General features: G+C 34.8%; 49 protein-coding genes and 1 tRNA gene (2 of these 50 running past the window's edge). 27 read left to right on the top strand and 23 right to left on the bottom strand.

The features are described from left to right. The 6 genes from ccoN to GCQ56_RS01645 all read right to left on the bottom strand — a co-directional run. Positions 1-1,741 carry the 5' portion of a cytochrome-c oxidase, cbb3-type subunit I gene (gene ccoN / locus GCQ56_RS01620; RefSeq protein WP_152732647.1) on the bottom strand. It extends 389 nt beyond the left edge of the window, so the window shows 1,741 of its 2,130 coding nt (coding positions 1-1,741); its start codon is at positions 1,739-1,741; the stop codon falls past the left edge of the window. 4 nt (positions 1,742-1,745) lie between these two features. Further along, positions 1,746-1,958 carry a cbb3-type cytochrome oxidase assembly protein CcoS gene (gene ccoS, locus GCQ56_RS01625; protein WP_152732648.1) on the bottom strand — a complete coding sequence of 71 codons (213 nt, stop codon included), beginning with the start codon at positions 1,956-1,958 and terminating at the stop codon, positions 1,746-1,748. 43 nt (positions 1,959-2,001) lie between these two features. After that, on the bottom strand, positions 2,002-4,482 hold the full coding sequence (locus GCQ56_RS01630) for a heavy metal translocating P-type ATPase metal-binding domain-containing protein (protein WP_227005965.1): 2,481 nt from the start codon (positions 4,480-4,482) through the stop codon (positions 2,002-2,004). Between the two features lie 164 nt (positions 4,483-4,646). Beyond that, positions 4,647-5,567, bottom strand: a complete 921-nt coding sequence (locus GCQ56_RS01635) for a cytochrome c (protein WP_152732650.1) — start codon at positions 5,565-5,567, stop codon at positions 4,647-4,649. A gap of 12 nt (positions 5,568-5,579) precedes the next feature. Continuing rightward, on the bottom strand, positions 5,580-6,920 hold the full coding sequence (gene nrfD, locus GCQ56_RS01640) for an NrfD/PsrC family molybdoenzyme membrane anchor subunit (protein WP_152732651.1): 1,341 nt from the start codon (positions 6,918-6,920) through the stop codon (positions 5,580-5,582). A gap of 49 nt (positions 6,921-6,969) precedes the next feature. Beyond that, positions 6,970-7,905, bottom strand: coding sequence for a 4Fe-4S dicluster domain-containing protein (locus GCQ56_RS01645; RefSeq protein WP_152732652.1), 936 nt, complete (start codon positions 7,903-7,905; stop codon positions 6,970-6,972). 664 nt (positions 7,906-8,569) lie between these two features. On the opposite strand from GCQ56_RS01645, the gene GCQ56_RS01650 reads away from it, so the two are divergent. The 3 genes from GCQ56_RS01650 to GCQ56_RS01660 all read left to right on the top strand — a co-directional run bounded on the left by GCQ56_RS01650 (position 8,570) and on the right by GCQ56_RS01660 (position 12,623). Further along, positions 8,570-9,661 (top strand): chorismate mutase, encoded by a 1,092-nt coding sequence (locus tag GCQ56_RS01650; protein WP_152732653.1) that lies wholly within the window; start codon positions 8,570-8,572, stop codon positions 9,659-9,661. 206 nt (positions 9,662-9,867) lie between these two features. Further along, positions 9,868-11,802 carry a DUF3857 and transglutaminase domain-containing protein gene (locus GCQ56_RS01655; RefSeq protein ID WP_193323689.1) on the top strand — a complete coding sequence of 645 codons (1,935 nt, stop codon included), beginning with the start codon at positions 9,868-9,870 and terminating at the stop codon, positions 11,800-11,802. After that, complete coding sequence (locus GCQ56_RS01660) at positions 11,799-12,623, top strand: CPBP family intramembrane glutamic endopeptidase (protein ID WP_152732655.1); 825 nt, start codon at positions 11,799-11,801, stop codon at positions 12,621-12,623. The genes GCQ56_RS01655 and GCQ56_RS01660 overlap by 4 nt, the downstream gene beginning before the upstream one ends. Before the next feature lie 53 nt (positions 12,624-12,676). Here GCQ56_RS01660 and GCQ56_RS01665 read toward each other — a convergent pair whose 3' ends face one another. Beyond that, a complete protein-coding gene (locus tag GCQ56_RS01665; RefSeq protein WP_152732656.1) occupies positions 12,677-13,432 on the bottom strand; it encodes a phosphatidylcholine/phosphatidylserine synthase in 756 nt (251 codons plus the stop codon). A 125-nt stretch (positions 13,433-13,557) separates the two neighbouring features. Here GCQ56_RS01665 and GCQ56_RS01670 point away from each other — a divergent pair, with 125 nt between their 5' ends. Beyond that, complete coding sequence (locus tag GCQ56_RS01670; protein ID WP_152732657.1) at positions 13,558-14,622, top strand: PorV/PorQ family protein; 1,065 nt, start codon at positions 13,558-13,560, stop codon at positions 14,620-14,622. Positions 14,623-14,678: 56 nt separating this feature from the next. On the opposite strand, the gene GCQ56_RS01675 is transcribed toward GCQ56_RS01670, so the two are convergent. Then, a tRNA-His gene (locus tag GCQ56_RS01675) sits at positions 14,679-14,754 on the bottom strand. 134 nt (positions 14,755-14,888) lie between these two features. Between GCQ56_RS01675 and GCQ56_RS01680 the strand changes: the two genes are divergently transcribed. The 7 genes from GCQ56_RS01680 (at position 14,889) to GCQ56_RS01710 (ending at position 23,250) form a co-directional block, all read left to right on the top strand. After that, on the top strand, positions 14,889-15,563 hold the full coding sequence (locus GCQ56_RS01680; RefSeq protein ID WP_152732658.1) for a DNA alkylation repair protein: 675 nt from the start codon (positions 14,889-14,891) through the stop codon (positions 15,561-15,563). 130 nt (positions 15,564-15,693) lie between these two features. Next, positions 15,694-16,458 carry a Bax inhibitor-1/YccA family protein gene (locus tag GCQ56_RS01685; RefSeq protein WP_152732659.1) on the top strand — a complete coding sequence of 255 codons (765 nt, stop codon included), beginning with the start codon at positions 15,694-15,696 and terminating at the stop codon, positions 16,456-16,458. 32 nt (positions 16,459-16,490) lie between these two features. Continuing rightward, positions 16,491-17,705, top strand: coding sequence for a GNAT family N-acetyltransferase (locus GCQ56_RS01690; protein WP_193323690.1), 1,215 nt, complete (start codon positions 16,491-16,493; stop codon positions 17,703-17,705). Between the two features lie 88 nt (positions 17,706-17,793). Next, positions 17,794-18,045 carry a type B 50S ribosomal protein L31 gene (locus tag GCQ56_RS01695; protein ID WP_152732660.1) on the top strand — a complete coding sequence of 84 codons (252 nt, stop codon included), beginning with the start codon at positions 17,794-17,796 and terminating at the stop codon, positions 18,043-18,045. 177 nt (positions 18,046-18,222) lie between these two features. Beyond that, complete coding sequence (locus tag GCQ56_RS01700; protein ID WP_152732661.1) at positions 18,223-19,413, top strand: GlmU family protein; 1,191 nt, start codon at positions 18,223-18,225, stop codon at positions 19,411-19,413. A gap of 185 nt (positions 19,414-19,598) precedes the next feature. Next, positions 19,599-22,052, top strand: coding sequence for an endopeptidase La (gene lon / locus GCQ56_RS01705; RefSeq protein ID WP_152732662.1), 2,454 nt, complete (start codon positions 19,599-19,601; stop codon positions 22,050-22,052). Between the two features lie 97 nt (positions 22,053-22,149). Beyond that, positions 22,150-23,250, top strand: a complete 1,101-nt coding sequence (locus GCQ56_RS01710; protein WP_152732663.1) for an AI-2E family transporter — start codon at positions 22,150-22,152, stop codon at positions 23,248-23,250. 119 nt (positions 23,251-23,369) lie between these two features. On the opposite strand, the gene GCQ56_RS01715 is transcribed toward GCQ56_RS01710, so the two are convergent. Then, on the bottom strand, positions 23,370-24,287 hold the full coding sequence (locus GCQ56_RS01715; protein ID WP_152732664.1) for an NAD(P)-dependent oxidoreductase: 918 nt from the start codon (positions 24,285-24,287) through the stop codon (positions 23,370-23,372). A gap of 391 nt (positions 24,288-24,678) precedes the next feature. Here GCQ56_RS01715 and GCQ56_RS01720 point away from each other — a divergent pair, with 391 nt between their 5' ends. The 14 genes from GCQ56_RS01720 (at position 24,679) to GCQ56_RS01785 (ending at position 42,910) form a co-directional block, all read left to right on the top strand. After that, positions 24,679-27,543: a tetratricopeptide repeat protein gene (locus GCQ56_RS01720; RefSeq protein ID WP_152732665.1), complete on the top strand. Its 2,865-nt coding sequence runs from the start codon at positions 24,679-24,681 to the stop codon at positions 27,541-27,543. A 414-nt stretch (positions 27,544-27,957) separates the two neighbouring features. Then, a complete protein-coding gene (locus GCQ56_RS01725) occupies positions 27,958-29,682 on the top strand; it encodes an OmpA family protein (RefSeq protein ID WP_152732666.1) in 1,725 nt (574 codons plus the stop codon). A gap of 36 nt (positions 29,683-29,718) precedes the next feature. Then, complete coding sequence (locus GCQ56_RS01730; protein WP_152732667.1) at positions 29,719-30,330, top strand: hypothetical protein; 612 nt, start codon at positions 29,719-29,721, stop codon at positions 30,328-30,330. Between the two features lie 11 nt (positions 30,331-30,341). Further along, a complete protein-coding gene (locus GCQ56_RS01735) occupies positions 30,342-31,565 on the top strand; it encodes a hypothetical protein (protein WP_152732668.1) in 1,224 nt (407 codons plus the stop codon). Positions 31,566-31,568: 3 nt separating this feature from the next. After that, positions 31,569-32,099: a hypothetical protein gene (locus tag GCQ56_RS01740; RefSeq protein WP_152732669.1), complete on the top strand. Its 531-nt coding sequence runs from the start codon at positions 31,569-31,571 to the stop codon at positions 32,097-32,099. Between the two features lie 158 nt (positions 32,100-32,257). Then, positions 32,258-33,307: a hypothetical protein gene (locus tag GCQ56_RS01745; RefSeq protein ID WP_152732670.1), complete on the top strand. Its 1,050-nt coding sequence runs from the start codon at positions 32,258-32,260 to the stop codon at positions 33,305-33,307. A 19-nt stretch (positions 33,308-33,326) separates the two neighbouring features. Further along, a complete protein-coding gene (locus GCQ56_RS01750) occupies positions 33,327-33,845 on the top strand; it encodes a DUF3592 domain-containing protein (protein WP_152732671.1) in 519 nt (172 codons plus the stop codon). Between the two features lie 37 nt (positions 33,846-33,882). Further along, complete coding sequence (locus GCQ56_RS01755; RefSeq protein WP_152732672.1) at positions 33,883-34,653, top strand: TIGR00266 family protein; 771 nt, start codon at positions 33,883-33,885, stop codon at positions 34,651-34,653. A gap of 413 nt (positions 34,654-35,066) precedes the next feature. Beyond that, complete coding sequence (locus GCQ56_RS01760) at positions 35,067-36,218, top strand: cytochrome c3 family protein (protein ID WP_152732673.1); 1,152 nt, start codon at positions 35,067-35,069, stop codon at positions 36,216-36,218. Positions 36,219-36,273: 55 nt separating this feature from the next. Continuing rightward, complete coding sequence (locus GCQ56_RS01765) at positions 36,274-39,240, top strand: 4Fe-4S dicluster domain-containing protein (RefSeq protein ID WP_152732674.1); 2,967 nt, start codon at positions 36,274-36,276, stop codon at positions 39,238-39,240. A 16-nt stretch (positions 39,241-39,256) separates the two neighbouring features. Further along, entirely contained in the window at positions 39,257-40,630 is a 1,374-nt protein-coding gene (nrfD, locus tag GCQ56_RS01770) for an NrfD/PsrC family molybdoenzyme membrane anchor subunit (RefSeq protein WP_299993015.1), read from the top strand. Further along, positions 40,627-41,148: a DUF3341 domain-containing protein gene (locus GCQ56_RS01775; protein WP_152732676.1), complete on the top strand. Its 522-nt coding sequence runs from the start codon at positions 40,627-40,629 to the stop codon at positions 41,146-41,148. The genes nrfD (GCQ56_RS01770) and GCQ56_RS01775 overlap by 4 nt, the downstream gene beginning before the upstream one ends. 20 nt (positions 41,149-41,168) lie before the next feature. After that, positions 41,169-42,332: a quinol:cytochrome C oxidoreductase gene (locus GCQ56_RS01780; protein WP_152732677.1), complete on the top strand. Its 1,164-nt coding sequence runs from the start codon at positions 41,169-41,171 to the stop codon at positions 42,330-42,332. A 14-nt stretch (positions 42,333-42,346) separates the two neighbouring features. After that, a complete protein-coding gene (locus GCQ56_RS01785; RefSeq protein ID WP_152732678.1) occupies positions 42,347-42,910 on the top strand; it encodes a cytochrome c in 564 nt (187 codons plus the stop codon). A gap of 51 nt (positions 42,911-42,961) precedes the next feature. Here GCQ56_RS01785 and GCQ56_RS01790 read toward each other — a convergent pair whose 3' ends face one another. From GCQ56_RS01790 to GCQ56_RS01820, 7 genes are all read right to left on the bottom strand, one after another. Further along, positions 42,962-43,282 (bottom strand): cation transporter, encoded by a 321-nt coding sequence (locus GCQ56_RS01790; RefSeq protein ID WP_152732679.1) that lies wholly within the window; start codon positions 43,280-43,282, stop codon positions 42,962-42,964. Between the two features lie 87 nt (positions 43,283-43,369). Then, the gene (locus tag GCQ56_RS01795) at positions 43,370-44,239 is read right to left on the bottom strand and encodes a protoheme IX farnesyltransferase (protein ID WP_152732680.1); all 870 of its coding nucleotides are present in this window, start codon (positions 44,237-44,239) and stop codon (positions 43,370-43,372) included. Positions 44,240-44,274: 35 nt separating this feature from the next. Beyond that, entirely contained in the window at positions 44,275-45,219 is a 945-nt protein-coding gene (gene coxB, locus GCQ56_RS01800) for a cytochrome c oxidase subunit II (RefSeq protein WP_152732681.1), read from the bottom strand. Between the two features lie 3 nt (positions 45,220-45,222). Then, a complete protein-coding gene (locus GCQ56_RS01805; protein ID WP_152732682.1) occupies positions 45,223-45,510 on the bottom strand; it encodes a cytochrome C oxidase subunit IV family protein in 288 nt (95 codons plus the stop codon). Between the two features lie 10 nt (positions 45,511-45,520). Next, positions 45,521-46,135, bottom strand: coding sequence for a cytochrome c oxidase subunit 3 family protein (locus tag GCQ56_RS01810; protein WP_152732683.1), 615 nt, complete (start codon positions 46,133-46,135; stop codon positions 45,521-45,523). After that, positions 46,128-47,738 (bottom strand): cbb3-type cytochrome c oxidase subunit I, encoded by a 1,611-nt coding sequence (locus GCQ56_RS01815; RefSeq protein ID WP_152732684.1) that lies wholly within the window; start codon positions 47,736-47,738, stop codon positions 46,128-46,130. The genes GCQ56_RS01810 and GCQ56_RS01815 overlap by 8 nt, the downstream gene beginning before the upstream one ends. Before the next feature lie 12 nt (positions 47,739-47,750). Then, positions 47,751-48,536, bottom strand: a complete 786-nt coding sequence (locus GCQ56_RS01820; protein ID WP_152732685.1) for an SCO family protein — start codon at positions 48,534-48,536, stop codon at positions 47,751-47,753. A 226-nt stretch (positions 48,537-48,762) separates the two neighbouring features. Between GCQ56_RS01820 and GCQ56_RS01825 the strand changes: the two genes are divergently transcribed. Then, positions 48,763-49,194 (top strand): cytochrome c, encoded by a 432-nt coding sequence (locus GCQ56_RS01825; protein ID WP_152732686.1) that lies wholly within the window; start codon positions 48,763-48,765, stop codon positions 49,192-49,194. Positions 49,195-49,250: 56 nt separating this feature from the next. Here the strand turns inward: GCQ56_RS01825 and GCQ56_RS01830 are convergent, their stop codons facing one another. The 6 genes from GCQ56_RS01830 to rsfS all read right to left on the bottom strand — a co-directional run bounded on the left by GCQ56_RS01830 (position 49,251) and on the right by rsfS (position 54,693). Next, positions 49,251-49,514, bottom strand: coding sequence for an SEC-C metal-binding domain-containing protein (locus GCQ56_RS01830; RefSeq protein ID WP_152732687.1), 264 nt, complete (start codon positions 49,512-49,514; stop codon positions 49,251-49,253). Between the two features lie 112 nt (positions 49,515-49,626). Beyond that, the gene (locus GCQ56_RS01835; protein ID WP_152732688.1) at positions 49,627-50,400 is read right to left on the bottom strand and encodes an SDR family oxidoreductase; all 774 of its coding nucleotides are present in this window, start codon (positions 50,398-50,400) and stop codon (positions 49,627-49,629) included. Between the two features lie 117 nt (positions 50,401-50,517). Further along, a complete protein-coding gene (locus GCQ56_RS01840; RefSeq protein WP_152732689.1) occupies positions 50,518-51,174 on the bottom strand; it encodes a phosphatidylserine decarboxylase family protein in 657 nt (218 codons plus the stop codon). 26 nt (positions 51,175-51,200) lie between these two features. Then, positions 51,201-52,025: a phosphatidate cytidylyltransferase gene (locus GCQ56_RS01845; RefSeq protein ID WP_152732690.1), complete on the bottom strand. Its 825-nt coding sequence runs from the start codon at positions 52,023-52,025 to the stop codon at positions 51,201-51,203. A gap of 234 nt (positions 52,026-52,259) precedes the next feature. Next, positions 52,260-54,293 carry an ATP-dependent zinc metalloprotease FtsH gene (gene ftsH, locus GCQ56_RS01850; protein WP_152732691.1) on the bottom strand — a complete coding sequence of 678 codons (2,034 nt, stop codon included), beginning with the start codon at positions 54,291-54,293 and terminating at the stop codon, positions 52,260-52,262. Between the two features lie 16 nt (positions 54,294-54,309). After that, a complete protein-coding gene (gene rsfS, locus GCQ56_RS01855) occupies positions 54,310-54,693 on the bottom strand; it encodes a ribosome silencing factor (RefSeq protein WP_152732693.1) in 384 nt (127 codons plus the stop codon). A gap of 239 nt (positions 54,694-54,932) precedes the next feature. Between rsfS and GCQ56_RS01860 the strand changes: the two genes are divergently transcribed. Beyond that, positions 54,933-55,682, top strand: a complete 750-nt coding sequence (locus GCQ56_RS01860; RefSeq protein ID WP_152732694.1) for a biotin--[acetyl-CoA-carboxylase] ligase — start codon at positions 54,933-54,935, stop codon at positions 55,680-55,682. Positions 55,683-55,697: 15 nt separating this feature from the next. Here GCQ56_RS01860 and GCQ56_RS01865 read toward each other — a convergent pair whose 3' ends face one another. After that, positions 55,698-57,671, bottom strand: partial view of a TonB-dependent receptor gene (locus GCQ56_RS01865; RefSeq protein WP_193323691.1) — the 3' portion only. 336 nt of this gene lie beyond the right edge of the window; 1,974 of the gene's 2,310 nt are visible here — the last part of the coding sequence; the start codon falls outside the window, past its right edge; its stop codon occupies positions 55,698-55,700.

A 57,671-nucleotide genomic window follows, 5' to 3' on the forward strand; every position in this document is an offset into this window, starting at 1 on the left:
GTGGATGATTGTAAACCGACTCACCAGCTTTTGAATACTCTCCATATCGTTCAGTTTCAGAACGGAAAGGACGAACCATTTGTGAGTGACAAGTATTACAACCTTCACGGATGTAAATATCTCTACCTTGCAATTCAAGTGGAGTATATGGTTTCACGCTTTCGATTGTAGGAATATTTGATTTAATCAGATAAGTAGGAACAATTTCGAATGCACCACCAATTAAGATTGCTACAGTAGCTAAAATCATAAACTGAATTGGTTTTCTTTCTAACCAACGGTGTAAACCTTCGCTCTTGCTACGTTTTGTATCGGTAACAATTGCAGGAGCCGAAGCTTCTTCGTTATCCACGCATTTCCCCGATGAAGCTGTTTTCAACAGGTTATAAACCATTAAGAATAATCCAGAGAAATAAAGAAGTCCACCAAATACTCTAGCATGATACATTGGTAAAATCTGAGTAATTGTCTCTAAGAAGTTAGGATAAGCTAATAATCCGTCAGGAGTAAATTCTTTCCACATTAAAGTTTGAACTACTGCTCCCCAGTACAAAGGAAGAGCATAGAAAATCATACCTAAGGTTCCAATCCAGAAGTGAGCATTGGCTAATTTTTCTGAGTACAATTTTGTATTCCACATTTTTGGGAATAGATAGTAAAGCATACCAAAAGTTAGGAATCCATTCCATCCCATTGCACCAATGTGTACGTGAGCAATTGTCCAGTCGGTATAGTGAGTTAAAGAGTTTACCCATTTAAGCGACATCATTGGTCCCTCGAATGTTGACATACCATAGCAGGTTACTGCAACAACCATAAATTTTAAGGTTGCACTGTCACGCACTTTATCCCAGGCTCCACGAAGTGTTAATAATCCGTTGAACATTCCTCCCCATGATGGAGCAAGTAGCATAATCGAGAATACAACACCTAATGATTGAGCCCAATCAGGTAAAGAAGTATAAAGTAAGTGATGAGGACCAGCCCAAATATATAGGAATACTAGTGCCCAAAAGTGTATGATTGATAATCGGTAAGAATATACCGGACGATTAGCGGCTTTTGGTAAAAAGTAATACATCAATCCTAAATAAGGAGTGGTCAAGAAAAACGCTACCGCATTGTGTCCGTACCACCATTGTACCAAGGCATCCTGAACACCTGCGTACACAGGATAAGACTGAATCCAGCTGTATGGTAATGCAATAGAGTTACCGATATGAAGAACAGCAACTGTTACAAAGGTTGCAATATAGAACCAAATGGCAACATACAAATGATCAGCTCTTCGCTTAAGAATAGTACCGAACATGTTCCAACCAAAAACAACCCAAATTATTGTTATGGCTATGTCAATTGGCCATTCTAATTCAGCGTATTCTTTACTGGTTGTGATACCTAAAACAAAGGTTACTGCAGCAGAAACAATAATTGCTTGCCAACCCCAGAAATGGATCCAGCTTAATTTGTCGCTAAACATCCTGGCTTTAAGCAAACGCTGAAGCGAATAGTAAACAGCTGTGAATATTCCATTTCCTACAAATGCAAAAATTACTGCATTGGTATGAATTGGGCGAATTCTACCAAATGAGGTATAAGCCAAATTGAAATTAAAAATCGGGAATGCCAATTGCAGAGCAGCTAAAAGCCCTACCAACATTCCAACTACACCCCAAATTATGGTTGCGTAGGCGAAAAACTTCACGATTTTGTTGTCGTACGAAAAGTGTTGTGTTTCCATTAAATTAAGATTTATGGTTCTTCTTAGTTGTTTTTTCTTTTTCAGATTGTTCCTTTTCTGCCTTTTGTGATTCTTTTTCCTGGTCATCAAATAAAATTCGGACTGAAGGAGAATAGGAATCATCATATTGTCCTTTCTTCACCGCCCAAAGGAATCCAACAAGGAAACCTCCTGCAACAAGCATGCTTACACCGATTAAAACGAACAATACACTCATTATTTATAGTTTTGAGCTATTAGCTTTTGGCAGATAGCTGTATTTAGTTTAATTGAACTGATTTGGCTGAAGCCAATGTATTCAGTTCGGTATTTTTGTTTCTATTGTTTTTTATTTTTGACTCATTGCTTTTTGCAATCATGTTAGTCGTCACGGTTGTAAATGCTACAATCGAGACCGAACTAATTGGCATTAATATAGCTGCAACGATTGGAGATAAAACCCCTTGTACAGCGAAATACAAGCCAACAAAATTATACAAAAAGGAGAGTGCGAAACTCATTTTTACAATCCAAATGCTCTTTTTTGAGATGGATAAAAACCTTGCCAATTGCGTAAATTTAGATGATTCTAAAATTGCATCGCAAGCAGGCGAAAAGTGATAAACATCATCAGCAATTGAGATTCCAACATTACTCGATTTTAATGCACCAGCGTCGTTCAATCCATCACCAATCATCAATACTTTTTTATTTTCCTGTTTCAGTTGGTTAATGTAATTCAACTTGTCGTTAGGAGATTGATCGAAACGGATGTTGCTAGCATCGGGGAACAATTTTAAAAGATTCTCTTTTTCAGAGTCATTGTCACCTGATATTACATGCAGATCATATTTTAAGGCTAAGCTATCAATTAGCTCAGGCAATCCACTTCGGTACTGATTGCTCAATGTGAAATGTCCTTTAATATTTCCATCAATCGATAAGTATACTTCTGTTGTTAATGATTTGTTTTCAGCTATACCTTCAGAAATAAATTTGGATGATCCCAACTTGATATTACGATTATTCACCTTACCTGAAATTCCCATAGAAGGCAACTCCTGGTAATTTTCTACTGTTTCAGGAGTAATATCCTTAAAGTGTTCGTATAAGGAAGAACTTAAAATATGAGTAGAATGTCTGGTTAATGATTTAACCGCAACAATATCTTCATCAGTTAACTGAGAACCATTAAATGAAATTTTCATTTCATCAGCTTGGGTAATCGTACCTGTTTTATCAAAAACGATAGTAGTAATGGAATTCAGCTTTTCAGCAATATCTGAACTTTTCAGGTAGATGCCTAGGCGTCCCATTAATCGCATGGTGTTACCCAAAGCAAAGGGTGCGGATAATGCCAAAGCACATGGACAAGCTACAATTAATACAGACGTGAATGCAAAAACAGCTTTACTTACATCGTTTAACATCCAGTAAATTCCGGCAAAAGCTCCAATTGCAATGATTATCGCAGTAAAATATTTACTGATTCTATCGATCATTGAATGCAAACGAGAAGCTTCTTTGTTTTCATCTTCAAACTGATTCCAGAGCTGAGTCAAACGACTTTGAACCACATCTTTTTCTATGGTTAATTCAATGGAACTTCCCATTTGTTTTCCACCAGCAAAAATCTGATCACCCGCTTCCTTAAATACAGGATTCGATTCTCCGGTTACAAAACTGTAATCTATTTGAGCATCTCCTTTGGTCAGAATACTATCTGCAGGAATCAATTCCTGGTTTCTAATTAGAATGACATCTCCCTTTTTCAGCTTTTCGATTGGAATACTTACCTCTTCACCTGCTTCCATTTTGCTGACAGCAACAGGAAAATAGGAACGGTAATCTCTTTCAAAAGACAAAGCCTGATAAGTTCTGTTTTGATACCATTTTCCAATCAATAAGAAAAAGATCAAACCTGTAAGAGAATCCATATAACCTGATCCTGTTCCTGTGAAAATTTCAAATGAACTTTGAAAGAACAAGGTTAATATCCCTAAAGTGATTGGTACATCAATATTAATGAATCGATGCTTTACCGCTTTGAATGCTGATTTTAAGTAATCACTTCCACTATACAAGAAAACCGGCAGTACCAAGAAGAAATTCATCATGCCAAAGAAATCTTTGAAATGAGATTCCAGATATTCACTTCCGGGTACATATTCAGGCAAGCTTAGTAGCATGATATTACCAAAACAAAAGCCTGCAATCCCTATTTTATAAAGGATTTTCTTATTGACATCTTTGTTCTGTTTTTCCTGCAGTTTATCCAAAGTAATCTCCGGAATGTAATGAATCGAGGAAAGCAGTTCAGCTAATTCCCGAATACTAATTTGATCAGAATTAAAGGTAATGCTCACTTCTTTTTTCACGAAGTTGACCATTGAATTAAGAACTCCTTTGTTAAGGATACTTAAATTCTCTAGCAACCAAATACAGGAACTACAATGAATAGCCGGAATGTATAGTGAGATTTTTCGAATATTTCCTTCCGAGAAATCATACAGCTGATCTGCAATTTCAGATTCATCTAAAAAGGCAAATTTCTCCTTGTATTTAGCACTTTCAACTTTAATTCCCGGATTGGATTCAAAATCGTAATAAGTACACAATTCATTTTCGTGCAGCAATTGATAAACTGTAGAACAACCATTGCAACAAAATGCTTTGCCATCCCACATTACAGGATGCTTGCCACAGTTGTCGCCACAGTGAACACAGATTTCGTTTTTTGTATCTTGCTGCATTTTTGCCATCTTGCAGAGCGTGTAATTTAATTTCTAATTATGAGAACAGATTCTAATTTAATCTATGTCCTTGTCGGCATAGTAGCTTTTCATTTTCTTATAGGTATTGGTTATCTTCTTTACAAATTGGGAAGACCGTCAAAATCTAAAAAGAAAGAAAATGAAGAATCTGATTAGTCTTTTTTAGTTGCCAATTTTGGAAGTTTTATCATTTGGAACAATACCAAAAAGATGATACTCCAAATTGAAACAACACCACCAACAAAAGTCATAATAATCCAGATAGGGGCATTTGCTCTTGTTCCCCACATTGCTCTTTCGTCCAATGGGTTTTTAGGATCGGTTGGAACACCCAAAGTAACCACTCTGGCTTCTTCCATTTTGCCATAAAAAGCATCATCAGTAACTTTCACAAGTAAATTCACCTGACCTTCACGATCTCCTGGTAAATCATTAGGGAAAAGAACCTCAACTTCACCTTTTTCATTGGTATAAGGATCCTCTCCTGATACATCAAGGTAACCAAAGCTTCTTTTTACGAGAAAGCTCATTTCGATACCTTGAAGACCTACTCGTTTTCCTTTTTTAGTCAGACCAGTCAGTAGTGCCATCATCTTTTTGTCAGCATCTTGAACCTTAAGTTCTAACTTAACTTCAGTAACCTCAGGGTTATTAACTTCTACAGTTTTTTGAGCAACCTTCTTGTTCTTATCAAATGAACGTAAGTATGATAATACCATCCACTTGTCTTCGTCGCTTAAGGTTTTTTCGAAGGTAGGCATTGCACCTTTTCCTTTATTTACCTTATAGTAAATTTCTCCATCCGATTGAACAAGGAAATTTTGTGCACCTAAGTCTGTAGGAGCTACTGGAGCCAAAGGAAGCATATTCGCCATTGTTGGATCACCATGACAAGACTTACAATGTATGTTGTATATTTTCTTACCTGAACTTACATTTTTAGAAGTTGCTTCGTAAGGATTTTGTTTCTTCTTAGCTGAGTTTGGAATCGTCCAATCCTGAGCGTTAACTACTGAACCTGAGAAAAGAAAAATCAGGAATAAAGCAGCTAGTGATTTTATTGTATTCTTCATCTTTCTTTTAGTTTAAGCATCAATTTTTACTTCGATTCCTTTACTTTCTGCAGTTTCAACAATAGGAACTACCGGGAATATTTTAGATAATACTGTAATGATTAGAAGTACTAAAGCAAAACTCAATACTGTTACTGATATCTCTATTGCACTAGGGTAGTAGTGAACAAAGTTTTCAGGAACATTCTGTATTGGTAAATGAGGATGCAATAAAGTAGGAATTACAATAACGTAACGCTTAAACCAAGCACCAGCCAATATGAAAAGAGAAATAATCATTATTGGTAATGGCTTACGGAATTTTTTACCTACTAATAAGATAATTGGAATAATGTTCCCAAGTAATTGCGATGCCCAAAACATGATTGCCCAGTTACCATAGAATAACTCCTTTAGGTGAACATCATCACCAGTTTTCATTTTATATCCTGGAACCAAGAATTCGTTAAGGTTAAAGTACAGATATACCAAACAAACAGCTACCAAAAGTTTTCCCATTTTATCGAACTGCAGATCTGTGATGTAATCCTGAAGTTTATAATTGACTCTAAAGAAATACATGGCAATGATTAAAGCAGCTGTACCTGCAACGAATGCTCCGGCAACGAAATAAGGACCAAAAATAGTTGTATCCCATCCATTACGTAAGGTTGCTGCAAACAACCATGAGGTTACCGTGTGAATTGCCAAACCAATTGGAACAATTAGTACCATTAAGGTTCTAATCATTTTATGCAGATGTTTGTGCTGTTCTGGAGTATTGATGTATCCAAACGACAGGATATTATACAATTTCTTCATAATCGGAGATGCCTTTTTTAACTCATTCTTGCAGATAGCCAAATCTGGAATCATTGGAAGAATCAATAAAAGAGCACTAACGGTCAAGTAAGTTGTGATTACGGTTACATCCCAAAGAATTGGAGATTGAAAGCGACCGTGAATCATCACGTTTAAAACTCTGTCAGGGCGACCCATATCAAGTACAATTACTAAACCGGCAACAGCAACAAATGCCACTGCTATAATTTCGGCTATTCTCGAGATAGGAGTGATCCAATCAATTCGAAGCAATCCAAGAATGGAGGAAATCAACATTCCTACCAAACTGACGGCAACAAAAAATACAAAGTTGGCGATATACAATCCCCAGGAAACGTAATCGCGCATGCCTGTAACTCCTAGACCATCGCGCAATTGCACATAGTAGGCCCAGCCACAAACACTAATTACTGTTATTAGAAATACAAGCCAAAGTTCAAGACCCTTATGGTTTTGCATTGGATGTAGAATGTCTTTTTTTATCTTTTCAAACGAAAGAGTGTTTTCTTTCTGTTTTGGTAAGTCATTCATAAGATTTAGTTATTTAGGGCAAATAATTATCTGTTGTTTTATTGATTTTTTAGTGAAGATTTTCTTCGTTTAACAAATCGCCGTTAAACTCGAATGCTCTGTTTTTAGGAGGTAAGTAGTAAACACGAGGTTTGGTTCCTAATTCTTCCATCAAAGTGTAACCTGCGTTTTCTTCAATCAGATTTGAGAATCGAACTGTCTCACCAGTTGTACCGTTTGTAACTGCATCTTCGTTTCTATCACCAAAATAATAAACCCCATTAGGACAAGCAGAAACACAAGAAGGAAGCTTATCTTCACGAAGTCGATCTGCACTAAATAAACATTTACTAACTGTACCTTTCTTCTGAGGAACGTTGGCTTCAATATTATAAGTTAGGTCTTTGTATTTCTCAGCATCCTTTGGTTCGGTCCATTGGAAAATACGTGCTGAATATGGGCAGGCTGCAATACAGAACCTACAACCAATACATCTTTCATTATCAATTAAAACAATACCATCCTGTCGTTTAAAGGTTGCGTCTACTGGGCAAACTTTCGTACATGGAGGATTATCACAATGCTGACATGGTTTAGGCATAAAATAAGGAGCTGTGTGTTCAGCATCCTGCATTTGAAGAACATTAATGTGGTGTTGGTCTGCTCTTAATTGGTGGTGATTCTGACAAGCCGACATACATTTTCTTGCATTTCGACATTTGCTTAAATCAATAACCATAACGAAGGATTTTCCAGGAATACCTTCTCGACCTCTTTCTTGAAGTTCATTAAGAGGTTCGGTAACAGTAGGTCTTAATTGGTTTTTATCAACTTGAACCAACTGTCCGTCTTGAGTAAGCAAATTAACCATTTCTCCAGGTTGTTTTGCTGCAGCTTTGGCAGCTCCCAAAAGAGAAAAGCTACTTACCACACCGGCTGCACCAACCGAAATACCAAAACTTTTCAGGAATTTTCGTCTACTGTGGTTTGATGTTTCTTCTTTCATTATGCTATAAGGTTAGTTTTCAAATTAACTCTTATTTTATCAGTTAAGACCCACTAAAAATAAAAGTAAATGCAGTTCCTTAAAACGATTCTAAATAAGAAGGGGCTTTCTTTGTTTTTAGGGCTTTAAGGTGCCACTTGTTTAAAATTTTTATGTTTCACCAACGTTTGCGTGGTAATTCAAATATAAAGAAATATATCGAATTGAAATAGGTGATAATTAAGCTGTACTAAGGAACTGATTTTGTATGATTTTACTAAGATGTAGATGTGGGGTGTATTAAGATGTTGAAAATGCGACAATTAGAAGCTATTTTGTAAGGTGCTTGAAAAATGTAAACATTTTATGTAATAGATGTTGATATTACTTATGAACTTGATTTGAATTATCTAAAAGCCTTTTAAATCAAGGTGTTTTTGGTAATTGTGTGGTATTTTACAGCAGAGACAAGCTGCTGTTAATTAAATGTTTATTGATTTTTTAAATGCCATCATAAAAAGTTTCTATATGCAAATGGGTTTACTTTAAATATTAACCTTAAAAAAAAGGATTTTCACAGTTCAGTTTTGAGCTAATTATGGATTATAATTACCTATTTATTCTTTTTATAGGATTTTACAGTCTCGTTTAAAAGTGTAATTTTGTGCTGCCTAAATTTTAAAATATGAGCGATTTGGATAATATTAAGCCAATACACAATTGGTTTAAGAAGTTGGATACTCACCCTATTGTGATTAGTGGACCTTGCAGTGCGGAGTCGGAAGAGCAATTGTTGGCAACAGCTAACGAGTTGAAGAAAGTGGAGCAAGTGAAGATATTTAGAGCAGGAGTGTGGAAACCTCGTACTCGTCCTAATTCGTTCGAAGGAAGAGGGGTTGATGCTCTTCAGTGGTTGAATAGAGTAAAGCTTGAAACAGGGCTTTTAACTACCGTAGAGGTGGCTTCGCCAAAGCATGTGGAAATGTGTTTGCGCCATAATGTTGATATTTTATGGGTAGGAGCCAGAACCACATCCAATCCTTTTTCGGTTCAGGAATTGGCAAGTGCATTGCAAGGAATGAATGTACCTGTGATGGTAAAAAATCCTATCAATCCAGATATAAACTTATGGATTGGAGCATTGGAAAGAATTCACAAGGCAGGTATTTCTAAATTAGCTGCAATTCATCGTGGATTTTACCCATTCGAAAAAACCTTATTACGAAACATTCCCAAATGGGAAATTCCAATAGAGCTAAAGTCTCGATTTCATAATCTGCCCATTATTTGTGATCCATCACATATAGCAGGGAGTCGTAAATACATTCATGAAATGGCTCAAAAAGCTATGGATTTAAATATGGATGGTTTAATGATTGAAAGTCATTTTAATCCTGATGAAGCTCTAAGTGATTCTGAACAGCAATTAACACCTAAAGATTTGGATAAGTTGCTTCGTAGTTTAGTGTGTCGTTTGCATGATGTAGATGGTCAGGAAATTGATCAGTTGGACAAGTATCGTGATCAAATTGATTCGGTAGACGCTCAATTGATTGAGTTGTTGGCTCAACGAATGAATATTGTTGAAGAAATCGGGGAATACAAGCATGAAAAAAACATGACAATTCTTCAATTGCAGCGATGGGAAAAAGTAAGAGAAAGAGGAATTGATTTGGCGAAAAGTCTTGGTTTATCAGAAAAATTTACCACTCAGTTACTTCGAATGATTCATAAGGAAGCCATTTTAAAGCAAAATGAAGTGATGAATCGGAAATAATATGCGATCTGTGTGAAGCTTTTGTTGTTGAGTTGATTATATGATTCTGTTTTCTCGATATTATATCCGTGATGTTAAATGATAATAGGTGTAAAAAAGCATATATCATTACTACATAAAATCAATCTATATTAAGTAGTAAACGTCTTAATAGAATAAATATTCACCTTATTTTGTTTAATTTGATGTGCTCTAAACCACATCTTATGAAAACAATTTATAATGTTTGTTTTATTGTATTGTTTGTAAATTTTTGCACGGTATCATCTAAGGCAAAAGGAATTAAGTACGGCAAATACAGTAAAGAAGAAATTGAACTTACCGAATGTTCCTATGAAAAGGGGGCTGTAGCTGTTATTTTAAGTAGAACATGTAATGTGGATGTTAATTATTCTATGATCCGTTATTTCTATCATGTTCGAATAAAAATATTAAAAGAAGAAGGCTTAAAATATGCCGATATCGAATTGCCTTTTTATCGTAAAGATGGAATCGAAAATATTTCCAATGTAAAAGGTCAGACCATTAATTTTGATGCAGATGGTAAAAAAATGGTTTCCGATCTTTCAGGGAAATCAGTTTTCACTGTAGATGTAAACGAGAACTATGGTGAAACTCGCTTTGGTATGCCATCGGTAAAAGTAGGTTCAATTATCGAGTATAAATATACCCTGAACTCTAAGTTTTACTCCTATTTGGATACATGGTATTTTCAATCCGATATTCCTACAAATTACAGTTCCATTAAAGTAAATATACCCGAATCGTTTCGATACAATATGGTAATGTTTGGGGATAGAGTTAGCTTAAAGTATGGAAATGAAAATGCAAATGAATGGATTCTCACTTATCTTACATCAATAAAAAAGGAAGCATATGTGAATAATTATCTTGATTTTGTGGAGCAGTTAAGATTTCAGTTGGCTGGATACTATAAAAGAGATGAAATGAATCAGCTGGAATTTGTTACGGCTCTTTCTAGTTGGGAAAAATTATCTAGGGATTATCTTTCGAAAATTGATTTACTTGGGCGAAAAGGATTTGCTAAAAAGAAATTGGAGCAAATTTTGGATGGCAGTGAAAACAATTGGGAAAAAATAGAAAAAGTATATGATTTTGTAAGGACAAGTTTGAAATGGAATAAAAAATATAGAATTTATCCACGACAATCACCAAATGTAATTTTAGAAGAAAAAGTAGCCAGCAATTCGGAAATTAACTTTTTGTTGGTGTTGCTGCTTAGAGAGGCTGGTATAGATTGTGATCCGGCTCTTTCGCGAACTAATAATTTAGGCTTGTTGCAGAAGGAATATCCGTTAATGAGTCAGTTTAATCAAGTTTTGGCTTGTGTTAAGATTTATAATAAGGTTTTGTTCTTAGATGCAACTTCTCCTTACAGACCATACCAACTTTTAAGTGAAAGAGATTTAAATTATTATGCTTTTGTATTAAATAAGAAGAATCCTAGGTGGGAAAAAATAGTTCCTTTTTCAAAGTCACGTCAACTGGTTACACTTTCATATAATTTAAAAGATTTAGATTCTCCATCCTGTAAACTTCAGGTTCAGGAATTAGGATATTATGCCGCAAATACCAGACGCGAAATGACCGAGAACAGTATAGAAGATCGATTAAGACAAGTTGTCGATCCTTCGATATTTGAATTGGTAGAAGATTCGGTAGAGGTGAAAAATGGTGTAGAGCTTAGTAAGCCAATAATTATATCTGCAAATATGCCCCTAGATTACGAGTGGGATAAGAGTTCGGATGTAATATATTTTAATGCATTTCCCGAACTATCAAAAAAGAATCCATTTTTGGAAGAAACAAGACAATATCGTATCGATTTTAATTATCTGCGTTATAAATCAGTAGTGATAAGTGTTAAGATTCCTGATGGGTATTATTTTGAAGAGTTTCCGGGATCAAAAACCATTAAACTTCCTGGAGATACAGGTAAATTCACTTTTGTTAGTCAGAAATCGAATAATGAATTAAAATTCAGAACGATATTTGAAATAAAAAATGCTTCGTTTACCAAAAAGTTTTATTCAAATTTTAGAGAGCTGTATGGTCAAATGTCTAAAATTCTAAATTCACAAATTGTAATAAAAAAGGATAAAAATATTTCAGAAAAATGATTGAAAAGGAAGAATATACTATTGAGGCTGAGAGATCAGCTTATCCAACTGTAAAACAAGGATGGGGAATAATTGGGATATTGCTAATAATTGTAATTGGGTATAGTCTACCAGTGGGGCTTATTCAGTTGGCACTAGGTGATACTTTAAAAGGACCCATGAGCTTTATTAATTATGCAGTGCCATTCATTATCTTGATTTTTGTTACCAGAATATGGTGGAAGAAAAACCCCAAAAATGAGAATACTTTATTATTCAAATCTTTCCCTTTGGCAATTTTACCTGCTGTTGTGATTATTACATTGGCTATGTTGATTGTAAATGTAGAAATTACAAGTTGGGTTCCAGCCCCTGAGTGGTTAATGGAACTTTTTAAAGATATGGCTCAGGATAATTTGTGGGGACTTATAACCATAGCTGTTGCAGCGCCAATTCTGGAAGAAATTTTGATGAGAGGTATTGTATTGGACGGAATGCTAAAAAATTACAATCCCTGGAAGGCAATTATTTGGTCGGCGGTACTTTTTGGTATTATGCATTTTAATCCATGGCAATTTGTGTCGGCATTTTTTATCGGTATTGTAATGGGCTATTTGTATTGGAAAACCAAATCGTTGGCTCTTACTATTTTTATTCATGCTTTGAATAATGGAACGGCATTTTATTTGATGAAAATGAATCCGGAAGCAGTTACCTGGACAGAAATGTTTGGATTAAGTGGTACGGATAGGGTTATAGTATTTACTGGTGCAATTTTTATTATATTTTTTGCCTACAAATATTTTGAAAGGTTTTTCAAGTCGAGGGAAATTTTGGTATGAAAAAAAAGCCTAAAGGATATTATCCTTTAGGCTTTTTTTTTAAAGTAGTGAATTTATTTTTTAATCAACCAATTGTTTATTAGGGAAAATAAAAGGTAAACAACTAATATCATTGGAACGACAAGCCAATGGAAAAGAATGGCAAGAATCAAAAGAGTAATTAGGAATAGATACCTAAGCTGATTATCTCTCCATTTTAAATTTTTCACCTTAAGAGCGAACATTGGAATTTCGGATACCAAAAGAAGAGAAGTGAATACAATTGCAATAATAATAACGATTGGATTACTTAACCAGCTTTCAATTATTGGATAGTTACCAAAATAGAAAATTATTGGGAAAGATGCCCAAAACATTGCATTGGCGGGTGTTGGAACACCAATAAAAGATGAAGTCTGACGTGTATCGATATTAAACTTTGCTAGTCGGAGAGCTGAAAAAATGGGAATAATAAAAGCCGATAGTAGCAATGCTATTTGGGAATTGCTTAATTCAGAAGGGTTGAAATCGGCATGCACATCGCCTAGAATGGCAATTTTTAAATATCCAAAAGCGATAACTCCGGGAGCAAATCCAAAACTAACCATATCGGCAATCGAATCCAATTCTTTTCCCATAGGAGAGTAGGCTTTTAGTACTCGAGCTGCCAGCCCGTCAAAAAAATCGAAAACAGCGGCTATAATGATTAAGACAGCAGCACTAAGTAAATGACCTTCTATTGCCATTAAACTCGCTGTACAACCCGAAAAAAGGTTCATACAGGTGATTGTGTTCGGGATATGTTTGACTATTCCTTTTGCTTCGGACATGAATCTAAGTTTTGTTAAGTAATGCACAAAAATAATTGAATTTTCCGAAACTGCTTATTTATCTTCTCTGTATGTGTGAGATTAAAAAAAGCATGTTATTTTTACCAGACTTAGAAATATTTGATATGCGAATAGTAGTAACTCTCTTAATTATTTGTTTTTATTGCAGTCTTGCACAAGGACAAACTTCAGCGCCAACTTATAGTAACGAATTTCTGTCTATTGGAGTTGGAGCACGATCTTTTGCTATGGGGAATTCCAGCATTGCTAGCCAAAGTACGGTAGAAGCTGCCTATTGGAATCCTTCATCCCTTGTTGATCTTCAAAATAAGTACGATGCATCAGTAATGCACTCGGAGTACTTTGGAGGATTGTCTACCTATGATTATCTGGGGTTTGCAATTAAATTGAACAAAGAAAGTGCACTTGGATTAAGTTTGATACGATATGGAGTTGATGACATTCCCAATACATTAGAATTGATAGATAAGGATGGAAATTTACGCTACGACAGAATTACAACTTTTACATCAGCTGATTATGCATTTTTAATTTCCTATGCTCGCCAAACAAAAATTAAAGGATTATGTGTTGGTGGAAATATGAAATTAATCTACCGACATACTGGAGATTTTGCAAATGCTTATGGTTTTGGTATTGATTTATCTGCAACTTATAAAAAATCGAACTGGAGATTTGCTGCTGTATTAAGAGATGCTTCTAGCACTTTTAATTCCTGGGTATTTAATACCGATGATTTAGAGGAAGTGTTCGCAATAACCGGTAATGAAATTCCAGAAAATTCTACAGAACTAACCTTGCCTCGTTTGATATTGGGAGTAAGTAAGGATTTTAAAATATCTGAGAATTTTGGAATTTTAACCGAATTTAATGCAGATCTTACCTTTGATGGAAAACGAAATGTTTTGGTACAAGGAGATCCTTTGAGTATCGATCCACACATGGGAGTGGAGGCATCGTTTAAAAAATTTATATTTCTTCGAGTCGGGGTAAATAACTTTCAAGAGGAGACTGATTTCAATAACACTTCGGAGTGGACCTTTCAACCTAACCTTGGTTTGGGGATAAATTATAAAGGAATCAGGTTGGATTATGCATTAACCGATATTGGAGATCAGTCTATTGCAAAGTATTCTAACGTGTTTTCCCTTTCGTATTCTTTCGATTAAAACAAAACAGTATAAAATAAAAAAAGCAAACTCATTTGAGTTTGCTTTTTTTCTTAGGGTGAAAGACCGGTTTCGAACCGGCGACCTCTGGAACCACAATCCAGCGCTCTAACCAACTGAGCTACAATCACCATTTCTGCTCTATTGCGGTGCAAATATAGAGAAAACCTTATTTATTCTCCAAATAAAAATTGAAAAAAAATTAAAAAAATATTCCGAAAAGATTATAAACTCTACCTTTGCAGACAGTTAACAAATTAAAAAAAATGGAATTTTTTATTGACGATAAGCAGATAGAGGATCAGTTTCAGGAAATTTTCAAAAAAACACAGGTTTTGAGAAATGGTGAAACTCATCACGAGATGAAAAAATTTGGATTGAATTATCAAAAATCCCTTGGAGCAACCATTGTTAATTTACGAGAATTGGCTGCTGGATACAAAGCAAACCACTTGTTGGCTCACAAACTATGGACGAAAGAGTATAGAGAAACCAGAATTCTTGCTACTCTTCTTGAAAATCCTCAAGAGGTAAGCCCCGAACAATTGTCACGTTGGTTTGAAGAAATGGAGTCGAATGAAATGCTCGAACAGGCAAGTATGAATCTTTTTGTCAATTTACCTGATATTCATGAGTTGCTTCCGGCTTGGTTGCAATCCGGTAATTTCCGAAAAGTTATATGTGCCATTTTGGTTTTGGGAAGAATGGCTTTGCTAAAACGAAATGAGGATATTCATTGGCTGGCAAAGCATATTGAACTAATTCCAAACAATATTGACGAGAACTATCTTAGAAATCAGGTGAAAAGGAGTTTAGGAAAATTGGTTCGTTTAAATACTAATCTGGCGGATAGAATAAGTACCAAAGTGCAGAATTTAAAAAGCAAAGATGAAAATTGGCAGGATGTATGGAATGATTTACAATATGAACTTGAATTATAGACAGTACTTTTAAGATAATTTATGACTGGATTGATCTAAAAATCTAGGAAAAGAAAATTAAACGGAGTAAATTTGAAGCATATAAATTAAGATAAGAAAAGTAAATTATTAAGATTAAGTATTGATTCATATGGCATTAACAAAAAGTTCTAATCCGGTATTAAGCGAAAAAATATTTTACGGATCACGAACACAATCATACGATGAAGCAATGACCGTTAATGGAACGGTTAATAAAATTGCCCTTTTGTTATTCTTTGTTGTTGCTGCAGCAAGCTTTACATGGGGAATGGTTTCAGATGTTTCAGGCACAGGTCAAATAACCTCATCGGTTTATCCATGGATGATTGGAGGTGCAATTGGCGGATTTATTCTTGCATTAGTTACAGTATTTAAACCTAAATTATCTCCTTATACTGCTCCCTTTTATGCATTGTTCGAAGGATTGTTTTTGGGTGGTATTTCCGCTTTAATGAACGCCTCGTACCCAGGAATCGTAATGCAAGCCGTAGGTTTAACATTCGGAACTTTATTTGCAATGTTGTTTGCTTACAAAACAGGATTGATAAAAGTAACTCAAAAATTTAGATCAGGAATTATTGCTGCTACTGGTGGTATCATGTTGTTTTATATGGTAACTTGGATTTTGGGTATGTTTGGATTAGGGAATGGACTTTATTATGGTTCGAGTTTGCTTAGTATTGGGATTAGTTTGTTTGTGGTGGTTATTGCTGCATTGAACTTAGTTTTAGATTTTGATTTTATTGAAAAAGGAGCGAAATCGGGAGCACCAAAATATATGGAATGGTATGGAGCCTTTGGTTTAATGGTTACCTTAATTTGGTTATATATAGAATTGTTAAGATTGTTGTCTAAATTGGCAAGTCGAGATTAATAACTTTCCGTTTAAAATTTAATACGTTTCGGGTGAATATAATTGAAGTTTCAAACAAAAAGCATCGAAAAGAATTTTTAGATTTAGCTGGATTCATCTATAAAAATGATTCCAATTACGCACGTCCGTTAGATGGAGAAATTGAAGGGATTTTTGATCCTAATGAGAACTCATTCTTCAAGCATGGAGAAGCCATCCGATGGATTTTGCAGGATAGTAACGGCAAAACCCTAGGAAGAATTGCTGCATTTATAAACTCAAACAAAGCTTTCTCTTTTGATCAGCCAACAGGTGGATGTGGCTTTTTTGAGTGCGTAAATGACAAAAAGGCAGCTTATCTTTTATTTGATACTGCAAAAACCTGGTTACAGGAAAGAGGAATGGAAGCCATGGATGGTCCAATCAATTTTGGAGAAAATGATAACCATTGGGGTCTTTTAGTAGATGGCTTTATACCGCAAGGATATGGAATGCCGTATCATCAAAAATATTACAAGGAGTTTTTTGAATCCTATGGGTTCAAAGTATTTTTTGAACAATACAGTTATCACTTGGATAGAACAAAGCCTTTTCCTGAGAGATTTTGGAAAATTGCTGAGTGGATTGCTAAGAAGCCAGGATTTACTTTTGAGCACTTCAGTTACGATAATCAAGAGAAGTACATTCAGGATATTATTTCAGTTTATAACGAAGCCTGGAAATTTCATGATAACTTTTCTCCGATCGATCCTGATGATATTCGTAAGATTGCCAGAGAGGGTAAAGGTGTAATCGAAGAAGATTTTATTTGGTTTGCTTATCATGAGGGGAAACCGGTAGCTTTCTTTGTGGCAATGCCTGATATCAATCAGATTTTAACAAAGATGAACGGGAAGTTTAATTTGTGGAACAAACTAAAGTTTCTATATCACTTAAAAAGAAAAACGATTACTCGTGGACGTATAACCATAATGGGAGTTGTGCCTAAATACCAACGTTTTGGCGTTGAGTCGGGTATTTTCTGGCATATGGATAGAAAAATGAAGCTGAAGCCACAGTATACAGAAATGGAATTGTCGTGGGTAGGTGATTTTAATCCGAAAATGATCTCCATTTATGAGTCGGTTGGTGGTGTTAGAATGAAGACACATTACACTTATAGATACCTTTTTGATCGCAATAAGCCATTCAAAAGGACACCTATTATCCCTCTGGAAAACAGAGGAGATAAGGCAAAGAAAAAAAATGTAAAGGAAAGTGCAGAATAATTTCTTGAATTTTTTGCAAAATAAATTACAATATCTACCTTTGCACTCCATTGGAAGAAGATTATAAGAAATTTAAAGGATATTTAAAATGAAAAAGGGAATACATCCGGAAAACTATCGTCTTGTTGCATTTAAAGACATGTCAAACGAAACTGTTTTTATTGCTAAGTCGACTGCTAACACTAAAGAAACTATTGAATTCGAAGGTGTTGAGTACCCATTAATCAAGTTAGAGATCTCTAATACTTCTCACCCTTTCTATACAGGTAAGATGACATTAGTAGATACAGCTGGACGTGTGGACAAGTTCAGAAACAGATACAAGAAATTCAAAAAGTAATTCTTGGTCATATGATATTAAAAAGCTCCGTTTTTCGGAGCTTTTTTTTTGCTCAAAAAGTTCTATGTTTTTGAATATGTGTGATTCTACGTGTGAATAATTGAAATAAATCTTTTTTTATGTAATTTTGATCGAAGAACACTACTAATAGCCCCTTGGGTTTACATTACTACTATAATGAACTATATACTTTTTGATGATGGAGCATGGAATGAAATGCGTCCATTAAGTTTTACTCGTCCGGTTGCCGAAATGCGTGTTGGGATTCTAACCATTCGTGAGAAATGGGAACGAGTTCTTGCTTCAAAGCTTAGCTTTTTAACCAAAGAATATCTATCCGAAAAATTTCCAATTCGTTTGCAAGATGAGAATCTTTTGGTAAATGGATCTATTTTGCCAAATCCGAAATTGATTGATGCCATAAACAACTTAAAGCTTGATGAGTTCTTGACGGCGGGTGAAGTTATTTTAGCAGCTAATTTTAAATCAGAAGATGTTAATCTGGTAACAGAAGAAGAGATTTTAGGAAAGCAAACTGTAGAATATTCTGGTGAATTTATTCGAGTAGATAAACCATATCAAATTTTTGAATTAAACGATCAGGCTCTTCGTGATGACTTTGAACTGCTAACTGCAGGACGAAAATCTCAAGAAATTAGTGGTACAGTAAATGTTTTGGGTAAAGAAAATATTTTTCTTGAAGAAGGAGCCAAAGTTGAATTTGCTACATTGAATGCACAAAAAGGTCCAATTTATATTGGAAAAGATGCCGAAATAATGGAAGGTGTTTTGGTTCGTGGACCACTAGCAATGTGCGAGCATTCGGTTCTGAATTTAGGTGCGAAAGTTTATGGAGCTACCACTTTAGGTCCGTATTGCAAATGTGGAGGTGAATTGAATAATGTGGTGATGTTTGGTTATTCCAACAAAGCGCATGATGGATTCCTGGGTAATGCGGTACTAGGAGAATGGTGTAATATTGGTGCTGATACCAACAATTCTAACCTAAAGAACAATTATTCTCCGGTGAAGTTATGGAGTTATACCACTCAAAGTTTTGCCAGAACTGGATTACAGTTTTGTGGTACCATTATGGGAGATCATTCTAAGCTTGGTATCAACACCATGCTAAATACCGGAACTGTTATTGGAGTTAGTGCTAATGTTTTTGGTGCTGGCTTTCCACGTAACTTTATTCCGTCATTCTCTATGGGTGGAAATCATGGGTTTAAAGAGTATAGATTAAAAGCCACATTCGAGGTTGCCGACTTGGTAATGCAACGACGAGGAATAGAATTTAACGAGATTGAAAAAAACATCTTATCTCATATTTTTGATATGACTAAAGATTATCGGAAATCATTTTAATTAATAAGATATTGAAAGAAAAGAGCTCGAGCATTAAATTGTTTGAGCTCTTTTTTATTTTGGCATAGCTATTGCCAACTAGTAGTAGACTAAAATTTTTTGCAAGGATACGACAATTTGTCATTCATTTTCAATAAAAGTTGTTTCCTTTATAGATACAATCAAAGAATAAGAGAAACGAGATAATGAGTAGTAAGATAGAATTCAATATTAGCGATATAGCTTTGTCAAATATGATGGACGAAGATTCGGATTTTATTCCGATTATAACAGATGAAGATGAAAGTGCTCTGGACGAATTACAAGTGCCAGAAACTTTACCAATATTACCTTTAAGAAATACAGTATTATTCCCAGGAGTAGTAATTCCAATATCTGTTGGACGTGAGAAATCTTTGAAATTGGTACGTGAGGTTTACAATAACAAGGGAATGTTGGGTGCTGCTTCACAGATTGATTTAAGTGTTGAAGATCCACATTTTGAGGATATCAATAAAATTGGTACTGTAGCTCAGATTATCAAGATTTTGGAGATGCCTGATGGATCAACAACAGTTATTCTTCAGGGGAAAAAGCGATTCGAGTTAGAGGAAATCATCAGCGAGGATCCATTTCATATTGGTAAAATCAAGACATTAAAAGATAATCGTCCTGAAGTAGAAGACAACGAGTATAAAGCTTTGGTTTCTTCTGTTAAGGATATGGCGATTAAGGTAATTAAGCTATCTCCGCATATTCCTAGCGAGGCTTCGTTCGCAATAAAGAATATTGAAGGTTCATCTTTTTTAATCAATTTTATTTCGAGTAATTCAGAGGTGAAGCACAATCAAAAGCAAAAGTTACTGGAGTACGATAATATTCGTGACCGTGCTATGAAACTTTTGGAATTATTGGTTCGCGAGGTTCAGGTGCTGGAATTGAAAGATGACATCCAGTCGAAGGTGAAAACCGATATGGATCAGCAACAGAGAGAGTATTTGTTGCACCAGCAAATGAAAACCATTCAAGATGAATTAGGTGGAAGCCCTAACGATCAGGATGTGATTGAATTGGAAGAGAAAGCCAAGGATAAAAAATGGACCGAAGAAGTTGGGGAGACTTTCAAAAAAGAGTTGAAAAAACTTCAGCGATTGAATCCTGCAGCAGCAGAATACTCGGTACAACTGAACTATTTGCAAGAATTATTGGATTTACCTTGGAGTGATTTTACCGAGGATAATTTTGATTTGAAAAATGCTCAGGAAGTATTGGATAAGGATCATTTTGGCTTGGAGAAAGTCAAAGATCGTATCATAGAGCATTTAGCAGTCTTGAAACTAAAAGGTGATTTAAAATCTCCTATTTTATGTTTGTACGGACCTCCGGGAGTTGGTAAAACATCATTGGGAAAATCTATCGCTGGCGCATTGAATCGTAAGTATGTCAGAATGTCCTTAGGTGGATTGCACGATGAGTCAGAGATTCGTGGTCACCGTAAAACATATATTGGCGCGATGCCAGGACGTATCATTCAGGGAATGAAAAAGGCGGCTTCATCGAATCCGGTTTTCATTTTAGATGAAATTGACAAAGTAGGTAGTGATTTTAGAGGAGATCCATCATCAGCATTGCTTGAGGTTTTAGATCCGGAACAGAACAGTACTTTCCACGATAATTTCCTTGAGGTTGACTACGATTTATCTAAAGTGATGTTCGTAGCTACAGCAAATAATGTAGGATCAATTTCTGCACCACTTCGCGATCGTATGGAAATGATCGATGTTAGCGGATACATTCAGGAAGAGAAAATAGAGATTGCCAAGCGTCACTTGCTTCCAAAGCAAATGGAGAATCATGGTATTACCAATAAGAATATCAAGATTTCGAAAGAAGTTATTGCTGAGGTAATCGATAAATATACCAGAGAATCTGGAGTTCGTGCATTGGATCAGCGAATCGCAAAAATTATGCGAAGAGTAGCTCGTAAGGTAGCCATGGATGAGGAGTACGATATCAATCTAAAAATTGAAGATTTAAAAGAGTTCTTAGGTGCTGAAATGTTCAATCGTGAGAAGTATCAGGGGAATGAGTATGCCGGTGTTGTAACAGGTTTAGCCTGGACTTCGGTAGGAGGAGAAATTCTGTTTATTGAATCGAGTTTATCAACAGGAAAAGGAAAATTGACTTTAACGGGTAACTTGGGAGATGTGATGAAAGAATCGGCATTGTTGGCTCAGGAATATTTGAGAGCTCACTGTGATGATTTGGGAATCAAAAAACAAACATTCGATGAGTGGAATCTTCATGTTCACGTACCTGAAGGAGCAATTCCGAAAGATGGTCCATCGGCAGGTGTTACTATGGTTACCGCTATGGCTTCAATATTTACTCAGCGAAAAGTGAAGAAGAACTTAGCCATGACTGGTGAGATTACTTTGCGAGGTAAAGTGCTACCAGTTGGTGGAATTAAAGAAAAAATACTTGCCGCTAAAAGAGCTGGAATCAAAGAGATTATTCTTTGTAATCAAAACAAAAAGGATATCGAGGAAATCAAAGATATCTATTTGAAAGGCTTGAAATTCCACTTTGTGGATGAAATAATGGAGGTTTTGGACATTGCTTTGATGAAACAAAAAGTAAAAAATCCTTTGGATATTTAAGGATATAAAAAATAGAGAGAAGGCTTCCCAATGTGGAAGCCTTTTTTTATACTAAAAATTCTTACTTTTATCACAACACACTAAAGATTGCTTCTTTATGAACGGAAAAGGAAAATATGTATTGGTTGCCCTGGGTTTAATCCTGTTGGGTTTAATGTTTTGGTATTTTAGCAATATTGTTGCCTATATTTTAATTTCAGTTGTTCTATCTTTTATTGGTCGTCCAGTTGTCGATTTATTAAATAAAGTAAAAATTAAAAAATGGACTTGTCCACCAGCACTTTCTGCTGGTATAACTCTAATTTTATTGTGGTTTGTAATGGTGATGTTTTTCAGAACCTTTATACCAATGGTTGCTTCACAAGCGCAAGATTTATCTAATATAGATGTAAATGCAGCTGCACATAGTCTTGAAGAACCCATCCAAAAATTAGAGAGCCTGGTTGCAAAATATTCTGCCGATGGCGAAGCCTTTAATTTAAAAGCTGTAATAGTAGATAACATTACCTCTTTTGTTAAGGTATCCGATGTTTCATCCATATTTGGATCGCTTGCGGGTACTTTGGGCAATATATTTATCGCACTGTTTTCAATCTCATTCATCACCTTCTTTTTCTTGAAAGATAGTAGTTTGTTTACAGGCGGTTTGGTGGTTTTGGTTCCAGCAAAACACGAGGAAGGAGTGCTGCATGTATTGGAATCTATTAAGAAATTATTGATGCGCTACTTTGTTGGTTTATTCTTTGAGGTGATTTTGGTTGGATTTATGGTGACCATTGGATTGACCATTGTAGGATTGCCATTTAGTACTGCAGTTGTGATCGGATTGTTTGCAGGAATGATGAATGTAATCCCTTATATTGGACCTATTATTGGTGCATGTTTCGGGATGATTATTGGAATTGCGACCAATTTAGATATTGATTTTTATACAGGCATTCTTCCTTTATTAGGGTATATGGCTATCGTTTTTGCTTTGGTTCAGGTAATTGATAACATTTTATTCCAGCCATTAATCTATTCAAATTCAGTAAATGCTCATCCACTTGAGATTTTTATAGTGATTATTATGGCAGGTAGTATGGCAGGAATTTTAGGTATGGTTTTGGCGATACCAACTTATACATTACTTCGTGTGATTGCTAAAGAGTTTTTTAATAAATACAGGTTTGTTAAAAAGCTTACCGGAAATATCTAATTAGATTCTACTCTATTTAATTGAATTTTTCACAAAAGAGTAAAATAATAATATTGTATACAAAAAAAGGAAGACTCGAGAGAATCGTCCTTTTTTTATGTGTAAACCAATCGCTAATATCATATACTCGATGTTTCGAAATGATTTTTAAGTGCATTTAATTCTTCTTCGAAGCTCAACCTTTCGCCATCGTACAGTTTCATAATTCTACCATCTGTTTTTACCATTTGCTGAGGTAATTCCAAGTGTTGGTTGGTAAATATCATTTCCATATCTGGATTTTGAGATTGCATTACTTCAACCAAATCCATTATCGATTTGTTGTAATCTACTAAATTGTACACACCCGAATCTAACTTTCCTCCAATAAGATTCGCTAAAATAGCAGATGCTTTTTCCAATGAAACGAAAGGACGCTTTTGATTACCGCTCCCATGAATTGAAATTCTTCCAACAAAGTAAGAGTCGAATTGCAAGCGATTCACAATGCTTTTCATTTTCATGCTAACGCCATATCCGAATACATTAGCCAAACGGATAATTTGCGTATTAATTTTTGGCATAATGCGTTCTACATGTTGCTCGCCTCTTAGTTTAGAACTGCCCAATGATGTGCTTGGCTCGGGTAAAGTATAAACATCAAATTCCTGATCGGAATATCCATAAACGGCAGTGGAACTTACATAAATCAGTTGTTTCACATCACTTTCTTCAATGGCATAAATAAGCTCTGCAGTTCCCCAATTGTTTACCTGTTCGTGCAAATGGTGTAATTTATCGCTATCCGAATTTTCAGCTGCAAGATGATAAACCACATCAACATTTTTCACAATTTGATCCAGGGTTCGTGAATCAAGTAATTCGCCTTTCACAAACTTTACTTTTCCGGGTTTAATTTGTGAATGCAAAAACAGATTATAATTGTTTTGACTTAAATTATCCAATACGGTAATTTCTTTCACTTCAGGATTCTGATTTAGTTTTATGCACAATTCAGTACCTATATAGCCAGCGCCTCCAGTAATTAATACTTTCATGGTAATGTATTTATAGTGAAGATTAAAATCATTAGAAATTAGGAGTAAGCTCCCTCAACTCTCTATTCTTATAAAGTTACCAATTATCTTTCTATGCCACCAAATCTGTATTCAATCTATATTTGTTTTTCGATAAGAATAAATTAATTATAATTAAACAAAACATTTATTCAACATAGTTTGATAGTGATTAATACTCGATCATTATATGATTCGTATAAAATTTTATATTAAACGTAAAAAATATTTGCTACAGGCTTTATCTTATCTTAAATTAGTTTATTATTAAATTATTAATGTGCTTGATGAAACTGGTGTTTAGGATTGAATATTGGTTTCAAATTAAAATAACTTGATATTAATCTCTCGATATAACCTTCTATTAAACGATATGAAAAAAATAATCTTGTTGATTTTTGTATTGTTTCTAACCGGAAACACCTTTTCTCAAAAGAGTTTAAAAGTTCCAAAGTATAAAAATCTGGACAGTTTAATGATGGATTTAAACAAGCTTATTGTTGATAAAAGTAATTCCGATGATTCGGAAAGAGCAATAAAATTGGTAGTTCGAAACAGAAAACTATTTAAGGGAGAGTATGGCAAATATTTGTACCTGTTGCGCCATAAATTAGAGAAGAAAAATGACAGTATTAATTTACCCGAAATTTATTATCGCTTAGGTGTAAATCACAGATATCAGCATGTTTACGATTCTGCAAAATATTACTACAAAAAGGCACTTCCCTTTGCTCAGGAGAAGAAGGATTACTATCAATTGGGAAGAATTTACAATGAATTGGGTGTTGTTTGTCGGAAAACAGATTTAAACCAAGAGGCAATTCATTATTTTGTTTCTTCAATTAATACCACCGAACAAAGTGGCAATTATTACGGAAAGGCAATTGCCGAAAATGGCATAGGAAACATCTATTTGGTACAAAAAGAGTATGAGAAAGCACTTTCTTATTTTAAGGAGTCGATGAAATATGGTATTGAAAGTAAGAAGAGTTTTCATTTGGAAATTAGCTATGGAAATGTAGGTGAGGCATACATGTTTTTGAACCAACCGGATTCTGCGAAGTACTACATTATTAAGTGTTTGGACTTGGCAAAAAAAAGAGAATATCCTATGAGTCAGGGAATATGTTATCAGCTGTTGGGACAAGTTGATATGTCTTTGAACAATTACGATCAGGCTTATGCCAATTTTGAAAAATCCTTGGCAATTCAGCGTGAAATTAAAGATAAGCGCTATTTGAGTTCCATATTGATTCATTACGGAACGGCTTGTGCCAAACTTAAGCGCTATAAGGAAGCAGAGAAGAATTTACTTGACGGGAGAGCAATATCCAGAGAAATTCATTCAATAGACAACCTGATACTTTGCAATCAAACCTTATATGAAATTTATTATAAAACAGAAAAATACAAGGAGGCGAGTGATGCCTTGTTGCTAACCAAAAACTTTACCGATACACTTTACAATTCAGCAAGTACACAGGTATTAAACGATTTGGAATTCAAATATCAATCGGAGAAAAAAACACAGCAAATTGAATTGTTGAATACGAGAAATCAATTGATTGGCGAATCGAAGAAAATGCAGCGAAATCAGTTTGGAGTATTGATATTGCTTTTTGGAGGATTGGCAGCATTTTTCTATTTCAGATATCAAACCAAACAACGCGTAACCAGAGAATTGAAGAATATCAATCAAATGAAATCGAAGTTCTTTAGTAATATTTCACATGAATTTCGTACACCATTAACTTTGATAAAAGGTCCATTGGAGAAACAGTTGTTCCGATCGAAAAATAAAATTCAGCGGACAGAGTTAGAATTGATTCTGCGCAATTCCAACAGGCTGCTATCATTGGTTGATCAATTACTGAACATTTCAAAAATTGATGCTGGACATTTTACAGTTTCGGCACAAGAGGGAGATTTGAGTACCTTGTTGAAAGGCATTTCCAATTCCTTTAATTTTCAGGCACACGAGAAGGAGATTGATTATAAAATCGAAATTTCAGAAACCGGCCAAGTTTGGTTCGATCATAATATTGTGGAGATTGTTTTAAGTAATTTATTATCTAATGCTTTCAAATTTGTTCCCGAAGGAGGTCAGGTCAAATTAAAAACTATACTCCTAAATAAACATGTAAAGATTGAAGTTAGCAATTCAGGTTGCACTCTAAATTCAAAAGAGCTGTCTCATATTTTTGATCGTTTTTACAGGGCAGGAGAGAATGAAGTACAAGGAACAGGTATTGGATTATCTCTGGTTAAAGAGTTGTGTTCTTTATATCGAGCATCAATTAAAGTTGCTTGTACTGATGATAAAATTATAAAGTTTGAATTGGAACTTCCGCAATCAAAAGAACATTTTAGATTGAATGAAATTGTAGATATTCCCCTAAATCTGGATCTAAAACGCGCAGAGAAAAAGAAGATATCACTAAATAATAAGGATGTAGAAGAAACTTTGGATAAAGTTGATTTACCTGTATTGTTAATTGTCGAGGATAATCTTGATATGCGAAAATATATAGCGACCTATTTTGAAAAGCGTTATAAGATTTTAGAAGCGGCAGATGGTGAGGAAGGTATAGCCATTGCAATACAGACAATTCCTGATTTAATTATTTCGGATGTTATGATGCCTAAGATTGGAGGAGTTGAGTTGTGTTCTAAATTGAAAAATGATATCAAAACCAATCACATCCCAATTTTATTACTTACTGCAAAAGTAGGAGACGATAATGAACTGGAGGGATTAAAATCGGGTGCTGATGATTATATTATAAAACCTTTTAATGCTCAATCACTTATTGTAAAAGTTGAACGATTAATAGCTACAAGAAAAGCTATACAAGCTAAATTTCAGAAAGAATTGGTTATGAAACCTCTCAATCTGGTTATGCAATCAGAAGAAGAAAAATTTGCTATCACATTGCAGAAAGTATTAGAAGAGCACATCGCAAACCCTAATTTCACAGTGGATCAGTTTTGCGAGGCTACTGCCATGAGTCGAACGCAATTGCATAGAAAATTAAAAGCACTAACAGGTTTATCTGCCACGGCATTTCTACGTGCCCAAAGAATAAAACTAGCATCGGAAATTTTACTTCAACCCGAAGTTAGTATTAGTGATGTTTGCTACACCACGGGTTTTAACGATACATCATATTTTACAAAGTGTTTTAAAGATATTCATGGATGTACTCCTACCGAGTATGTAAAGAAATTTTCAAATTAGAAGTTTCTCAACTAAAATTTTCTTTGGATTGAATTAAAATCCAATTTAATTCAATACTGTAATGCTTGAATTTAAAGGGATGGAACATGATTGATAAATTTTGGAACATTTGTATTAATAGCTGAACTGTTAAATTAATTTTTATTCCCTGTATTTCTCTTATAAATATTTCTGCAATAAGCTGATATATAGACAATATAAGCTCATTTCGTGTTGGTTTTATGCAGTTAAAATCGATTTATTTATTCGTATTATTCTCCTTATTAAGTTTTAGAATCATTTAATTTTTGCAATTGTATTGTGCAGTAAGTGAGTGAGATAAACATTTGTTGTACTTGTAAGAACATAGTTACTATTTATAAATTGGATATCGACCTAAATTTATTTTAGAAATCGAAACCAATTTGTAAACAGATGAAAAAACTACTAATCGTAACAGTATTACTTACACTAGGATTTGCACTTGTAAATGCGCAGGTGGTAGACCCTAAAAAAGTTGCAAAAAAGCAAGGAACCAAACGTACCAATACTAAAATTGAGCAAGGTGTTGATAAAGGTTTAGATAAACTGGAAGAAGGCATTGGAAGATTATTTGGTAAAAAGAAAAAGAAGAAGAAAAAAAATAAGACTAATTCGACTGATCAAGTTGCAGAGACACCAAATCAATCATCGGAATCAAGTAATGATAGAAACAATTCTACAGAACTTGAAAAGAAGAAGCCAAATGTAGTTTGGAGTCGTTTTGATTTTGTACCTGGTGATGTTGTGATTTTTGAAGATGGTCCAGACCTAATGGAAGAAAATGGTGAATTCCCAAGTAGGTGGGATTTGGAAAAAGGACAAGTTGAAATTGCGAATGTTGATGGCGAAAATGTAATGATGTTTATTGATGGATGCCCAACTATAATTCCCTATCTGAAAAATTCCAAAGAGGATTATCTACCCGAAGTGTTTACAGTTGAATTTGATTTATATCGACCTGCAAATGGAAATAGATTTACAGTATATCTGTATGATAGGAAAAATCAGAAAAATAGTGGTCAGGAAATTGAAATTGGTTATAAGCATGTATCTGTTGACAATAGTAATGTAAAAGGAGAACATCCTGATTTAGATTATACTTGGAATGAGAAAGGACGTTGGCAGCACATTTCAATTGCTTACACGAAAGGGAAATTGAAAGTATATATGGACGATGCCCGATTGATTAATATACCACATTACGAGGCTAATCCTACAGGAATTAGTTTGCAAGCCTACTGGGCGGAGTTAGGAGCAGACAAACCATTTTATGTGAAAAATGTGCGCATTGCAAAGGGGGGAGTTAAGTATTACAAAAGGGTACTTCAAGATGGTAAAATCATTTGCAATGGCATTCGCTTCGATGTAAACAAGGCAAGTTTAAAGCCTGAGTCAATGGGTCCAATCAATAAAATTTATCAATTACTACAGAAGCAACCAAATCTTAACTTTAGTGTTGAAGGTCATACCGATAGTGATGGAGATGATGTTTCAAACAAAAAGTTATCGGAAGCAAGAGCTAAAGTTGTGATGGAGAGATTGATTCAAATGGGAATCTCTTCGAACAGATTAAGTTATGCTGGTTTTGGTGAAAGTAAGCCTTTAGACAATAATAGTACTCCCGAAGGAAAAGCCAACAATCGAAGAGTGGAGTTCGTGAAAACAGAAGGAAACACAGCTTCTTCAAATACAATTGGCAATGGTGGAAATTCTACTTACGATAAAATACTTGCCAATAATATTGATAAGGAGTTCGATAAATTATCAGATGAATTCTACACGCCAATATCAGGACCTAATGGCATAGTGAATGGTAAAGGAACCGTATTCTTATTCTTTACATCTGAAAAAAACCTTGGGAAAATGGAAATTTTGGATGTAGATAAAGATAACAATTATAGGCTTACGATTAGATATGCTACTTACAATCGGTCTGGCGAGACAGTTAGTGAATCGGAACATTTTGAAATAGAAGGAACCTTTGCTTTTGATTTGGATAAAGGAAATGCATCAGATGTTTCTCGAGATGATCAGGATTTTATTTTGAAAGTTGGCAGCAAAACAAATTCTTCTTTTGCTTTAGGCGGAGAGAATATTGCGATTCGAAAACATCAATAAGTAATAATCCATTTTTCTGATTAAAAAGATAGCGTAATGAAACAAGTACTTACGATAGTATTTTTCTTTCTGTCAATCTCCTTTATTATGGCTCAAGAGAATAATGAGACAAATAAGAAAGAGAAATTCGATGCAATGATAGAAACCTATATGAAGGCAAATAAAGAATCGATTGACACGGCAAAACCTTTAATTGACTTTTTCTTAAAATATGAATCGAAAGATAGTTTGAATGCACCTAATCAGAAAGATTTTGATCTTTTACTAAAAGAAATGGGCGTGTTTGATGAGATTGAGAAAGACAAAAGTGGTTTAACCAAAGAAGATGCGTTTCAATTCATAAATTCATATATCAAAGCTGATAAGGCTATTGGTAATGACACCATACCACATTCAAGTTCAGCAGAAGAAAGCATTCTAACTAAGGAGATAAAAAAAGCGGAAGAACAGTTCCAAGATGCAATGCCTGAAATAGAAAAAATGATGAAGGCAGCAGAGAAGGAAGCAAAGAATATGAATCTGCAAGCAGATGTAATTTCTTACGATGAATTTAAAAAACGAGCGAAGTTAAAGAAACCAAATGCTAGCGAAAAGGAAGTAAAAGCAGCCTATTCTGATTTGATGAAAGTTTTAGGTAGAACAAACTAAATCTAAAAAAAATGAAAAAAGCAATATTAGTATTGATCGCATTACTGGCTTTTGTTAGTGCAAATAAGGCTCAGGAGAATAAGATTAACGGAAGCTGGTTAGTGGAAAAAATTGAAGTAGGTGATAAAGTTCACGAACCATTTTTCATTCTAAATTTTACGAAAGATGGAGCAATTGTAACTAGCGATATTAATGTTGGAACATGGAAGTACAATCCAAATTCTGATCGGTTAATAATGAAATCTGAAATGGATAAGGATTTCAGAGGAGAGTGTAGAATTATCACTTTAAATAAAAATCAGTTGGTATTTGAAAAAGAAGACCAGAAATGGTCATTCTCGAAGTTAAATATGGATGAGATTGTACAGCAGAATGAAGAATCTGGTTTTATAGGAACTTGGGAGATACCAAATGAAATGAATCCTGATGTTTTGAGATGGATTACATTTGACTTGCCAAATCTATATACCATTATCGAAAAAGGTTCTGGTATGGAGACTAAAAATAGTGGCGAGTGGATGTTTAAAAAAGATGAAAATGTACTTTATGTATTTGGTAGAATTGAAACCATAGGTGGGAAAAGTAATCTGATTAATATTAATGATAGTGAATTGAAATTGGAGAACAAGGGTAGTTTAATTACACTTAAGAAGGCAAATAAAAGTTCTAATAGGATTGAAAGATTATCCTTTACCGAAGCTGATTTCTTTACTGAAAATGGAGATTACAAATATGATCGTGAAGAAGGAAAACTACCTTGGAGCGATCCAATGGAAATGATGATGTCTTTTATAAATACAAGACAATTGGAATATAATTTTTCAAGTTTAGTTGAGGATACCGAGGTTTTTGAAACGAAACAATTGCTTGCCGATGTAAATGCCAACAAAGAAAATCCAAGTTTAAGTGTTGATTATATTTTTTACGGATACGATAGATATAATTTGCCAGAAGATACTGCATTACCACCTAACAATCTTGATATGAGTTATGGCAATCAATTTTTTCCCTTAAAAGAGAATTCTTTTAGAGTTGTTGGAGAGGAAGAGATAACGATTCCACCTGGAACTTACCAATGCACAATTGTTGAATCTACTGGAACTTCGGAGGAACGCTATAAGCTTTGGATGATAAATGAAAAACCAGGTGTGTATGCCCGAATTATTGAAGATAAAGAAGGGGCATTTGGACATTACCATGTATATGAATTGAAATCAATAATAATAAATAATTAAAAGATGAAAAAGACACTATTTACTTTAACAGCCATTTTAATCGGATTTACCTCCTGTGATTCTGTTGATGATTTAAAAACCAAAGATTTTAACGATATAGAATTATCAAGTCAAACGCTAATTACTGTTTCAGCTCCTGAAAATCAAAGTGTAAAAATGGATGAAGATTATTCATTTACAAAGGAGATTAATCTTGATTTTAACGATATCAGCGAATTAAAAGACTATTTGAATAAACTGGAAGATGTTGATGTGAACTCAGTGACATGTAAACTTACAAATGTTACTGGCGGAGAAGTTATTTCACTACAATTAAGTGTTCCTGATTTAAACTATGAAGTTGAAATTCCTTCAGTAGCTCCAAATCAAGATCTTAGCGTAAATTTTACTACGGAGCAATTAAATGCAATATCCAACGAATTGTTTCAGTATAAGAAATTGAAAATCCTTATTTCAGGTACAGTTAGTGATCGTCCTTTAAGCTTTACCATTGAAACAACAGCATTATTAGATGTTGAAGTTGAGATTCTATAAAATAAACATCATTAAATAACTCTATTTAATAAACCACGAAAAACTTCCTGTGCTTGTATTTCAACTATTTACTTACAACCACAACCTTAAAAACCACTCAAGTACGGGAAGTTTTTACTTACTAAAAAAAAACGGACTCATTAATAAAACAAAAAACTATGAAACAGATATTCTTGATCATCTTAGGATTGATATTAACTCTAACAATCAATGCTCAACAAAAAGCAAAACAATATGCAGTGAAATCTGGACATATTGAATACAAATTAACTGGAAATACAACTGGTACAAAATCTTTGTGGTGGGATAATTATGGGCAAATGAGTTATACCGAAATAAAGGCAACCACTGTCACTAAAATATTTGGGATGAAGAGTGAGGATAAAGCTCATACCATTCAAATAATGAAAGGTGATAAATTTTGGACAGTGAATGTACTCAATAAAACCGGACAAAAAGGTACAATTCCTGCTTACAGTAAGCTTCAGAAGATCAGCGAAAATATGAACGAAGAGGAGAAAAATCAGATGGGAAAGGATTTGTTAACTGCTTTTGGAGGTGAGATAATAGGAAGCGAAAAAATACTTGGTAACACTTGTGAAATTGCAAGTTTAATGGGTGCAAAAGTATGGATTTATAAAGGAATCACCTTGAAATCGGAAGCCAAAATTTTGGGAGTAGAAGCGAACGAAATTGCCTTGTCATTTGTAAAGAATGCTTCTGTTTCATCATCAAAATTTAACCCACCTTCGAATATTAGTTACGAGGATCAAAGTCAGTATCAGCAGGCTATTTTTGGAGATATGGGTGATTATAATGATGAAGAGGAAATGGATTTTGATTTGTATCCTATAAAATATCCATATCAAAAATTCAAGGAAGTTATCAATGATTTTTCTTACAATGGTTACAGAAAACTGACTGTTATGAATTCAAAGGATACGTATTCTGCTATGTTTATGAAAGGTATGTCAGGAAGTCTTGCAATAGCAGCTACATCTAAGAAAAATGGAAATCCTGCTCAAGAAGGTGGATTTGAAACATTTACACATAATGGTGTTAAATGCATGTATGGTGCAATGGATGAGGATGACGGTGTAACTCTAATTGTAGATATTCCTAGATATGAAACTTATATCATTATTGCCGCTGATCCGGTGATAAGCAAGAATGATATGCTTGGCATGCTTGATAAATTGAAATTCTAATTTTTGTAAAGGTTTAGATATGGAACATAGACAAAACTCACCTATAGGCTTATTCATATTTGCATTAGTATTTATTGTGGGAGGTTGGCTGTTTTATAAAAATATTAGCGAATCGATCGTTAAAGAAGCTGAAGATTCAAAAACATGGCCTAGTGTCGAAGGCGTAATAAGCTATTCAGATCTAAGAAGAAGCATAAGCGATGGAGATGAAATGTTTGCTGTAGATTTAGAGTACAATTATTTTGTAAAGGGTGCAAAGCACGCCGGAAATCGAATTTCTGCAATAGACGGAAGCAGTAGCAACAAATCTGGAGTAATAAGAGATTTACAGGAATATCCTGTGGGCAAAAAAGTGATGGTATTTTACGATCCGGAAATTCCTTCCATTTCTTTATTAAAACCAGGTGCCAATCTGTTTACCTACTTCGTTAAATACGGACCACTACTTTTTTGTTTTATTGGTGTGTTGATGCTCTTTCAAGTAATTAAGAAAATAATTGTATTTGCAATTGCCTTGTTTGTAGGGTTAAAAAACTAGCTATAGATATTTATTCACTTTAAAACCAAACCTCATTATGAACTCACACGAAATAGATTATAAAATTAAAGGACATGATATTCAATTGGTAGAAATTGAATTGGATCCTAATGAAACCGTAATTGCGGAAGCTGGAGCAATGCTTTACATGAAAGAAGGAATCGATTTTAAAGCAAAAATGGGTGATGGCTCAGAGCCAGATAAAGGAATTTTTGGAAAATTAATATCAGCTGCAGCCAGAAAAATAACTGGCGAATCAATATTTATAACCCACTTTACCCACCAGGGACAAGGTAAAAGCCATGTTGCCTTTGCCGCTCCATATCCTGGAACAATTGTTCCTTTGGATCTAGCGGAATTAGATGGATCTGTAATTGTTCAAAGAGATGCTTTTTTATGTGCTGCACTAGGTACTAAAATAAGCATGCATCTGAATAGAAAATTGGGTGCTGGATTTTTCGGAGGTGAGGGATTTATACTTCAAAAATTACAAGGAGATGGAAAAGCCTTTATTCATGCAGGAGGTACGCTAATTGAACATGAATTAAATGGCGAAACGCTAAGAGTTGATACGGGATGTGTTGTAGGGTTTCAGGAAGGAATAGATTTTAGTATTCAGCAAGCAGGTAATTTAAAATCGATGGTATTTGGTGGCGAAGGCTTGTTTTTGGCAACACTGCAAGGTACAGGAAAGGTGTGGTTACAATCAATGCCATTCAGAAAATTAATTAGTCAGTTGAGTACAGGTAGTTCAAATAGTCAGAAGGAAAGTAGCGGAGGAATTTTGAACAGTTTATTAGAGTCATAAATAGGTTTAGATTAGTTAATTGATTGGTAGTTGGGTGTTTCGATATTTTCGGAGCACCCTTTTTACTTATAGGTAAACCAATTCAACACTTTAATTTATATCCTTATTTAGAAAATTCACTTTTTTTAAAAAAATTCTAGAATCGTGAATCCCTTATAAAATCTAATAAAAGACAAGTAAGTCTTTTAATGAATTGTAAATTTTTGTATTTCCTTATGTGAAAGGACTGTGATTTAATAGTTTAAATTGTTATATTTGGTAGAGACCGAGTTACTTACGAAAAATTACTGGTCGGATTACTTCTTGAAATGATAATGAATTGTAGGGTTGAGGAGAATTGAAGTAATCATTTTGACATTGCACAATTGCGTTTTTGCTATTATATAACCTTATCTGTACTAAATGCCTAACCTATGAGTAAACCCTACAGATTACTATGTGCCTTGTTTATTAATCTGTTGCTTGTAATTCCAGTGTCACTTATTGCTAGTGATGCGGATTCTATTGCTTCAGACAATCATGAGAGTCATTTCGATTATTTTCTAAACGGTGAGAAACGTGGAGAAAGATTGTTTAAAGGATTAACGAGAATTAAAGCCGACTGGCAGTCTTGTGTTTCATGCCATAATTTAGTGCCAAGTGATACCTTAAATTGGAATCCTTCTGCTGTCGAGATATCTAGAACCTTTTCTGAGAAAAGTATTGCAGAATTTCGTTCGGTTCTAATGACTCCTATAGGCAAGAAAATGGAGGAATCTCATGTCGGATATACATTTTCCGATGAAGAGATTGGCTATATCAAATCCTACCTTCAGAAGCTGAATGGTGATGTTCTATACGAGCAGAAACCAAGAGTTAATAACATTATTATTTTCTTCTTTTTAGGTGCTTTAATCACTTTAGCGTTGATAGATATGATATTTACCAAGAAGATAAAATATAAAATTATACCTATTTTGGTTTTTATGCTTGCTTTTGGATATCAAATTCAGATGCTAGCCGAGAGTGCAACAGCATTAGGAAGAAAACAAAATTACGCACCCGATCAGCCTATTAAATTCTCACATAAAGTGCACGCAACCGATAATAAGATTGATTGTCGTTATTGTCATACCACTGTTGACGATAGTAAGTCAGCTGGAATTCCTCATGTTAACCTTTGTATGAATTGCCATGTTATTGTAAGGGAAGGAACTCATTCGGGAAAATTCGAAATCAATAAAATACACGCTGCGATTGAAAACAATACACCAGTGGAATGGATTCGTATTCATCAACTGCCAGATCATGTCTATTTTAATCATGCACAGCATGTAAATGTTGGGAAACGAGATTGCCAAGAATGCCATGGACTTGTGGAAGAGATGCATGTGGTGAAGCAGGTTGAAGATTTATCAATGGGATGGTGTTTGGATTGTCATGATAAAACTGTCGTTGATTTTAGAGAGAACGGTTATTACTCCGAAGGATTTAAAAAGCTACATGAAGAATTGGCAACAGGAGCAATTGATAGTGTTAGAGTTACTGATATTGGAGGAAGAGAATGTGCTCGTTGCCATTATTAGGCAATCATTCTTACTACTCTAAACCAATTACTGAACTTTTTACTTTGACATACCTATGAAGAAATACTGGAAAAGCCTTACCAAACGTAATAACGGACAAGATACAAGCCCTGAAAATCAACCAGCGAAAGGAAATCTGGAACAAATTCTGGATATTTTCGATGGAGATCAGGCTGATTCGAAAAAAAGTAATAGAAGAGATTTTTTAAAATTATGTGGATACAGTTTGGCAATTAGTACTGTTGTGGCAAGTTGCGAAAATTCTGTGCAAAAAGCCATTCCATATCTGATAAAACCCGAAGAGGTTACTCCTGGCAAGGCAAATTATTATGCGTCTACCTTTGCTAAAGGAAGTGAATATTGCAGTATTCTTATCAAAACAAGAGAAGGTAGACCGATAAAAATTGAGGGTAACGATTTATCCGGAGTTACTTATGGTGGAACAAGTTCCAGAGTTCAAGCCTCAGTTTTAGGTTTGTACGATACTAGTAGATTTAAAAATCCTAAAATTGGAGATAAAAAATCTACTTGGGAAGAGTTAGATAAACTTGTTGTTAAGGAATTGGAAGATTTACGAGATACAAAGGCTCAAGTTGTTCTGCTTACTCCAACAATTTACAGTCCTACAACAATAGAACTAATTGCAAATTTTATTGCGAAGTATCCGAATGTAAAATGGGTACAATACGATAGTCAATCTGCTTCAGCTCTGATTCAAGCAAATGAATCCTGTTTTGGAGAAGCTGGAATCTCGGATTACAGATTTGATTATGCCGATATGATTGTAAGTTTCGATGCTGATTTTCTTGGGAATTGGCTGATGCCAGTAGAGCATATTCGCCAATATGCAAAAAAGAGAAAATTGAGCGATGGAAACACATCCATGTCAAGACACATTCAGTTTGAATCAAGAATGTCTTTAACTGGAAGTAATGCCGATCAGAGAATTCCTGTTAAGCCATCGGAACAAGATGGATTAATTGCTCAATTGTACAATGAAATTCTGAAATTAAAAGGAAGTACAGCTTATCGAATTACTGAAGGTTCTGCAGACTTGAAAGCAATAGCAAAAGATTTATGGGCGAAAAAAGGAAAGTCATTGGTTGTAGCAGGTGAGAATGATCTTGGCATACAAATATTGGTAAATGCTATCAATTTTGAGCTTGAAAATTACGGAAGTACCTTAAGGGTTGATAAAAAACTAAATACCCTGCAGGCTGTTGATTCAGACATGGAAAATCTTTTATCAGATCTAAAATCAGGTAAGGTAAAAGGATTAATTACAGCAGATGTAAACCCGGTTTTTGATTATTTCAAGGGAAAAGAATTTGGGGAAGCCATTCAAAAAATAGCTTTCTCTCTCTCCATGGATGAGGCTCCAAATGAAACATCTATTTTGATGAAAATCTCAGCTCCTGATAACCACTTTTTAGAGAGTTGGAATGATTTTGAGCCAAAAACATCTCGCTATAGTTTGATGCAGCCAGGAATTCGTCCATTATTTGATACCAGACAATTTCAAGCTTCATTGCTAAGTTGGATAGGTGAAAGTCCTGATTACTTGCAATACTTAAAGAATTATTGGGAAAAGAATATGTACCCAATGCAAGCTGCATATCCAAACTTCACTACATTTTGGAACAACACATTGCAACAAGGAATCTTTGAGCCATCGGTAAAATTGGTTTTTAATACACAACTGAATGTTGAAGGAATTAATCTTTTGATTGAGAAAATTGTAAAAACAACTAAGCAATCGGGTTTAGAATTACAGGTTTATGAATCTATTGCAATAGGAGATGGTAGAATGGCGAACAACCCTTGGTTGCAGGAATTACCAGATCCTATCACTAAAGTTTGTTGGGATAATTATCTAACAATTTCACCTAAGCAGGCGGAGGAGATGAACCTTGAAAATGGGGATGTTGTTGAGTTGAACACAGGACATCAATTGCCGATATACATTTTACCAGGACAAACATACAATACTGTTGCAGTAGCTTCTGGTTATGGAAGAGAAGTTTGCGGCGTTGTTGGTAAAAATGTTGGTGTAAATATAAATTCTTTAAAAGAGCTTGATAAAAAAGAAATTGAGTTAAAGAAAACAGAAGTACCTTACGAATTGGCAATGACACAAACTCATCATTCGATGGAAGGAAGAGCCATTGTTCGAGAGGCTAATTTGGATGAATATAAAGATAATCCTGCGGCAGGAAATGAAGCACATCACAAATTTGAGAATGCAAGTATATACGAAAAACCAAAATTTCCAAATCATCATTGGGGATTGGTGGTTGATTTAAATTCTTGTGTTGGATGTGGTGCATGTTCTGTAGCTTGTCAGGTTGAAAATAATGTGCCAGTTGTTGGTAAGAAAGAGGTTATTCGTGCTCACGAAATGTCATGGATTCGTATCGATAGATATTTCTCAGGCGATGACTTTAATCCAGATGTATCCTACCAACCGGTAATGTGTCAGCATTGTGATAATGCACCATGTGAAAATGTATGTCCAGTTGCGGCTACCAATCATAGTTCTGAAGGATTGAATCAAATGGCTTACAACAGGTGTATCGGAACCAGATATTGTGGGAATAACTGCCCTTATAAAGTACGTCGCTTCAATTGGTTTGATTACACTAAAGCCGATTCAATTCCAAATAACTTGCACGATGTAGCTGAAATGACAATTGATTTGAAACGAATGGTTCTTAATCCGGATGTAACCGTAAGAGCAAAAGGAGTGATAGAGAAATGTTCCTTATGTGTGCAGAGAATTCAGGAAGGCAAGTTGAATGCGAAAATAGAAGGAAGAAAAGTGAATGATGGTGAAATTAAAACGGCTTGCGAGCAAGCTTGTCCTTCCGGAGCCATCATTTTTGGAGATTTAAATGACAAAGAAAGTAGGCTTGTGAAGGAGACTTCTAGTAAGCGAAATTACCATCTTCTAGAGGAAATTCATACTCTGCCATCGGTTAGTTACCTGACCAAAATTAGAAACAAAAAGTCGAACCAATCATAAAACCGCGCCTATGTATGTGTCGCCAATTAGAGAGCCTCTGATAACGGGGGAGAAGACTTACAAAAAAATTACAGATGAAATATCTGCTCCTATCGAGGGAAAAGCCGGGAAATCCTGGTATGCAGGAATTGCATTAACATCCTCAGCCTTATTGCTTGGTTTAGCTATGATGGCTTACACCATTTGGGAAGGAATAGGAACCTGGGGCTTGAATAAAACCATTGGATGGGGTTGGGGAATTACCAACTTTGTTTGGTGGGTTGGTATAGGTCATGCAGGAACATTTATTTCTGCAATATTACTTTTGTTTCGACAAAAATGGAGAACAAGTATCAACCGTTCCGCTGAGGCAATGACACTTTTTGCGGTTATGTGTGCCGGATTGTTTCCACTGATACATATGGGACGACCACTCTTAGGTTTCTTTGTGTTTCCATATCCAAATACGCGTGATTTATGGGTGAACTTTAACTCGCCACTATTGTGGGATGTGTTCGCAATTAGTACTTATTTTAGTGTATCACTTCTATTTTGGTATGTAGGCTTAATTCCTGATATCGGAACTATACGAGATAGAATGAAATCTAAATTTAAGAAAGCAATCTACGGTTTCTTAAGTTTTGGTTGGACCGGATCTGCAAAACATTGGAGCAGACATGAAACCATTAGTTTAATATTAGCTGGATTGGCAGCACCTCTTGTACTGTCGGTTCATAGTATTGTAAGTTCTGATTTTGCAACATCAGTAATTCCAGGTTGGCATACCACCATATTTCCACCATATTTTGTTTCCGGGGCAATATTCTCGGGATTTGCAATGGTACTTACCTTGTTAATTATCACACGTAAAGTGTTGAATTTAGAGAACTACATTACGGTTGGGCACATTGAATCGATGAATAAAATTATTATTGCAACTGGTTCAATTGTTGGTATTGCTTACATCACCGAGTTATTTATTGCCTGGTATTCGGGTGTTGAGTATGAGCAATATGCATTTCTAAATCGTGCAACCGGACCCTATTGGTGGGCTTATGCTATAATGATGACATGTAATGTTATTTCACCACAATTGTTATGGTTTAAAAAACTACGTCGAAACCTCGTGTTTACATTCATTCTTTCCATTTTCATAAATATTGGAATGTGGTTCGAACGATTTGTGATCATTGTAACCTCTTTGCATCGTGATTATCTTCCTTCAAGTTGGTCTATGTATGAGCCAACATTTGTTGAAGTTGGAATATTCATTGGAACTTTGGGATTGTTTTTCACCTGTTTCCTACTATTTATAAGAGTCTTCCCAGTTATTGCAATTGCTGAGGTGAAGAGTGTTTTGAAAAGTTCAGGAGAAAAGAAAGCTGTAACTGATAAAAACGAATCATCATGAGAAGATACATTTCAGCCTATTTTGAAGATGAGGAAAATCTTCTTCGCGCAGCTAAGGATTTGAGAGCGAAAAATATTTCTATACAGGATGTTCTCACACCATTTCCGGTGCATGGTTTAGATCATGTGTTGGGATACAAGCGTTCAAATTTACCAACCGTGGCATTTATCTGCGGAGCTATTGGTTTGGCAGTTGCTTTCGGGTTTCAAACCTGGGCATTTGTGGTAGATTATCCTTTGTTTATTGGTGGTAAGCCACATTTTGCAATTCCTTCATTCATCCCAATTACTTTTGAAGTAACGGTATTGTTTGCTGCATTTGGAATGGCATCAGCATTTTTCATTGTCTCGAAATTAGGTCCTGGAGCCAACAATGTAATTCATGACGAAAGAATTACTGATGATCATTTTGTAATCATTGTTGATTTGGATGAGCGAGGAAATCAGGATGAGAATGTAAAAAGTATTCTCTTGAATGAAGAAGCGCAAAATATACAGATAAAGGAGATTGAATCATAAACAATACAAACCATTTGATTATGGATAACAATTATACATTTTCCCGTAAAACTCGAGCCTTCTTAATGGCTTTAGGCGGTATTGGAATCGTTTTAATGCTATTGGGATATTTCATCGAGTCGCCTAATGGACAGAGGTTATGGACAAACTTTTTAATAAATAATCTATATTTTCTTTTCATAGCTTTATTTGGTGTTGTGTTTCAGGCATTGCATAAAATCGCTTATTCGGGCTGGCATACGTCATTACAAAGAATTCCAGAGGCAATGTCTGCTTTTCTTCCCATATCAGCAGTTTTAATGTTTCTGTTGTATTTCGGAATGCATGATATTTACCATTGGTCGCACGAAAATTTGCATGATCCAATTTTGGAAGGAAAAGCAGCCTATCTAAATATCCCATTCTTTTTTATTCGCATGGTAATTTACTTTGCGGGCTGGATAGGTTTAGGATATTTGCTAAGGAAAAATTCCTTGCATCAGGATCTATCAACCGATGTAAAATATTACAAGAAAGGGAAGTTATTGGCAGCTTTATTCATGGTATTCTTTGCCATATCAAGTTCTACAATGAGTTGGGACTGGTTAATGTCTATTGATGCTCATTGGTTCAGTACACTTTACGGATGGTTTGTTTTTATTGGTTTGTTTGTTAGTGGAATTGCCTGTATCATTTTAATGATTAGCTTTTTAAAAACACAAGGAAAATTAGAATTTATAAATAAAGAGCACATTCACGATATGGGTAAATATTTATTTGCTTTTAGCATTTTTTGGATGTATTTGTGGTTCTCTCAATACCTGTTGATTTGGTACAGTCATATTCCAGAAGAAACAGCATATTTTGCACCACGATTAAATGATCATACCATATTATTTTTTACCATTTTAATCATGAATTTTTTAATCCCATTTTTGGGATTGATGACAAGAAATTCGAAAAGAAATTTAAAGTGGTTGAGCTTTATGGCTGTTATTGTTCTGGTTGGTCAGTGGTTGAATATATACCTATTGGTTATTCCTGGTACTATTGGAAAAGCTGCTCAAATTGGGATAGTAGAAATTGGATTTGTATGCTTGTTTTTAGGAGGATTTCTTTATGTCGTTTTTGCATCATTGGCAAAAGCTCCTTTATTGAGTAAAAATGATCCATTGTTAGAAGAAAGTTTCCATTACGAAACCTGATTAAATTATTAGCTATGAGAAAATACTTAGTATATACTTTCGGATTAATTCTACTTTTAGGTGTATTCACTTCATGTGATGAGGATCGCAATCATCCGGGTTACTCTTATTTTCCTGATATGATGAATTCAAGAGCCTATGAGCCCTATTCGGAGAATCCGCATTTTAAAGACGGTCATACTCTACGGTTACCTCCAGAAGGAACAATTCCTCGTGAAATGATCCCTTATGATTTTGAGAAAACTCCGGAAAACAGAATCTGGGCTGGTGAAAATGTGCTAAATATGATGAAAATGACAACTGAAGATGTTCAAAGAGGAAAAGAATTATTTGGAATTTACTGTATCAATTGTCATGGAGAAAAAGGTGATGGGAAAGGCTTTTTATATACTAGTGGTAAATACCCTTATGAGCCAAAGAGTTTAATCACAGAAGTGCTTAAAACGACTCCACGGGGTGAATTTTTTCACGTGATTAGTGTTGGTTATGGTGTTATGGGAGCTCATGGAGCACAGATTAAACAGAAGGATCGGTGGAAAATAATTGAATATATAAAAGTTGAATTACAAGAAAAGTAACTGAATAATATATCGAATAAAAAAATGCTCATCGTAAAATGAGCATTTTTTTTATTTCGTTACCGCGTATCCAACAGTTTCAATTTTTTGAGCTAGTGCCTCTCGATTTACTTTATCTTTTTCAATCTTAATTGTGACTTTGTTGTTTTTGTGAGATGCCCGAACTTCTTTAACACCATCAACCTGCTTAAGACCATTCTCCACCGTTTTTTCGCAACCGGTACAAGTCATTCCTGTAACATTAATCTCTACTTCTTCATACTCTACCACTTGTGTTGTAGTTGCAGAATTGGCTTTATCGCCCTTTTTTGCAGTGGACTCACATGCAGCAAAGAATCCTATTGCAAGTATTAGAATGATTATTCTTTTCATATCTATACGGTTTAGTTGATATATAAAATTAGAACAGTTTCACGTAAAAGTCTAGATTGTAATGATTAATAACATTAAAATAACAATTTAAAAATAGAACTTATCTACACTTATCATGATCATGATTAACAAAAAGTAAAAGTTCAATCGAAGGAATAATTTTCGAATATTTAGACGCTCACTACCTTTTAAGAGAATAAAACTATTGGGAATAATCAAAAGAGATAATGCCAGTAAAACCCACATTAAAACTTCAGATGAAATTACTCTGAAAGCTGGAAGAAGAAGGGCTACAACAATTGTTGCCAATATCCAAATCAAAGTAATTTTATGAATTTGATTGCGACTAAAAACATCTGTTAATACTTTGAATCCTGCTTGCTTGTAATCCTCTCCATATAACAAGAGTAGAAGCCAGAAGTGTGGGATTTGTCCAATAAAGAAGAAGAAAGCCAAAGCAAGAATGGGAGGAGCAAACGCATCACCTCCCGCAGCAATCCAACCAATCCATGGAGGAAATGCACCACTTAAAGCACCCGGAACAACTGCAAAGGCAGAGAATTGTTTAAGTGGAGTATAAACTAGATTGTACCAAAATATGGATAAAATCGCTATCCATAGACTTGTTACATTTCCACCCCATACTAAAAGACCACAACCTGCTAATAGAAAAAACACACTCCATCGAACCGCTTCTGAAATGGATATTTTGCCAGATGGTATTGGACGAAACTTTGTACGATTCATCATTGCATCTTTCTTGTGCTCCTGTACATGGTTTAATGCAGAAGCTCCCATTACAATAAGAAATATACCAAATACTACATAGAGTAATTCAAATGAAAAATCTGGTGTATAGAGAATGTAACCAGTAAAACATGAAATAGCAATTGGAAGAGCAATTTTAAACTTCCCTAATTCAAGAATTACCGATAATTTAGCAGATATTTTACTCATTCAACAGTTTATTAGTTAATAGAAAAATAGTAGCGTTATTCACTAAGTGTCTTCATGAATTCAATAATTTCACCGATATCGTCTTCAGTTAATTCATTTTTATAGGATAACATTAAACCTTTTTGAAAGCCTTTAACAATGTCATCGTTCGGATTGTAAATTGAATTCAATACATAAGTACTGTCAACGATTTGTTCTCTGGTTTTTCCTCCACTTTTAACAGTTTCGGTTTTACCAAAAAGACCTTTCCACGTTGGACCAACAAGTTTAGATCCATCAATGGAGTGGCATGCCAAACATCCATTCTTTTTAACAATGGAATAACCCAATGCGCCAGGTCTATCGGCAATTAGAGTTACCGTTTGAGTAGTATCTATGTACCAACTATCAAATTTTTCCTGAGGCATTACAATTACAGAGGTTTGCATATAAGAATGCTGCAAACCACAATATTCGGTACAAAACAGGTCAAATTCACCTTCACGACCAGGAATAAACCACATCATTTGTTCTTGTCCGGGAACAACATCTTGCTTTAGTCTAAATGATGGAATGTAAACACTATGGAGAACATCCAGAGCAACTAAATCAAGTTTTACTGCTCTGTCTTTAGGGACATACAAGGTATCCGTTGTTTTTCCATTTTCGTATTTAAATTGCCAATTCCACATTCTACCTACAGTTTTAATTGTAAATGCATCGTCGGGCACTTCTTTCATAGGTTTATAGCCCATCCATCCGTAGTAGAACATCACCATTACCAAGGCGGTAGGGATAACTGTCCAAAGAATTTCCAGGCTAACACTTCCGTGGATTTGCGTTGCTTTTGGATTTTTTTCTTTTCGATAACGGAACACAAAATAGATCATGGTTGCAGTTATAGCAATTAAAAAGAAAAAAATAATTCCCAGAATTATCTCGAAAGAAGTATCTACTCCTTTTACAAAATTCGACGCATCAGGTATTGCATTGGTAGTCATAAGCTATCGGTATAAATAGTCTAAGAATGTAATTATAATAACACAGGCTAGTAGCAGAAATACACTTGCTACCATTATGCCATAGAACTTCTTGTCGAATTTCAAATGCATAAAAATCAATAAAACCAACACCGATTTAATACTCGCTAAAAGTAATGCTGTTGAAACTGTATATGGACCTAAATCGATCTCTGTAACAGCAACGGACAAGAATGTCATAATTAGCAAACCAATTAAAACATAGATATAGGTTTTATATTTTACAATGTGTGTATGTTGATCTTTTTCCATAGCTATTGATTTAGGTAATCAGATAAAATAATGGGAATAAGAAAATCCAAATTAGATCGACTAGATGCCAGTACAATCCGCTATTCTCTAGAATCACAAAATTATCGTGCTGTACTTCATCTTTAGTAACCATTCTCATTACATAGGCTATAAAAGCTACTCCTATAATGATATGTAAGGCATGAAGACCTGTCATGGCATAGTACAATCCAAAGAATAAGATTTCTCCTTGACTTGCTTCCATTAATGTTGGACTTCCAGGATAAATACCATGTGCGAATTTACCGCTCCATTCGAAGTATTTATTCACCATAAAAACTAGAGCTAATAGAATGGTAACTCCCATTAAAATTAAAGTGAGCTTTTTATTTTTGTACTGAATTGCACTAATCGACATGGCAATAGTCATACTGCTTACCAGAAGAATTACTGTATTCACAGTTCCAATAAAGGTGTCAAGTTCTTCCGCAGCTAAATGAAAAGCTAAAGGATTTAAATATCGGTAAACTGAATAGACGATAAATAGACCTCCAAAAAGTAGTAGCTCTGTAAAAATAAAGATCCACATACCAGTTTTAGCGCCTTCATCATCTCTATGTTCGTCAATGTGTACATGATTACTCATAGCCGTATGGATGTTGGGTTACAGTTGGTATTTCTTCAAAATTCTCCAGACTTGGAGGACTAGCGACTGTCCATTCTAAAGTTTTCCCTTTCCAAGGATCTGCTTCGGCTGGTACACCGTGTTTCGCAGAACGAACAAGATTAGTGATAATGATAATCAAACCTGAAATCATTAATAAAGCACCGAGTGATGAGACGATATTTGGACCATGGAATTCTTCTACATAGTCATAATATCTTCTCGGCATGCCGGTCATTCCCAGATAGAACATTGGTAGATATAAGGTGTTGAATCCTGTAAAGAAAATCGCTAAACCAATATTAGCCCATGATTTATCGTACATTCTTCCAAACATTTTAGGATACCAATAGTGTATTGCTCCAAAGAATGCGTAACCCGTACCTCCAAATACAATAAAATGGAAATGAGCCACAACAAAAGCAGTATCATGTAAATGAACATTAGCGGAAAGTGCACCCAATACCATTCCTGATAAACCGCCTACCATAAACACAAATAGAAAGCAAAGTGCCCATAAAAATGGTGTTTGAATATCGATAGAGGCTTTATGGAGTGTTGCTACCCAGTTAAAAATTTTAATGGCACTAGGAATGGCAACAAGGAATGTTAAAATTGAAAATGTGTATAAAGCTGTTCCACTCATACCAGAAGTAAACATGTGATGTCCCCAAACAAAGTATCCCACAAAAGCGATAGCTAAGGTAGAGACCACAATTGCTTTGTATCCAAAAATGGTTTTTCGGGCGAATGTTGGTATGATTTCGGAAATCACACCCATGGCTGGTAGTATCATGATGTATACGGCAGGGTGGGAGTAAATCCAAAACAAATGCTGATAAAGGATAGGATCTCCACCTAAAGCAGGATCGAAGAATCCGATTTGCATGGTTCGTTCCAATACTATCATTAATAAGGTAACACCTACGATTGGTGTAGCCAATACTTGTATCCAAGATGTTCCGTAAAGTGCCCAAGGAAACAATGGCATTTTCATCCATTTCATTCCAGGTGCTCTCATACGATGTATGGTAACAATAAAGTTAATTCCAGTTGCAATTGAAGAGAAACCTAAAACAAAGGCTCCGGTAACAGCAGGAAGCATATTGGTTCCAGTTCTAAAGCTGTAAGGAGCGTAGAAGGTCCATCCTGTATCCGGTGGTCCATCTCCAATAAATTGGGCAGAAAGAGCAAGTGCTGCACCTGCAATATAAATCCACCACGATAGGAGATTTAGTTTAGGAAAAGCCACATCTTTAGCTCCAATCATTAAGGGTAAAAAGAAATTACCAAAGACGGCTGGTAAACCTGGAACAACAATTAAAAAGATCATGGTAATTCCATGAAGTGTAAAGAAACTGTTATAGGTTTGTGCATCCATAATAGTTTTACCAGGAGCAATTAGCTCAATCTTCATTAAAAGACCTAAAATGGCAGCTACACTGAATAACACCAGCATGCTGTACAAATACAATAAACCGATTCTTTTGTGATCGGTAGAAAAAATCCATGCAAATAAGCCCTTGAATCGTCCCTTATATTCAAGATAACTCACCTCGGCATGAGGAGTAATGGTTTCAGACATATTCGGTAGTTATTAAGGTTGTGTTTTTCTTCTTGGTTTTCTAATAATGAGCAATAAGAACACGATCAATCCCATTGCCAGTATAATTGTTCCTGTAATTTTTGTAATATTCAAAACATAGGCTTGTCCTACAGGATCGTAGGAATAACAATATTGCAAAATCTTATTTATCGTAGGACCTGATTGTCCTTTTGAAGCTTCGAGCATTGCCAGCTTAAATTCGAATGGCAGAAAGTAAGTTCCATTTAAATATCTGGTGATTTTTCCGTCTGGACTTAGTACGATTACAGTTGCCGCATGAGTAAAGTCATTTCCGGCTTTTTTGTATCTAAACCCCATACTTTCTGTTGCCTTAGCAATATTCAAACTATCGGCAGTAAAGAACTTCCATCCGTCAGTAGTATTTTTACCTTCCACCAGCAATTTGTAGTTGTTTTTCTTTTTAATTGCCAGATCCGTAGTTTCTGTTGGATCAAAACTAATGGTCAAGACCTGATAATCTTCTGCAAGTTTCAGATCACTTTTTTGCATTACATCGGCAAGTCCATCCATTAATGGGCTACAAATTCCCGGACATCGGTAATACACAAAAATAAGAGCAGTTGGTTTATCGATCTGATCGATCAATTTTACTGTTTCGCCGACTTCATTCACCAGTTGAATATCGTTTGGTACTGTTTCCTCCAGATGCTCAATCACCCCCACTTCAAAATCATAATACAAATCTTTGGCATCTTGGGCGTAGGAAACAAATGTTATTAGAAGTAATGCATGACAAATAGCAAGTTTTAACTTCATATTTATTCCTCCATATTTTAGGGTTAAGGAGAGAAAAACGGGCAATTCTCCGATAATATAATTCTCGTCCAGTTAAGTGGTTCTATATAAATATATAAAATTATTTGCTTGCTTCTTGTACTTAACTTTCTTTTTTTGCGACACTTAGCTATTTAGATCTTGCTTTATTTTTGAATATGTGCTTTGAGTTGTTTATTTTTACTGGATCTAAACAAGAATTACATACATGAAAATACTGAACCTAATATTTGTCTTTGTCTGCCTTTTATTTATCTCTTGTGGTGGACCTGATAAGAAAAAAGAGATTACATCAAAGGATAAGGTGGCAATTTCGCCGGAGAATTTGGAAAAGGGAGCCCAACTTTATAGAGCAAAATGTATGAACTGTCATATGAAAACAGGAAAGGGAATATCAAAATTTTATCCACCTTTGGCAAATTCAGATTATTTGGAAAAAAATCTTGAAGACGCCATTTATATGGTGAAATTTGGGAGTAACAAACCTATAAAAGTGAATGGAGTGAAATACAATAGCTTGATGCCAGCATCTGGTTTAACAGATAAAGAGCTGGTTTTGGTTTTCAATTATATTTTGAATTCCTGGGGCAATCAGTTAGGAAGTATAAATATTGAGCAAGTAGAAGCCATTAAGCGATAAGAATTAAAAAAGATCATCTCAAAAAGGGATGATCTTTACAATTGGTTTTATGCGTGTTAATTAATATTTGCTTTCACACGATAGTATTCTTTTCTAAGTTTTTTTACACTCATTACTTTAATTTCTTCCTCTCCTGTTGTTTCGCTTATTTTACGAACCGCAAGTCGACTTTTTTTATGATGTTCTGGATAATGGCATGATTTGTATTTTTTACCACTATCACAGTAACATTTCTCGTTGCGTTCTATTTTTACGTAGTAAAAGGCTTCCTCTTCTGTGGTGTTGAAGATGTTTAAAAAACTGTCGAGTAATTTCTTCATTGTACAAGAGTTTTTAGGGTTACATTTTGGGTTCTATTAAGTTAATAGATATACTAATTGGAAGCAATTAAAATTATACAATAGTTCAAAATAAACACATAAAGTTTTCGAATTAGCCGTGTATCCCTAATATTTGTCCGCCATCAACACTAATGGTTTGTCCGGTTATATACCCCGATGAGGGAGAAAGTAGCCATGTTGCCAATTGCCCTAAATCTTCTGGATTACCCATTCGTTTCATGCGAATTCCACTAGCAATTTTCTCTTTTGCCTCTTCAGAGCTAATATTTTCTTGTTCTGCTTTTTTATCCAAAAGTCGTTTTATTGCAGGAGTTTCATGATATCCTGGTCCTACAATGTTTAAAGTTACACCTGATTCTGCAATTTCTTGTGATAATGTTTTTATAAATCCGACTACGGAAAGTCGAAGAGAAGTGCTTAATACCAAATTATCGATAGGCTGTTTAACGGATGCACTTTCAAGGAAAACCATTCTACCGTAGTTTTCCTTCATCATTATAGGAACCAAAGCTTGAGTTAACTCTACTTTCCAACGTAAAAGTTGATGATAGGCATTGTCCCAATCAACTAGATTGGTTTCTAATGTTTTCATTGCGGGTGGACCACCAGCATTTACAAAAATTCCAGATAGTTGGCGATTTCCAATTTTATCAAGTAGTAAGGAAATACTTTCTGATTGTGTGATATCAACGCAGAGGCTTTCTACATTGGAATATTGATTCTTTAATTCGGAAAGTTTTTCTTGTCCACGAGCAATAGCAATTACCTTCGCTCCATCAGCAATTAAGTTGGAAAGAACAGCTGCTCCAAAACCTGATGTAGCTCCACAAACAACAAAAAGCTGATCTTTAATATTTAAATCCATAACGATATTATTTTAGTTTGAATACTAACTAAAATAACTCATTATTCAGTGAAAAAGTAATTCTGAAGAGAATTTTTAGATTCTGATTAAAATCAAAAAAGAAATATGAGATGATTTCTATTTCAATCGCCCAATAATAGTTTGAGAACCTGTTACTTTTTGGTTCAAATCAACATCAATTTGTGTTCCTAATGGAAGATATAAATCGATTCTTGAACCGAATTTGATAAAACCTTCTTGCTGACATTGATTTACTTTCTCGCCTTCTTTTGCATAAGCAACAATTCTACGAGCAACAGCACCTGCAATTTGTCTCATTAAGATGGTTGTGTTTTCATCTTTTTCAATCACAACGGTTGTACGTTCGTTCTCGGTAGATGATTTTGGTAACCAAGCTTTCAAAAATAATCCGCTGTGGTGTCTGAAATATTTTATTAATCCCTGAACAGGATACCAGTTGATATGAACGTTTAATGGAGACATGAAGATGGAAACCTGTAACCGTTTATCCTTAAAATATTCCAATTCTTCGGTTTCCTCAATAACCACAACTTTTCCATCGGCAGGAGCAATAATTAAATCATCTCCGGTAACAGGAATTCGTTTAGGAACTCTAAAAAAGGAAACAACCAATCCGAAGAAAGCAAGTGTTACAAATAAAAGGATATTAAGAATAGTTCCAGGACCTAAAATGAAATATAGTAATGCATCTAAAGCTCCCAGTATGATAAAAAATACTGCAATTATTCCGTAACCTTCCTTGTGAATTGTCATATCGTAAATTTAAATTTTGGGCAAATTTAATGAAAATATTCTTTGATTACTTGCAACATTACAAAAACCATAGGAGATACCAGTAGTATTGCATCAAAACGATCAAGTAATCCACCATGCCCAGGAATAATTGTGCCAGAATCTTTAATGTTGATGCTTCGCTTAAGAAGAGATTCAACTAAATCGCCAAGAGAACCAAAAATAACAACTATGAATCCTGTAAGAATCCACTGAATTAAATTTAGATCAGTGGAGTAAATAGAAATTAACCAGGCAATAGCTAAAGTAATTATTCCGCCTCCAATACTTCCTTCCCAAGATTTTTTTGGTGATATTCTTTCAAATAATCTGGTTTTTCCAAAATTCACTCCTACAAGATAAGCTCCGGTATCATTTGCCCATATTAGAACAAAAACACCCATTAATATCTCCCAATGAAAATGCATATCGCCAAAAGGGAATACGAGGAAGTTTAATAAAGAAAAAGGAGTTGCCACATATAAAAGTCCCAACATGGTATAAGCAATATTTCCAAATGGGTTTTCTTTTTTGCGGTACATTTCAATTATGGGAATAAGTACAATAACTGGAACCAGGAAAGCAAATAAAAGAGAGTTCTGGAAATAAGTATAAGCAAAACATGCCGAAAATAGTATCGATGAGGCTATCATCCCAGTAATTACCTGCGGTGAGCTATCGTTTTTTTGTATCAAATTGAAAAACTCATAAACTGCTAATAGAGTTATGCCCATAAATATTGCAAAGAATGCAAAAGGATGTACAACAATTCCTGTTATCAAAACAATTGCGAAAATTACTCCAAATAATGCTCTCTTTATGAAATTCCCCACTTGAATATGAATTATTAGTTAGCCTGTAAATAATACAAGTTAGCCTGGTTATTATATCAGCTCCCAAAAGTAGTGTTTTTTCACGACTTTTTAGGACTGATTAATTCAGAAGACTAATTGATGACTAATTTTAAGCAATTTGTCATTATGATTTGAAATTATATCAAAAAAAAACTGAATCACCAATTGTGCATTGGCAATCCAGTTTTTGAAATTATTCGGAAGTTTGGAGGCTTAAACCGCCTTACTTTCGTTGTCTTCTTTTGAATTTTCTTCTTCTTGATTTGGGATTATCTTCGCATCCTCAATTTCAGAAGTTCCAAATTCACGTTTTCCAAAGATTTCTTCCAAGTCTTCACTAAAGATCACTTCACGTTCAAGTAACAGTTCAGCTAACTTGTTATGTTTTTCTTCATTGTCTTTAAGAACTTTCTTTGCTCTTTTGTAACTGTTTTCAATCAGAATTTTAACTTCTGCATCGATTAATTCAGCAGTTTTCTCACTATAAGGTTTAGAAAAACCATAATCTGATTGTCCTGATGAATCGTAATAACTTACATTACCGACTTTATCACTCATTCCAAAAATAGAAACCATTGCAATTGCTTGCTTGGTAACTTTCTCCAAATCATTTTGAGCACCAGTTGATATTTTGTCAAAAGTGATCTCTTCAGCAGCTCTACCACCTAATGTTGAACACATTTCGTCAAGCATTTGTTCTTTAGTGGTAATGCTTCTTTCTTCAGGAAGATACCAGGCAGCTCCTAAAGCTTTCCCTCTTGGAACAATTGTTACTTTCACCAATGGATGAGCATGCTCTAATAACCATGAAATGGTAGCATGACCTGCTTCGTGGTAGGCAATTGTTTTCTTTTCCTGAAGAGATATAATTTTGTTTTTCTTTTCCAATCCACCAATAATTCGGTCAATTGCATCAAGAAAATCTTGTTTCTCAATAATGTCTTTTTTCTTACGTGCTGCAATAAGAGCTGCCTCGTTACAAACATTTGCAATATCAGCACCTGAGAATCCAGGAGTTTGCTTAGCTAAGAATTCCTGATCAATTTTTGGATCTAATTTCAATGGTTTTAAATGAACATTAAAGATTTCTCTTCTTTCATTTAAATCAGGAAGTTCAACATGAATCTGACGATCGAAACGTCCTGCACGCATTAAAGCTCTATCCAAAATATCAGCACGGTTAGTTGCTGCTAAAATAATTACCCCAGAGTTAGTATCGAAACCATCCATTTCAGTCAATAGCTGATTCAAAGTGTTTTCACGCTCATCATTCGATCCCATATTAGGATTCTTTCCACGAGCTCTACCAATTGCATCAATCTCATCGATAAATACGATACAAGGTGCTTTTTCTTTTGCCTGCTTGAACAAATCACGAACACGACTTGCACCAACACCTACAAACATCTCAACAAAATCGGAACCTGACATGCTAAAGAACGGCACATTAGCTTCACCAGCAACAGCTTTTGCCAATAAGGTTTTACCGGTTCCCGGAGGACCTACAAGTAGTGCACCTTTAGGAATTTTACCTCCCAGTTTGGTATATCTTTGCGGATGTTTTAGGAATTCAACAATTTCTTCAACTTCTTGTTTTGCTTCGGCTAAACCAGCAACATCTTTAAAGTTTACGTTAATGTTTGATTCTTTATCAAATACTTTTGCTTTTGATTTACCAACATTAAAAATATTACCACCACCACCTGCTCCGCCAGAACCTTTGCTCATTCTGCGGAAAACATAGAACCAAATACCAATGATTAATGCAAATGGAAGAATCCAACCAATGAAATTTCCAAAGTAATCTTCCTGAGTTACATATTCGGGTTCAATTCGATCGGCTTCTGTGATATTTTTTTGTGCATTTGTAAGTTGTTCTGCAAATTGCTCAATTGAACCAATTCGGAATGTATAGTGAGGTCCTGCTTTTGAAGGAGAATCTAAACTACTTTCAAACAAATCAGGATACTTATCTAAGCTTTCTTTTCTTAAATAAACATTAACATCCAAAGTATTTCGCACCACAACAATACGATCAACATCCTGGTTGCGAATCAATTCATTTTTCACTTTTCTCCAACTTGTTTCTTTAGGACTTTGTCCTAAATCCATCAAAGTAAGAGCGATAAAAGCAACAGCTATTAACCCGTAAATCCAATAAGCATTGAATTTTGGTGGCTTAAGCATGTTATTCCCATTTTTCCCTTTAGAAAAAGGAGATTTATTTTGATCATTATTCTCTGTCATTCTTTTTAGTTAAAGGTTATTGATTTGGCTGTGGATCCTCAATTTTGATGATCGAAGCATCTGCCCATAAACTTTCAAGGCGATAAAAATCTCGATATTCTTTCTGGAAAATATGAACTACAACATCAGCATAGTCTAAAAGAATCCATTGTGCATTTTGTAATCCTTCTTTTTTCCATATTTTTTCATTGACTTTTTCTCTTACGTAATCTTCAACCGAATCAGCTAAACCAGTTACGTGTGTAGTTGATGTTCCGTTACAGATAATAAAGTATTTACAAACTGAACTGTCAATTTTTCTTAAATCTATCTTTACGATATCTACTGCCTTATTCTCTTGTAATCCCTCTATAATCGCTTCAACAAGTTCTTCTGAGTTATACTCCTGCTTTTTTGTCATATTTATATTTTATATTACAAAGATAATTTTTTTTTGTTCCTATTAATTCTGTTTTGAATATTGCTTCAAGAATCCTTAAAATTCTTATAAATTAAAGATTTGCCTACTGCAAACAAGAACTTTATTTAACTTGCAAACAGAAAATGAAGTTGTTTGTTCATTCTTTTTAAATTTGTGCAATACTTTATTCTAAATATAAAGTTAGTAAATCCAATTATTGAAAACCAACCAATTCTTAAATGCAACGAAAACTTTTTACTCCCCAACTAATTGTTCGTGAAAATGAAATTAATTCAACCAATAGTTTTGCTGTTGATTTAATTAAATCTGAATGTCCTGATGCCGGGACTGTCGTTTTGGCATTAAATCAGACAAAAGGCCGCGGACAGCAAACAAATACTTGGGAAAGTGAAGGTGGCAAAAACCTTACCATTAGTATAATTTTCCGACCAGAATTTCTTCCAATTCATCTTCAGTTTAATATTTCTATGCTTATTTCATTGGGAGTATATGACTATTTAAATCAACATACATCCAATGTTTCGATAAAATGGCCCAATGATATATATGTTGGGAATAAGAAGATTGCGGGTATTTTAATAGAACACTCCATCATGGGATCTGTCTTGAGTCACTCCATTTGCGGGATTGGATTAAATGTGAATCAAACAAGGTTTTTATCGGATGCACCTAATCCAATTTCCTTGATAAATTGTACAGGTATGGAGTATGATTTAGATGAAGAACTGACGAAACTTCTTACCTGTATCGAAAAAAGGTATTTCCAACTGGAGGATGGTTACCACAAGTTTTTAGAAAAGGATTACTTAAATTCTTTGTATTGGAGGTATGAAAAGCACCAATTTTTCGATGAAAATGGAAAGTTTGAGGGAACAATTGTTGGTATAAGTGAGTTGGGACAATTACGAATTGATGTTGAAGGGGTGGAGCGAATCTATAATTTTAAAGAGGTGAGCTTTATTCAGTAGCCCACCTCTTAGTATTTATAAGTTGAATCCCAGTTTAATGCTTAAATTCCTTCCTGGATTATAAAAGCCTAATGGTTTAAGACTTGATAAGTGATCAATGTATTTCTTATTGAGAAGGTTACTCGCACTCAATAGAAGATTCATTTTGTATTTTCCCATTTTAAAATCGCTCCCTGCCTGCAAACCCAAAAGATCGTAGGATGATGTTGAAGTTTCAAATTGAGCTGGATTATCTTGTTCGAAAGCGTATTTCCAGTTGACACTAAAAAATGGATCTTTAAAGGTTCTATTTCCTTTGCCAAAGATTTTTACATTCATGTTCAATTTGTGTTGCGGTATAAAAGGCAATCGACCTCCATCGTCCTGCTTGGCAATAACCATAGCATAATCAGTATGAAACTTTAAGAATGACAATGGAACTACATTAATCGCCACTTCACCACCATAAAGTTTAGCATCCTGCTGACTATATGAATAAACATTGCCTTCGCCTTCGGGCGCAGGTTCATCAGTTGGAGCCAGATAAATATAGTCGTACACTTTATTATAAAATAATGATAAATCGATATTATGATTTTGTGTGTGATAATGTACACCAAGATCAGATTCTAAACTCTTTTGCGGATTTAGATTCGTATTACCTTCCTCGAAACGATTCCCATGCAAACCATGTTGAGAAAGTTCTGCAAGATTAGGAACTCGGTAAGCAGTCGCAAAATTTGTTCGAAGTAAAAGTGATTCTGAAACATGATATGTTGCTCCAATGGAAGCATTCAAATGGTCAAAATTTCGGTTGATATGAACCAGTTCTTTTTCATGTTCATCGTGCTCATCATGTTCTCCTTCCTCATGTTCTTCCTCTTCATGTTCTTCGGCTTCGCCATGTGAATGTCCTCCAGCTTCTTGTTCAGGAACGTAAATGGAACGATGATCGTAGCGAACACCAAATTGTAAACTGGCATCACCAATTTCTTTTTTTAGAAGCGAAAACACCGAAAAATCATCAATTTTAGCATTTGGAATAATTCGGTTGGGAGCTCCTTTGTTTTCATTAGATTGATGCATTCCCTGAATGCCTACCAAAAATTCTGAACCCTCGGAACCAGGAAAGTAAAGTTTACTATCATAGGTAAATGTTTTTAAATCCATATCAACCAATCGAAAAATACTGGAGTTAGGATTTCCATTTAATCTTCGATTGTTGAATTGGTAGGCTGCATTGAATTCCAATTTATATCTGCCTAAAAATATTCGGTTTTTCAATGAAAGTAAATGCTGTTCAAGATCCTGGTACCAATAATGGTTTTTTCTTTTTCCTTCCGAAACGACTTCCAGAGATTCATCATTTGTCATTCCCAATTTTGGCTGTAAATAGTCGTAGTAAATTTTAAAACTTCCATATTCTTTAATCAAGCCTAAACCAAGCTGCAATCCTTCAGTGTTAAATCGGGTATTTGGCACATAATCGCCAGATGCATCTTTATAATCTTTATGCGATTGCTGATTGGCACGAATCATCCAAAACCAATCTTTTCCAGAAGATTTTACTCCTATGCTATTCGAGTATCCTTTGGTAACACTATGGTATTCGGAATTAATGTCGGCTTTAAAGGAATTTGCAGGAGCAGGTTTTTCTTTTAATACATTAATTACACCTCCCATAGCATCCGATCCATAAAGTAAGGATGCCGGACCTTTAATTACTTCAATATGATCGGCTCCTTGTTCATTGGTTAAAAAAGGATGATCGGTTGAGAACTGGAAGTTTTCCATACGAACGCCATTATTCAGAAATATAATGTTATTTAAAGACAGACCTCGAATTACCGGAGTACTTACACCCGGACTACGTGAAATAACATCAACACCAGGAATACTTGCCAATTTTTCACCCAATGAAGGTGTTGATAATTGTTGTAGTTCTTTCTCTTTAAGTACTGATATTTTAATTGAATTTTCGTGCTGAGCAGAGGGAAATCCTCCCGAAAC

The sequence above is a fragment of the Marinifilum sp. N1E240 genome, from assembly GCF_009295825.1.
GTDB lineage: Bacteria > Bacteroidota > Bacteroidia > Bacteroidales > Marinifilaceae > Marinifilum_A > Marinifilum_A sediminis.

Coding starts and splice junctions, on each gene's coding strand:
- rsfS (WP_152732693.1), bottom strand. CDS start 54,693: ATGACAAAAAAGCAGGAGTATAACTCAGAAGAACTTGTTGAAGCGATT.
- GCQ56_RS01860 (WP_152732694.1), top strand. CDS start 54,933: ATGCAACGAAAACTTTTTACTCCCCAACTAATTGTTCGTGAAAATGAA.
- GCQ56_RS01790 (WP_152732679.1), bottom strand. CDS start 43,282: ATGAAAAGAATAATCATTCTAATACTTGCAATAGGATTCTTTGCTGCA.
- GCQ56_RS01665 (WP_152732656.1), bottom strand. CDS start 13,432: ATGTCCGAAGCAAAAGGAATAGTCAAACATATCCCGAACACAATCACC.
- GCQ56_RS01755 (WP_152732672.1), top strand. CDS start 33,883: ATGAACTCACACGAAATAGATTATAAAATTAAAGGACATGATATTCAA.
- GCQ56_RS01815 (WP_152732684.1), bottom strand. CDS start 47,738: ATGTCTGAAACCATTACTCCTCATGCCGAGGTGAGTTATCTTGAATAT.
- GCQ56_RS01635 (WP_152732650.1), bottom strand. CDS start 5,567: ATGAAGAATACAATAAAATCACTAGCTGCTTTATTCCTGATTTTTCTT.
- GCQ56_RS01820 (WP_152732685.1), bottom strand. CDS start 48,536: ATGAAGTTAAAACTTGCTATTTGTCATGCATTACTTCTAATAACATTT.
- ccoS (WP_152732648.1), bottom strand. CDS start 1,958: ATGAGTGTATTGTTCGTTTTAATCGGTGTAAGCATGCTTGTTGCAGGA.
- GCQ56_RS01740 (WP_152732669.1), top strand. CDS start 31,569: ATGAAAAAGACACTATTTACTTTAACAGCCATTTTAATCGGATTTACC.
- GCQ56_RS01760 (WP_152732673.1), top strand. CDS start 35,067: ATGAGTAAACCCTACAGATTACTATGTGCCTTGTTTATTAATCTGTTG.
- ftsH (WP_152732691.1), bottom strand. CDS start 54,293: ATGACAGAGAATAATGATCAAAATAAATCTCCTTTTTCTAAAGGGAAA.
- GCQ56_RS01660 (WP_152732655.1), top strand. CDS start 11,799: ATGATTGAAAAGGAAGAATATACTATTGAGGCTGAGAGATCAGCTTAT.
- GCQ56_RS01650 (WP_152732653.1), top strand. CDS start 8,570: ATGAGCGATTTGGATAATATTAAGCCAATACACAATTGGTTTAAGAAG.
- GCQ56_RS01710 (WP_152732663.1), top strand. CDS start 22,150: ATGAACGGAAAAGGAAAATATGTATTGGTTGCCCTGGGTTTAATCCTG.
- GCQ56_RS01630 (WP_227005965.1), bottom strand. CDS start 4,482: ATGGCAAAAATGCAGCAAGATACAAAAAACGAAATCTGTGTTCACTGT.
- lon (WP_152732662.1), top strand. CDS start 19,599: ATGAGTAGTAAGATAGAATTCAATATTAGCGATATAGCTTTGTCAAAT.
- GCQ56_RS01825 (WP_152732686.1), top strand. CDS start 48,763: ATGAAAATACTGAACCTAATATTTGTCTTTGTCTGCCTTTTATTTATC.
- GCQ56_RS01725 (WP_152732666.1), top strand. CDS start 27,958: ATGAAAAAACTACTAATCGTAACAGTATTACTTACACTAGGATTTGCA.
- GCQ56_RS01730 (WP_152732667.1), top strand. CDS start 29,719: ATGAAACAAGTACTTACGATAGTATTTTTCTTTCTGTCAATCTCCTTT.
- GCQ56_RS01805 (WP_152732682.1), bottom strand. CDS start 45,510: ATGGAAAAAGATCAACATACACACATTGTAAAATATAAAACCTATATC.
- GCQ56_RS01670 (WP_152732657.1), top strand. CDS start 13,558: ATGCGAATAGTAGTAACTCTCTTAATTATTTGTTTTTATTGCAGTCTT.
- coxB (WP_152732681.1), bottom strand. CDS start 45,219: ATGACTACCAATGCAATACCTGATGCGTCGAATTTTGTAAAAGGAGTA.
- GCQ56_RS01720 (WP_152732665.1), top strand. CDS start 24,679: ATGAAAAAAATAATCTTGTTGATTTTTGTATTGTTTCTAACCGGAAAC.
- GCQ56_RS01695 (WP_152732660.1), top strand. CDS start 17,794: ATGAAAAAGGGAATACATCCGGAAAACTATCGTCTTGTTGCATTTAAA.
- nrfD (WP_152732651.1), bottom strand. CDS start 6,920: ATGAATGACTTACCAAAACAGAAAGAAAACACTCTTTCGTTTGAAAAG.
- GCQ56_RS01840 (WP_152732689.1), bottom strand. CDS start 51,174: ATGACAATTCACAAGGAAGGTTACGGAATAATTGCAGTATTTTTTATC.
- GCQ56_RS01735 (WP_152732668.1), top strand. CDS start 30,342: ATGAAAAAAGCAATATTAGTATTGATCGCATTACTGGCTTTTGTTAGT.
- GCQ56_RS01835 (WP_152732688.1), bottom strand. CDS start 50,400: ATGGATTTAAATATTAAAGATCAGCTTTTTGTTGTTTGTGGAGCTACA.
- GCQ56_RS01655 (WP_193323689.1), top strand. CDS start 9,868: ATGAAAACAATTTATAATGTTTGTTTTATTGTATTGTTTGTAAATTTT.
- GCQ56_RS01765 (WP_152732674.1), top strand. CDS start 36,274: ATGAAGAAATACTGGAAAAGCCTTACCAAACGTAATAACGGACAAGAT.
- GCQ56_RS01680 (WP_152732658.1), top strand. CDS start 14,889: ATGGAATTTTTTATTGACGATAAGCAGATAGAGGATCAGTTTCAGGAA.
- GCQ56_RS01830 (WP_152732687.1), bottom strand. CDS start 49,514: ATGAAGAAATTACTCGACAGTTTTTTAAACATCTTCAACACCACAGAA.
- GCQ56_RS01700 (WP_152732661.1), top strand. CDS start 18,223: ATGAACTATATACTTTTTGATGATGGAGCATGGAATGAAATGCGTCCA.
- GCQ56_RS01785 (WP_152732678.1), top strand. CDS start 42,347: ATGAGAAAATACTTAGTATATACTTTCGGATTAATTCTACTTTTAGGT.
- GCQ56_RS01750 (WP_152732671.1), top strand. CDS start 33,327: ATGGAACATAGACAAAACTCACCTATAGGCTTATTCATATTTGCATTA.
- GCQ56_RS01795 (WP_152732680.1), bottom strand. CDS start 44,239: ATGAGTAAAATATCTGCTAAATTATCGGTAATTCTTGAATTAGGGAAG.
- GCQ56_RS01780 (WP_152732677.1), top strand. CDS start 41,169: ATGGATAACAATTATACATTTTCCCGTAAAACTCGAGCCTTCTTAATG.
- GCQ56_RS01745 (WP_152732670.1), top strand. CDS start 32,258: ATGAAACAGATATTCTTGATCATCTTAGGATTGATATTAACTCTAACA.
- GCQ56_RS01685 (WP_152732659.1), top strand. CDS start 15,694: ATGGCATTAACAAAAAGTTCTAATCCGGTATTAAGCGAAAAAATATTT.
- GCQ56_RS01775 (WP_152732676.1), top strand. CDS start 40,627: ATGAGAAGATACATTTCAGCCTATTTTGAAGATGAGGAAAATCTTCTT.
- GCQ56_RS01645 (WP_152732652.1), bottom strand. CDS start 7,905: ATGAAAGAAGAAACATCAAACCACAGTAGACGAAAATTCCTGAAAAGT.
- GCQ56_RS01810 (WP_152732683.1), bottom strand. CDS start 46,135: ATGAGTAATCATGTACACATTGACGAACATAGAGATGATGAAGGCGCT.
- GCQ56_RS01715 (WP_152732664.1), bottom strand. CDS start 24,287: ATGAAAGTATTAATTACTGGAGGCGCTGGCTATATAGGTACTGAATTG.